General features: G+C 42.6%; 52 protein-coding genes and 1 pseudogene (2 of these 53 cut by a window edge). 31 read left to right on the forward strand and 22 right to left on the reverse strand.

Going from position 1 to position 57,671, the window contains the following annotated elements; genetic code table 11:
* A protein-coding gene (locus BP27_RS17340) for a c-type cytochrome (RefSeq protein WP_245597792.1) crosses the window boundary here: on the forward strand, positions 1 to 343 show its 3' portion. It extends 92 nt beyond the left edge of the window; 343 of the gene's 435 nt are visible here — the last part of the coding sequence; its start codon lies beyond the left edge, outside the window; it ends in the stop codon at positions 341 to 343.
* Positions 344 to 405: 62 nt separating this feature from the next.
* On the opposite strand, the gene rep is transcribed toward BP27_RS17340, so the two are convergent.
* From rep to BP27_RS0100620, 4 genes are read right to left on the reverse strand one after another with little or no spacing between them, the layout of a single operon-like run.
* The gene (gene rep / locus BP27_RS0100605) at positions 406 to 2,442 is read right to left on the reverse strand and encodes a DNA helicase Rep (protein ID WP_027849886.1); all 2,037 of its coding nucleotides are present in this window, start codon (positions 2,440 to 2,442) and stop codon (positions 406 to 408) included.
* Positions 2,443 to 2,477: 35 nt separating this feature from the next.
* Entirely contained in the window at positions 2,478 to 2,957 is a 480-nt protein-coding gene (trmL, locus tag BP27_RS0100610) for a tRNA (uridine(34)/cytosine(34)/5-carboxymethylaminomethyluridine(34)-2'-O)-methyltransferase TrmL (RefSeq protein ID WP_027849887.1), read from the reverse strand.
* A 34-nt stretch (positions 2,958 to 2,991) separates the two neighbouring features.
* A complete protein-coding gene (locus BP27_RS0100615) occupies positions 2,992 to 4,650 on the reverse strand; it encodes an ATP-binding protein (RefSeq protein WP_027849888.1) in 1,659 nt (552 codons plus the stop codon).
* Positions 4,651 to 4,680: 30 nt separating this feature from the next.
* Positions 4,681 to 5,400, reverse strand: coding sequence for a response regulator (locus BP27_RS0100620; RefSeq protein WP_027849889.1), 720 nt, complete (start codon positions 5,398 to 5,400; stop codon positions 4,681 to 4,683).
* 454 nt (positions 5,401 to 5,854) lie between these two features.
* On the opposite strand from BP27_RS0100620, the gene BP27_RS0100625 reads away from it, so the two are divergent.
* Together BP27_RS0100625 and BP27_RS0100630 are read left to right on the forward strand one after the other, a co-directional pair.
* Positions 5,855 to 6,580, forward strand: coding sequence for an SH3 domain-containing protein (locus BP27_RS0100625; protein WP_160169809.1), 726 nt, complete (start codon positions 5,855 to 5,857; stop codon positions 6,578 to 6,580).
* 25 nt (positions 6,581 to 6,605) lie between these two features.
* Positions 6,606 to 7,226 (forward strand): flavin reductase family protein, encoded by a 621-nt coding sequence (locus BP27_RS0100630; protein ID WP_027849891.1) that lies wholly within the window; start codon positions 6,606 to 6,608, stop codon positions 7,224 to 7,226.
* A 15-nt stretch (positions 7,227 to 7,241) separates the two neighbouring features.
* Here BP27_RS0100630 and BP27_RS0100635 read toward each other — a convergent pair whose 3' ends face one another.
* From BP27_RS0100635 to BP27_RS0100650, 4 genes are read right to left on the reverse strand one after another with little or no spacing between them, the layout of a single operon-like run.
* Positions 7,242 to 7,802 carry a winged helix DNA-binding protein gene (locus tag BP27_RS0100635; RefSeq protein WP_027849892.1) on the reverse strand — a complete coding sequence of 187 codons (561 nt, stop codon included), beginning with the start codon at positions 7,800 to 7,802 and terminating at the stop codon, positions 7,242 to 7,244.
* Between the two features lie 30 nt (positions 7,803 to 7,832).
* Positions 7,833 to 9,131 (reverse strand): TRAP transporter large permease, encoded by a 1,299-nt coding sequence (locus BP27_RS0100640; RefSeq protein WP_211251264.1) that lies wholly within the window; start codon positions 9,129 to 9,131, stop codon positions 7,833 to 7,835.
* Positions 9,132 to 9,140: 9 nt separating this feature from the next.
* Positions 9,141 to 9,680, reverse strand: a complete 540-nt coding sequence (locus BP27_RS0100645; protein ID WP_027849894.1) for a TRAP transporter small permease — start codon at positions 9,678 to 9,680, stop codon at positions 9,141 to 9,143.
* 38 nt (positions 9,681 to 9,718) lie between these two features.
* Complete coding sequence (locus tag BP27_RS0100650; RefSeq protein ID WP_245597793.1) at positions 9,719 to 10,714, reverse strand: TRAP transporter substrate-binding protein; 996 nt, start codon at positions 10,712 to 10,714, stop codon at positions 9,719 to 9,721.
* A gap of 221 nt (positions 10,715 to 10,935) precedes the next feature.
* Here BP27_RS0100650 and BP27_RS0100655 point away from each other — a divergent pair, with 221 nt between their 5' ends.
* From BP27_RS0100655 to BP27_RS0100665, 3 genes are read left to right on the forward strand one after another with little or no spacing between them, the layout of a single operon-like run.
* Complete coding sequence (locus BP27_RS0100655; protein ID WP_027849896.1) at positions 10,936 to 11,673, forward strand: 5-oxoprolinase subunit PxpA; 738 nt, start codon at positions 10,936 to 10,938, stop codon at positions 11,671 to 11,673.
* Positions 11,673 to 12,368, forward strand: a complete 696-nt coding sequence (gene pxpB, locus BP27_RS0100660) for a 5-oxoprolinase subunit PxpB (RefSeq protein WP_027849897.1) — start codon at positions 11,673 to 11,675, stop codon at positions 12,366 to 12,368. Before BP27_RS0100655 ends, pxpB begins: the two co-directional genes overlap by 1 nt.
* Positions 12,361 to 13,323 carry a 5-oxoprolinase subunit C family protein gene (locus BP27_RS0100665; protein WP_027849898.1) on the forward strand — a complete coding sequence of 321 codons (963 nt, stop codon included), beginning with the start codon at positions 12,361 to 12,363 and terminating at the stop codon, positions 13,321 to 13,323. Before pxpB ends, BP27_RS0100665 begins: the two co-directional genes overlap by 8 nt.
* 66 nt (positions 13,324 to 13,389) lie before the next feature.
* Here the strand turns inward: BP27_RS0100665 and BP27_RS14725 are convergent.
* Positions 13,390 to 14,368 (reverse strand): annotated as a pseudogene (locus BP27_RS14725) (malate dehydrogenase).
* A gap of 199 nt (positions 14,369 to 14,567) precedes the next feature.
* Between BP27_RS14725 and BP27_RS0100675 the strand changes: the two are divergent.
* From BP27_RS0100675 to BP27_RS0100690, 4 genes are all read left to right on the forward strand, one after another.
* Positions 14,568 to 16,472: a DNA topoisomerase III gene (locus tag BP27_RS0100675; RefSeq protein WP_027849899.1), complete on the forward strand. Its 1,905-nt coding sequence runs from the start codon at positions 14,568 to 14,570 to the stop codon at positions 16,470 to 16,472.
* Positions 16,473 to 16,531: 59 nt separating this feature from the next.
* Positions 16,532 to 16,933 (forward strand): gamma-glutamylcyclotransferase family protein, encoded by a 402-nt coding sequence (locus BP27_RS16595; RefSeq protein WP_051610058.1) that lies wholly within the window; start codon positions 16,532 to 16,534, stop codon positions 16,931 to 16,933.
* A gap of 62 nt (positions 16,934 to 16,995) precedes the next feature.
* Entirely contained in the window at positions 16,996 to 18,213 is a 1,218-nt protein-coding gene (sbcD, locus tag BP27_RS0100685; RefSeq protein WP_027849900.1) for an exonuclease subunit SbcD, read from the forward strand.
* On the forward strand, positions 18,213 to 21,638 hold the full coding sequence (locus BP27_RS0100690; protein ID WP_027849901.1) for an SbcC/MukB-like Walker B domain-containing protein: 3,426 nt from the start codon (positions 18,213 to 18,215) through the stop codon (positions 21,636 to 21,638). Before sbcD ends, BP27_RS0100690 begins: the two co-directional genes overlap by 1 nt.
* A 102-nt stretch (positions 21,639 to 21,740) precedes the next feature.
* On the opposite strand, the gene BP27_RS16905 is transcribed toward BP27_RS0100690, so the two are convergent.
* The 3 genes from BP27_RS16905 to BP27_RS0100705 all read right to left on the reverse strand — a co-directional run bounded on the left by BP27_RS16905 (position 21,741) and on the right by BP27_RS0100705 (position 23,732).
* Positions 21,741 to 22,136 (reverse strand): addiction module protein, encoded by a 396-nt coding sequence (locus BP27_RS16905; RefSeq protein ID WP_084324465.1) that lies wholly within the window; start codon positions 22,134 to 22,136, stop codon positions 21,741 to 21,743.
* A 368-nt stretch (positions 22,137 to 22,504) separates the two neighbouring features.
* The gene (locus BP27_RS14740; RefSeq protein ID WP_036238932.1) at positions 22,505 to 22,786 is read right to left on the reverse strand and encodes a DUF3293 domain-containing protein; all 282 of its coding nucleotides are present in this window, start codon (positions 22,784 to 22,786) and stop codon (positions 22,505 to 22,507) included.
* Positions 22,749 to 23,732 (reverse strand): Fic family protein, encoded by a 984-nt coding sequence (locus tag BP27_RS0100705; RefSeq protein ID WP_211251263.1) that lies wholly within the window; start codon positions 23,730 to 23,732, stop codon positions 22,749 to 22,751. The genes BP27_RS14740 and BP27_RS0100705 overlap by 38 nt, the downstream gene beginning before the upstream one ends.
* A gap of 282 nt (positions 23,733 to 24,014) precedes the next feature.
* Here BP27_RS0100705 and BP27_RS0100710 point away from each other — a divergent pair, with 282 nt between their 5' ends.
* The 5 genes from BP27_RS0100710 to BP27_RS0100730 all read left to right on the forward strand — a co-directional run bounded on the left by BP27_RS0100710 (position 24,015) and on the right by BP27_RS0100730 (position 30,740).
* Complete coding sequence (locus BP27_RS0100710; RefSeq protein ID WP_027849903.1) at positions 24,015 to 24,500, forward strand: GNAT family N-acetyltransferase; 486 nt, start codon at positions 24,015 to 24,017, stop codon at positions 24,498 to 24,500.
* A 137-nt stretch (positions 24,501 to 24,637) separates the two neighbouring features.
* Positions 24,638 to 25,222: a class I SAM-dependent methyltransferase gene (locus BP27_RS0100715; protein WP_027849904.1), complete on the forward strand. Its 585-nt coding sequence runs from the start codon at positions 24,638 to 24,640 to the stop codon at positions 25,220 to 25,222.
* Complete coding sequence (locus tag BP27_RS14745; RefSeq protein WP_051610062.1) at positions 25,219 to 27,666, forward strand: DEAD/DEAH box helicase family protein; 2,448 nt, start codon at positions 25,219 to 25,221, stop codon at positions 27,664 to 27,666. The genes BP27_RS0100715 and BP27_RS14745 overlap by 4 nt, the downstream gene beginning before the upstream one ends.
* Positions 27,667 to 27,689: 23 nt before the next feature.
* Complete coding sequence (locus BP27_RS0100725; protein WP_027849905.1) at positions 27,690 to 29,450, forward strand: AAA family ATPase; 1,761 nt, start codon at positions 27,690 to 27,692, stop codon at positions 29,448 to 29,450.
* 9 nt (positions 29,451 to 29,459) lie between these two features.
* Complete coding sequence (locus BP27_RS0100730; protein ID WP_027849906.1) at positions 29,460 to 30,740, forward strand: hypothetical protein; 1,281 nt, start codon at positions 29,460 to 29,462, stop codon at positions 30,738 to 30,740.
* Between the two features lie 137 nt (positions 30,741 to 30,877).
* Here the strand turns inward: BP27_RS0100730 and BP27_RS0100735 are convergent, their stop codons facing one another.
* The 4 genes from BP27_RS0100735 to BP27_RS0100750 are packed head-to-tail and all read right to left on the reverse strand — an operon-like array spanning position 30,878 to position 33,996.
* Positions 30,878 to 31,369, reverse strand: coding sequence for a hypothetical protein (locus BP27_RS0100735; protein WP_027849907.1), 492 nt, complete (start codon positions 31,367 to 31,369; stop codon positions 30,878 to 30,880).
* 21 nt (positions 31,370 to 31,390) lie between these two features.
* Positions 31,391 to 32,110, reverse strand: a complete 720-nt coding sequence (locus tag BP27_RS0100740; RefSeq protein WP_027849908.1) for a hypothetical protein — start codon at positions 32,108 to 32,110, stop codon at positions 31,391 to 31,393.
* Positions 32,111 to 32,130: 20 nt separating this feature from the next.
* Positions 32,131 to 33,054, reverse strand: coding sequence for an ADP-ribosylglycohydrolase family protein (locus tag BP27_RS0100745; protein WP_027849909.1), 924 nt, complete (start codon positions 33,052 to 33,054; stop codon positions 32,131 to 32,133).
* A gap of 24 nt (positions 33,055 to 33,078) precedes the next feature.
* Positions 33,079 to 33,996 carry a metallophosphoesterase gene (locus BP27_RS0100750; protein WP_027849910.1) on the reverse strand — a complete coding sequence of 306 codons (918 nt, stop codon included), beginning with the start codon at positions 33,994 to 33,996 and terminating at the stop codon, positions 33,079 to 33,081.
* A 152-nt stretch (positions 33,997 to 34,148) separates the two neighbouring features.
* Between BP27_RS0100750 and BP27_RS0100755 the strand changes: the two genes are divergently transcribed.
* Positions 34,149 to 34,385, forward strand: a complete 237-nt coding sequence (locus BP27_RS0100755) for a helix-turn-helix transcriptional regulator (RefSeq protein WP_160169810.1) — start codon at positions 34,149 to 34,151, stop codon at positions 34,383 to 34,385.
* Positions 34,378 to 35,613, forward strand: coding sequence for a type II toxin-antitoxin system HipA family toxin (locus BP27_RS0100760; RefSeq protein WP_036238934.1), 1,236 nt, complete (start codon positions 34,378 to 34,380; stop codon positions 35,611 to 35,613). Before BP27_RS0100755 ends, BP27_RS0100760 begins: the two co-directional genes overlap by 8 nt.
* Positions 35,614 to 35,626: 13 nt before the next feature.
* Here BP27_RS0100760 and BP27_RS0100765 read toward each other — a convergent pair whose 3' ends face one another.
* Genes BP27_RS0100765 through BP27_RS14750 form a run of 4 tightly spaced genes read right to left on the reverse strand, consistent with a single transcriptional unit; the run spans position 35,627 to position 39,255 of the window.
* Positions 35,627 to 36,187 (reverse strand): hypothetical protein, encoded by a 561-nt coding sequence (locus BP27_RS0100765; protein ID WP_027849912.1) that lies wholly within the window; start codon positions 36,185 to 36,187, stop codon positions 35,627 to 35,629.
* Positions 36,159 to 36,812 carry a hypothetical protein gene (locus BP27_RS0100770; RefSeq protein ID WP_027849913.1) on the reverse strand — a complete coding sequence of 218 codons (654 nt, stop codon included), beginning with the start codon at positions 36,810 to 36,812 and terminating at the stop codon, positions 36,159 to 36,161. Before BP27_RS0100770 ends, BP27_RS0100765 begins: the two co-directional genes overlap by 29 nt.
* Before the next feature lie 8 nt (positions 36,813 to 36,820).
* Positions 36,821 to 38,095 (reverse strand): vWA domain-containing protein, encoded by a 1,275-nt coding sequence (locus tag BP27_RS0100775; RefSeq protein WP_027849914.1) that lies wholly within the window; start codon positions 38,093 to 38,095, stop codon positions 36,821 to 36,823.
* Positions 38,092 to 39,255, reverse strand: coding sequence for an ATP-binding protein (locus BP27_RS14750; protein WP_084324467.1), 1,164 nt, complete (start codon positions 39,253 to 39,255; stop codon positions 38,092 to 38,094). The genes BP27_RS0100775 and BP27_RS14750 overlap by 4 nt, the downstream gene beginning before the upstream one ends.
* A 108-nt stretch (positions 39,256 to 39,363) precedes the next feature.
* Here BP27_RS14750 and BP27_RS0100785 point away from each other — a divergent pair, with 108 nt between their 5' ends.
* Complete coding sequence (locus BP27_RS0100785; RefSeq protein WP_051610064.1) at positions 39,364 to 40,308, forward strand: ADP-ribosylglycohydrolase family protein; 945 nt, start codon at positions 39,364 to 39,366, stop codon at positions 40,306 to 40,308.
* A complete protein-coding gene (locus BP27_RS0100790; RefSeq protein WP_027849916.1) occupies positions 40,305 to 41,342 on the forward strand; it encodes a WYL domain-containing protein in 1,038 nt (345 codons plus the stop codon). The genes BP27_RS0100785 and BP27_RS0100790 overlap by 4 nt, the downstream gene beginning before the upstream one ends.
* Positions 41,343 to 41,357: 15 nt before the next feature.
* Here BP27_RS0100790 and BP27_RS0100795 read toward each other — a convergent pair whose 3' ends face one another.
* Positions 41,358 to 41,741 carry a transcriptional regulator gene (locus tag BP27_RS0100795; protein WP_027849917.1) on the reverse strand — a complete coding sequence of 128 codons (384 nt, stop codon included), beginning with the start codon at positions 41,739 to 41,741 and terminating at the stop codon, positions 41,358 to 41,360.
* Positions 41,742 to 41,852: 111 nt separating this feature from the next.
* Here BP27_RS0100795 and BP27_RS0100800 point away from each other — a divergent pair, with 111 nt between their 5' ends.
* The 11 genes from BP27_RS0100800 to BP27_RS0100855 all read left to right on the forward strand — a co-directional run bounded on the left by BP27_RS0100800 (position 41,853) and on the right by BP27_RS0100855 (position 56,463).
* Positions 41,853 to 43,817, forward strand: a complete 1,965-nt coding sequence (locus BP27_RS0100800; protein WP_027849918.1) for an acyltransferase family protein — start codon at positions 41,853 to 41,855, stop codon at positions 43,815 to 43,817.
* 304 nt (positions 43,818 to 44,121) lie between these two features.
* Complete coding sequence (locus tag BP27_RS0100810) at positions 44,122 to 44,445, forward strand: helix-turn-helix domain-containing protein (protein WP_027847863.1); 324 nt, start codon at positions 44,122 to 44,124, stop codon at positions 44,443 to 44,445.
* Positions 44,442 to 44,612 carry a hypothetical protein gene (locus BP27_RS17235; RefSeq protein WP_160169811.1) on the forward strand — a complete coding sequence of 57 codons (171 nt, stop codon included), beginning with the start codon at positions 44,442 to 44,444 and terminating at the stop codon, positions 44,610 to 44,612. The genes BP27_RS0100810 and BP27_RS17235 overlap by 4 nt, the downstream gene beginning before the upstream one ends.
* Positions 44,613 to 44,672: 60 nt before the next feature.
* Positions 44,673 to 45,122: a helix-turn-helix domain-containing protein gene (locus BP27_RS0100820; RefSeq protein ID WP_027849920.1), complete on the forward strand. Its 450-nt coding sequence runs from the start codon at positions 44,673 to 44,675 to the stop codon at positions 45,120 to 45,122.
* A 94-nt stretch (positions 45,123 to 45,216) separates the two neighbouring features.
* Positions 45,217 to 48,732, forward strand: a complete 3,516-nt coding sequence (gene recC / locus BP27_RS0100825) for an exodeoxyribonuclease V subunit gamma (protein ID WP_027849921.1) — start codon at positions 45,217 to 45,219, stop codon at positions 48,730 to 48,732.
* Positions 48,725 to 52,666 (forward strand): exodeoxyribonuclease V subunit beta, encoded by a 3,942-nt coding sequence (gene recB / locus BP27_RS0100830; protein WP_051610066.1) that lies wholly within the window; start codon positions 48,725 to 48,727, stop codon positions 52,664 to 52,666. The genes recC and recB overlap by 8 nt, the downstream gene beginning before the upstream one ends.
* Positions 52,663 to 54,747, forward strand: a complete 2,085-nt coding sequence (recD, locus tag BP27_RS0100835) for an exodeoxyribonuclease V subunit alpha (protein WP_027849923.1) — start codon at positions 52,663 to 52,665, stop codon at positions 54,745 to 54,747. Before recB ends, recD begins: the two co-directional genes overlap by 4 nt.
* A gap of 24 nt (positions 54,748 to 54,771) precedes the next feature.
* The gene (locus BP27_RS0100840; protein ID WP_027849924.1) at positions 54,772 to 55,074 is read left to right on the forward strand and encodes a CopG family antitoxin; all 303 of its coding nucleotides are present in this window, start codon (positions 54,772 to 54,774) and stop codon (positions 55,072 to 55,074) included.
* 41 nt (positions 55,075 to 55,115) lie between these two features.
* Positions 55,116 to 55,850: an ElyC/SanA/YdcF family protein gene (locus tag BP27_RS0100845; protein WP_036238937.1), complete on the forward strand. Its 735-nt coding sequence runs from the start codon at positions 55,116 to 55,118 to the stop codon at positions 55,848 to 55,850.
* 10 nt (positions 55,851 to 55,860) lie between these two features.
* The gene (locus BP27_RS0100850) at positions 55,861 to 56,142 is read left to right on the forward strand and encodes a DUF503 domain-containing protein (protein ID WP_027849926.1); all 282 of its coding nucleotides are present in this window, start codon (positions 55,861 to 55,863) and stop codon (positions 56,140 to 56,142) included.
* 72 nt (positions 56,143 to 56,214) lie between these two features.
* Positions 56,215 to 56,463: a hypothetical protein gene (locus tag BP27_RS0100855; RefSeq protein WP_027849927.1), complete on the forward strand. Its 249-nt coding sequence runs from the start codon at positions 56,215 to 56,217 to the stop codon at positions 56,461 to 56,463.
* Between the two features lie 483 nt (positions 56,464 to 56,946).
* Here BP27_RS0100855 and BP27_RS0100865 read toward each other — a convergent pair whose 3' ends face one another.
* Positions 56,947 to 57,210 carry a hypothetical protein gene (locus tag BP27_RS0100865; protein ID WP_027849928.1) on the reverse strand — a complete coding sequence of 88 codons (264 nt, stop codon included), beginning with the start codon at positions 57,208 to 57,210 and terminating at the stop codon, positions 56,947 to 56,949.
* Between the two features lie 245 nt (positions 57,211 to 57,455).
* On the opposite strand from BP27_RS0100865, the gene BP27_RS16600 reads away from it, so the two are divergent.
* Positions 57,456 to 57,671, forward strand: the 5' portion of a protein-coding gene (locus tag BP27_RS16600; protein WP_051610069.1) for a MobA/MobL family protein. 780 nt of this gene lie beyond the right edge of the window; only the first 216 of its 996 coding nucleotides appear in the window; the start codon lies at positions 57,456 to 57,458; its stop codon lies off the right edge, out of view.

Raw genomic sequence — 57,671 nt, forward strand, 5'->3', positions numbered from 1 at the left:
CGTCAGTGCAGACACTATTGCTGAGCGTCTTAAGCCATCTGGCGAGCTTTGCTTGCAGGGCATGGATTGTGGTGGTGTAGTGGAAGCTGTAGCCGCTGGACCTCAATCTGCAGAAGACGTTTATAACGGTTTATGCATGTCTTGCCATGATACCGGTGCTGCTGGCGCTCCTAAGCGTGGTGATAAAGATGCTTGGGCTCCACGATTAGAGCAGGGTATGGCTACTTTGTATGACCACTCTATCAATGGTATTCGTGGTATGCCTGCTAAAGGTGGCAATCCTAAGCTGTCTGATGAAGAAGTTCAGTCGGCCGTAGATTATATAGTTGAAGCTAGCCGTTAATTTATAAGCTAGTTTGATGTAAGCAAAAAAAGCACTGAATAACACCAGTGCTTTTTTTATGGCTAACTATTTAACATAGCCCTTAAAGCACTAATCCTATCTTTTTTACGCTGTTGCTTGTCTTCAGTTGTTTCTTCTTCTGTATTGCGCCCTTCCCACTTTAGATCTTCTTCGGGTAACTCATCTAAAAAGCGACTGGGTGTGCAGTTCAACATTTCACCATAAGTTTTACGCTGCTTGGCCATAGAAAGGGTTAACACCTTTTGAGCACGGGTAATACCCACATAGGCTAAGCGTCTTTCTTCTTCTAGGGTGTCAGCTTCAATTGAATTACGGTGAGGTAGCAGCTCTTCTTCCATACCGATTAAAAACACTTGAGGAAACTCCAAGCCTTTAGAAGCATGTAGGGTGAGTAGCTGCACCTTGTCGGAATCGTCTTCTTCTTCCTGTTGCTCTAATAAATCACGCAACACTAAGCGTGCAATGGCTTCTCGAATACCCGCCTGGTCATCATCTTCTTGCATACGCTTTAAGGTTTCTGCTAGAGAATCAATTAATACCCATATATTGGCATAGCGGCGCTCTGCTACGGTGGGAGAGCTGGCATTTTGATGCAGCCAAGCTTCATAATCCATATTTCGAATCATTTCACCTAAGGCGGCAATAGAGTCACCTGTTTCACACTGTTGCATAATATGGCCGAGCCAATGGGTAAAGCGCCTTAAACGCTCGACTTGGTTTTCTTTTAGGTACTGCTCTAAACCCATTTCATCACAGGCTGCAAAAAGACTGATTTCACGATCTTTAGCATAGGTGGCAAGCTTTTCTAAAATGGCAGGGCCTATTTCACGGCGTGGGATATTAATAATGCGCAGAAAAGCGTTGTCGTCTGCTGGGTTAATAAGCAGGCGTAGGTAGCCCATAATGTCTTTAATTTCATTACGTGCAAAAAAGCTGGTGCCGCCACTTATTTTGTAAGGAATTTGGAAAGCTTGGAGCTTTATTTCTAAAATGCGTGACTGAAAATTGCCTCGATAGAGCACAGCAAAATCTTTCCAATGGCAGCGCTCTTTAATGCGTCGCGTCATTATTTCTGCTGCCACTCTTTCAGCTTCAGCTTCTTCGCTAGGGCATTCAATGACTCGTATGGGGTCACCAAAACCTAACTCGCTCCACAGCTTTTTTTCATGCACATGAGGGTTGTTGGCAATTAGCTGGTTAGCAGCTTTTAGAATGCGCTCGGTTGAGCGGTAGTTTTGCTCTAATTTAATAATTTTTAAGTTGGCAAAATCTTCACTAAGCTGATTAAGGTTTTCAGGTCTTGCGCCTCGCCATGAATAAATAGACTGGTCATCATCACCCACTACGGTAAAGGTTTTTCTTAGGCTAGTGAGTAGTTTTACAAGGCGGTACTGACTGATATTGGTATCTTGGTATTCGTCTACTAAAAGGTAGTGCATTCGATGCTGCCACTTTTCTAGTACTTCTGGTTGGTTTTGAAAAAGCAGTACCGGCAGGCGAATTAGGTCATCAAAATCTACAGCATTGTAAGCCCGAAGGTGGCGGTTATATTCTTTATACACTTGGGCAGCTAGTTGGCTTTTAGGGTTGTCGCTTTCTAGTCCTTCGGCTTCTTCTGGTTCAACTAAATCGTTTTTCCAGTTAGAAATAAGGTATTGAACTTGGTTAATTGTGTCTGCATCTGCCTCAGCATCTTTGTGCATTAGGTCTCGCATCAAAGCTTTGGTGTCTTCGGTATCAAAGAGTGAAAAACCACTTTTGTAGCCCAGGTGCTTCACTTCTTTACGAATAATATCTAAGCCTAACGAGTGAAAAGTTGACACAGTTAAGCCTTTGGTTTCTTCGCGGCCAAGCATTTTACCAACCCTTTCACGCATTTCACGTGCAGCTTTATTGGTGAAAGTTAGCGCGCAAATGTTGCGGGCTGCCATGCCACGACTACGAATTAAATAGGCGATTTTGCTAGTAATGACACTGGTTTTTCCAGAGCCAGCACCTGCTAAAACTAAAAGCGGGCTATCAACCTGTTTAACGGCTTCTAGCTGGTATTCATTAAGGCGGGCAAGAATGGTTTGCATAACTAAACAATTGCTCAAGTAATAGAGAGGGTAGCTTAACGGCTTGTAGCTAGCTCTGCACCAGAAAAACCTAGCTGCTTCCAGGCTTCGTAAACAATCAAGCTGCAAGCATTGGATAGATTCATACTGCGACTTTTGGGCAGCATAGGAATACGAATGCGTTGATCTTCTGGCAGGCTTTCAATAAATTCAGCAGGTAAACCACGCGTTTCTGGACCAAAAATTAATAGGTCATCGTCATGGTAGTCAACTTGATGATAGGAGCGTTTGCCCTTGGTCGTTAAAGCTAATATGCGTTTTGGGTTAAGGCTAGTTAAAAGTGCTTCTAGGTTGGGGTGTACTTTAACGGCTGCCCACTCATGATAATCTAAACCTGCTCTGCGTAGGCGCTTGTCATCTAACACAAAACCTAAAGGTTCAACTAGGTGTAACCGAAAGCCGGTGTTGGCACAAAGACGAATGATATTGCCAGTATTGGGTGGAATTTCAGGCTGATAAAGCACGATGTCGGGCATTAGGGGGTTCCTGCACTGCCAAATTAAAAACTACTTACTGGGGTGGTACTTCTAAGGGCGGTAGTTTATCAGACTGTTCACGAGGAAAAATCAAACTAAAACGAGCACCGAGTAAATGAGGGCTGCGGTCAACCAAAGCACTGCCTCGATGCCAATAAATAATGCGCTGCACTATAGATAACCCTAAACCATACCCGCCAGAACTACGTGTACGACTATCATCGAGTCGAGAGAAGGGCATAAAAACACGCTGACATTCTTCTTCTGGAATCCCAGGGCCGTCATCTTCAACGTCTACCCTGAAAGTGTCATTTTCTAAGTGGCAACTAATACGAATTTCTTGCTTTGCATAGCGTACAGCATTGCCTATTAAATTTTGTACAGAGCGTTGAAAGTAGCGACCCTCTATGTCTGCCTTAGGGCTAAGGTTGGCAGGGTTATTAATAACAAAACTAATAGCTAAATCAGGGTTGGTTCGCTCAAAGCCATATAAAACCTCGCTAATTAACCCAGTCACATCTTGGCTTATAAACTGTAGCTTAAGTTTTTCTTGTCCTAAGCGGGCATAGGTTAAAATTTCATCAATAAGGGTATCTAATTCATCTATGTCTTGGTCTATGCCATAAATTTGCTTGGCTAATGTTTCGTGTGGGCTGCCTTGTTCACTTAAATCTTCAATCATTTGCAGACCAAAGCGTATGCGAGCAACGGGGGTTCGTAACTCGTGAGAGACTGCATGAATCATTTCTTGTTGTGTGCGTAATAAACGCTGTAGCTGCTCAGCCATGCGGTTGAAAGCTAAAGCAAGTTTGCCAATAAAGTCATCGTCAGTGATTTTAACTCGGGCATGTAAATTACCCGCTGCTAGCTGGGTTGATGCTCGCTCTAAATGGCGTAATCGGCTTTCTAAGCCATAGAGGAACCACCAGATAGCAATTGCAAGCACAAATAAAGAGGCTAGAAATACGCTGGCAATCAAGGTTAGAGGGTAGCTGTCAAACAGTGGTACAGGTCCAACTTTTAACCAGCTATCTTCGCCTAGTTGAATATAGCTAATAATGCTGCGTTCCTTGTCTAAAAATAGACTGACCTGCTCGCCTCTTGCTAAACGACTTTTTTGTAATTGGTCTGCAGTTTTAGGCAGCTCTGATAACAGCTCCAATGGATAGGAAAAATACTGGCTTAGCTGCTTAAGTCGTTTTTGTCTTAACTCAGTAGGAGTGCGCTGTAAGTCACGCAATACTAAGTAGATGGATGCATTAGCCTGCTGTTCAGTTACTCGGGTGAGTTGGGTAATTAAAAACTGCTCAGGCTTGTGGGTAGGAAAAACCAAGTTGAGATGGTCAGTTTTATCTATCACCAGTAAGCGATCTTCATCAAGGCGGTTGAGTTGGCGCCGACTTAAATTTTGATTTTTTAAACTGCTGGTTACAACGCTTATACCTAAGGTTTGGTTAATCTCACCTAGCCATTCAGCTTGTTTGCTGTGAGGCACATTAGAAAAGTCATCAACTAGGGTTGTGTAAAGCCCTGATAGTAAATCTTCGTGATAAGCCTCTAGCCGAATTTGGTTGGTGAGGTTAACTAGAAAAATACTCAGTAACAGGGTGCCTATAAATGCACCCAATACCCCTAGGTAAACACGTAATAAAATATTACCTAGGCGTTGGTGTTGGCGTTTAAAACCGAGCATTAGCTATGAGTTAGATGCTTAGAATAAAGGTTAGAGTTCTTTAACAAAAAGGTAGCCTTTGCTGCGCACCGTTTTAATACGGCGTGGATGCATGGGGTCATCACCAACCTTGGGACGAATTCTAGAAACACGCACATCTATAGAGCGGTCTTGGCCATCGTATTCTATACCACGCAAAGCAGTGAAGATTTCTTCACGGGTTAAAACGCGGCCAGCGTTGGAGGCAAGCAGCCAAAGCAAGTCAAATTCAGCGCTAGTTAAATCGATGGTTTCACTGTTAAGCCAAGCTTCACGCATGGATGAGTCAATAACTAAATCACCAAAATCTAAGCGAGCTGCATGCGTTGAACTGGTGTCTGGTGAGCTGGCTTGTGCTTCAGCACGACGCAGCAAAGCACGAACCCTTGCAAGTAAAACCCTTGGGCGAACGGGTTTGGCAACATAGTCGTCTGCGCCCATTTCTAAACCAACCACTTGATCCATGTCATCGGTACGCGCGGTCAGCATTAAAATTGGAATATCTTTTTCCATTTTAACTTTGCGGCAAATGCTTAAGCCATCTTCACCCGGCAGCATTACATCGAGAATGATGAGGTCTGGCTCTTCACGAAATACGCGTTCAACCGCTCGTGAGCCATCGCCTTCTATTGAAATTTGAAAACCATTACCTTCTAGGTATTCACGGGTCAAGGTTGCAAGACGTGCATCATCTTCAACAATCAAAATATGGGGTGATTGGTGTGCGTCCACTTTAATAGGTCTCTCGCTTAGGTTCCGAGTTTAAAATTAATTGGCTAACAATTTCTAGATATTAGCTAAGCATCATCATACCGTAATAACTTAGGCATGAAAGGGGTAGAAATCAAATGATTTAAGTTAGGGCGAAAAATACCCGCATTTAATCAAGGGACTTACAAAACACTATAAAAAGGCTTAACAAAGTAAAGAAAATATACAAAGCCCTAGTCTGCATATATTTGGGCTTGTATAGCTAGTAATTGCCTAAAAAACGGATGAAAAACAGCATTTTTATGTTGTATTTAGCGGGTCATAAAAAGCCTTTACAATACTACTATTAATAAAGCTGCTAAGGTATTTGCGATTATCTTAGCGCTGTGGTTATCTTATGCAACAAACACTAAAGCTCGTATTTAAAATCTAAGAGCAGGCTTTTAAGCAGGTGGATAGGAAAACTATGAAAGGAATGACAAAACGAACCTTACAACTACAAAAGCTAGGGATTAGCAGTTTTTTTGCCTTAATTTTTTTATTTGCTGCATCTTTTGCGTGCGCTGCACCCGGCGATGTGTGGCAGGTTTCAGTGCCTGTTGGAAATGCACGTGCTCTACCCCAAACTTCTGCAGATTTAGTTAATCAGTTGCCAAAAGGTACGAGCGTGACTGAGTTGGCGCGTGAGGGTGTATGGCTTAAAGTGCAGTTGGCAGATGGCAGTGAGGCTTGGATGCATCAGGTAACGCTGAGTCAAAGCGTAGAGCTTTTTGATTTGTCTCTGAATACTGCTGATCGTACAGCTATGCGCAAAGCTATTCGCACCAGTAAAGTTAAGGTCGTAAGAGAAGTCGATACCTATCCCTATGACCTTTACGATCCTAGTCAGTGGAAAGTGGGTGCAACTGAAATGACACTCGGTTATACCCTGAAAGAACAGCTTTTTGCTGTGGCTGAAATCACTTACCGCTCAGAAAAAGATACTGAACAAGTGCGCCAAGTTGCTGAGGCGGTTCGTAAAGAATTAGGACCTTGGCAACGTGTGCTTGGTCGCCGCGCTAAAGGGCCGGTAGAATTTGAGTGGCGGCGTGGCGATTTACGTGTTTTAGTACACCGTGGCTGGCCAGACACAACTACCTATGTTGTGTATGAGGTAACCGACCGGTTAAACGAAATGCAAGCCGATTTAGAGCCGCGCTAATACATATTTTTTGCTGGAGACTGCAATGCTATTGGATTTAGCCTCGCTAAAGCCTAACACCTGTTATCACCTGATGACTCAAACCATAACTCCTCGCCCTATTGCTTGGGTACTTTCTGCCTCAGATAACGGAGAGCTTAATTTAGCACCCTTCTCCTTTTTTAATGGTGTTTGCTCAGATCCACCCCTTGTGATGCTTTCAATCGGTAAAAAAACACCTGAAGAAGCTAAGGATACGCGCCATAACCTTCTTTCTGGTAGAGAGTTTGTTATTCATTTACCTACTCTAGCTCAAGCAGAAGATGTGACTGCCAGTGCTGCTACCTTGCCCTATGGAAAGTCTGAGTTAGAGTTAATGCAGGATAATGAGCTGGTTGAGTTTCCTGGTAGTCCCTTGCCTCGATTAAAAGCTGCGCCTATTGCATTTCAAGCTAAGTTGCATGATGTGCATTATTTAGGTCATCAAAAGCAAGCCATTATTTATGCAGAACTCATTCAAGCCTATATAGATGATGCAGCCATTGAGGTGGATGAAGAAAGAGGGCGCTACACAGTAGATGCTAAAGCAATTGATCCTCTTGCTAGACTCGGTGGAACCAATTATGCGGGTATCGACAAAGTATTTAGTGTCGCTAGACCTAAATAAGTGATTGTTCCAGCCTTATAGGGAAGCGGCAGACCTTGCCGCTTGATCATACAAACCTGAAATACCTCTCAAAAGCACTGCTACTTCACCTAGGTCATCTTTAGCAAAACCCAGTGTTTTAAGTGAGTCTACTAAGCAGTTTTCTCTAACCTCGCTGTAAACTTTGCAACGCTCAGCACCCTTGTCGGTCACTGAATAAAAGGTTTCTTTACCACGTTTTTCAGATTGAACCAGCTCTTGTTTAAGCAGTTTTTTTAATGAATAAGTAACCGTGTGGGTATCTTCAATATTTAAAACCATGCAAATATCGGATACTTTTTTTGCGCGGCTGCGGTGGTTAGAGCTATGTAATACCAGCACATCTAAAGGGCTCATATCAGGTATTCCCGCAGCACTTGCACAGTGAATCATCCAACGATTAAAAGCATTGCTAGCAACAATCAAACCAAACTCCAACTCAGATAGTTCACTAGAGCGACCTGAAGCCAAATGCGCTGATGACACTATAGGGCCAATTTTACGCTTAGGTTTAGCTGGCGCTTCTGATTCGAGGTTTTTAGTTGTCTTGTTGCTCATAGTTAAATTTCTTCACTTTAAGATTGAATGCTAGTTACCCATTTGGCTGGGCAAATAGGTGACAATTTCTGGAAAAATAGTTATCAAGATAACCGCTGATAAAATTAACAAGAAGTAAGGGAAGGCAGCCCAAGCAATGCGAAGGATATTCTCGCCGGTTAGACCTTGAATCACAAATAGATTAAAGCCAACAGGTGGTGTTATCTGACTCATTTCTACCACTATAACCAAGTAAATACCAAACCAGAGCGGGTCAATACCTGCAGCCTGCACCATAGGCAAAATAATAGAGGTAGTGAGTACCACCACTGAAATACCATCTAAAAAACAGCCGAGCAGAATAAAAAATAACGTGAGTACTAGGAGCAACATTTGAGGCGACAAATCCAGAGTGCTTATCCAGGTTGCTAATTCCCTTGGAATACCCGTAAAACCCATGGAGCTAGTTAGAAAGCTGGCGCCCACTAAAATAAAGGCAATCATGGAAGAAGTTTTGACAGTACCCATTAATGCCGACTGAAAAGTTTTCCAGTTCATCGAACCGGATTGAATAGACAGCAAGTGAGCTAGGGCAACACCCACCGCAGCAGATTCAGTGGGCGAAGCAAGCCCTGTATAAATTGAACCTATAACACCCACAATAAGAAGAAAAACAGGAATTAAGGGCTTGCTGCGTTTCACTTTTTCAACAAAAGATAGTTTTTCAGACTCGCCCGCTGGTGCACCTTTAGGGTTAAGTAAAGACCAAATGATGACATAGCCAGCAAAAAGAGCCATCAACATTAGGCCAGGTAAGATACCCGCCACAAATAAACGTGCGATAGACTGTTCTGTGGCTACGCCATAAACAATCAAAATAATGGAAGGTGGAATAAGCAGACCCAAGGTGGCAGAGCCAGCTAAAGTACCTAAGACTTGATTCCTGTTATAGCCACGGCGGTCTAGCTCAGGCAGGGTCATTTTACCTATGGTAGCAGCTGTGGCAGCAGATGAACCCGATATGGCTGCAAAAATACCGCAACCCACTATATTAGTGTGTAATAAGCGCCCAGGTAGTTTGCCTACCCAAGGTGCTATACCTCGAAACATTTCTTCAGACAGGCGAGATCTAAATAATACTTCACCCATCCAAATAAACATGGGTAAAGCCGCTAACTCCCAAGAAACACTGGAGCTATAAAAAGCAGTCGCTAAGCTATCACCAACAGGAATGCCGCTAAAGAAAAATAAGGCAATGCAGCCTATGGCAGTGAGTGCAAAAGCAACCCATAAACCAACACCTAATAACGCTAAGAGCACTAGCAATAAGATAAGGGTCATCCAAATCATGTCCACCAGTTACTCCTGCGCTGCGTCAGTGTTGAGCTGAGTGATGCGACCACTCAATAAAGAAAATAAAGCATCGGTAAGAGCAATAAATAACCAAAGCAAACCTAAAGACATACCCACCTGTGGTATCCATAAAGGTACTGGCACCATGCCAATCGATAAATCACCATAGGCGTAACTATCAAGGGCTAACAAAACACTAAAGCCCAATGCAAAACCTGTGATTGCCATAGCAATAAGTAGCATGAGTGAATCTAACCAGCGTTGGAGCCCTAGCGGTAAGCGCTGAATTATTAGCGTTACACGAATATGACCCCCTTGCCAAAAGGTATAGGCTAGACCAAAAAAAGTAGCGCCTAATAATAAGAAGGCAGAAATTTCTGCCAAGCCGGGTAGGTGCAAGCCTAAAGGATTGAAACCCACCCAAAGTAATAGTTTATCTAGCACCCGGCCGAGCACTTGTAGCACTATAAGCAGCATAATGGCGGTTAAGTGAAGGGCAGAAAGCAACCCCCCTAACCGATATAAATTATTTAGTAGATTACGCATTGCCACTCCTGCTCAGCGGGCATTAAATAAAAAGTTAATTATTTAGCTTGATAGGCTTTGAGTAGCTTTTCGCCATCTTTGCCAGCACGTTCTAACCACTCTGCAGTCATCGACTCACCCACAGCTTGTAAGCGTGTCATTAATGCTTTGGATGGCTCAGAAATTTTGATGCCGTTATCTCGCATAATAGCGATTTTAGCTTCAGTTTCTTTTTTGCTTGCTTCCCACCCACGCTTTTCAGCACGCTCAGCAGCAGCCATAACAGCTTCTTTAGCCTCATCAGATAGACGGTTAAAAGCTTTAGCATTAATGATTACCATGTTTTTGGGTAGCCAAAGTTGCGCATGGTTAAAGTCGGTTAGGTAGTCCCAAGCACGAGTGTTAGCACCCGTAGAAGGAGAGGTAATCATGGCATCAACACGGCCAGTACCAAAAGCAGTAGGAATATCAGGCACTTCAACCTGAGTAGGTAAGGCACCCAGCAAGTTAGCAATTTGTTCGCTAGACTTATTGTAAGCACGCATTTTTACACCACGTAATTCCTTACCAGTTTCTACGGTAAAGCTGGTGTAAATACCCTGAGGAGGCCAAGGCACACTAAAAAGCAGCATTAAGCGTTGCTTTTCTAAGCGTTCAGCAAGTATGCCTTTGGATGCTTGCCACAAGTTCCAAGATTCTTCGTAGTTGCTTGCTAGGTAAGGTACAGAGTCGACCTCAAATAGCGCATCTTCGTTGGCAAGGCGAGACATAATAACTTCACCAATAGGTACTAGGCCACGGCGCACAGAGTTTTTGATTTCAGCGTGTTTAATTAACGAGCCACTACTATGAACAGTAATATCTAGCTCGCCTTTTGTTGCTTCACGCACTTCATCTGCAAACTGTTTAATGTTTACCGTATGGAAGTTGGTGTCACCGTAGGGAGTTGGCATATCCCAGTTTGCAGCTTGTAGGCTAGTTGCGCCTAAGGCTAAAAAGGCAGCTGCAGCTAAGTGCTGCAACTTAGTTTGCATTTTTTTTGCTTTTAAAATCATGGTGTTAGTCTCCGGTCGACCACTGATTATTATTGTAAAGACGGCCAGCCAAATGCTAAAGGTAAGCAGTCTCTAAGTGAAAACTAGCTGCCTTGCTTTCTAGTGTCAAACCTTTTATTAAAAATACATCGATAAATATTCTTTGTAATGCAGGCAATTTATAGATAAATTGCTAAGGTGAAGGTGATTAACTAGCCAAACAGTAAGCAAGGGGTGAGTGAATGCTATTAAATTGTGATTTAGGTGAAAGCTTTGGTGCTTGGACTATGGGCTTGGATAGGGAAGTTATGCCACTAATCGACCAAGCCAATATCGCTTGTGGATTTCATGCTGGTGACCCTTTAATCATGCAAAAAACACTCAGCCTAGCCATAAGTTATGGTGTTAGTTTAGGTGCTCATCCTGCTTATCCAGATCTGCAAGGTTTTGGTCGACGTTCTATGGCTTTTACACCTGAAGAAGTCACTGCTTTAGTGCTGTACCAAATAGGTGCCTTACAGAATATAGCTGCTGCAGAAGGCGGCCAGTTAAGCTATGTAAAACCACATGGCGCACTGTATAACGATATGATGCGTGATTTTAAGCTGCTAGAAGCAGTTCTAATTGCCATTAAAAAATCCCCTTTATCTCTAGCGTTAATGGCCATGTCCACTGCAGATAACACTAAGTTAAAACAGCTATGCGCAGAGCAAAAAGTTCCACTTTTGCTGGAAGCCTTTGCTGACCGAGCTTATGACAAGCAGGGCTTTATTGTTTCACGCTCTACCCCTGGTGCGGTTTATCATCAACAAGAAACCATAGTAGAACAAGCAACTCAACTAGCCTCAGGGCAAGCCATTCAAACTTTAGAAGGTGAAGATTTACTTTTAGAAGCAGACACCCTTTGTGTGCATGGTGATAATCCCGAATCTATACAAGCGGTAGAAGCCATAAGAGCAGCCTTAGGGGCAAAAGCCTAATGCAGTGGCGTTATGATGTTAGTGGTGTTGATACAGTGACCCTGCATTTTGGCGAACGTATTGATTTAAGCTTAGTGAACCCCATTCAACAGGCTGCACAGGCTTTGCGTCAAGAACTAGGTACCCGCCTATTAGATGTAGTGCCTTCTTACACTTCAATCATGTTGCGCTACAACTTATTGAAAGATGACCTAGCTAGCTTAATGGCGGATGTCGCTCCGCTGCTAAATAATCTATCCACAACCACTAGCAGCCAGTTAACTTCAAATATTATTGAAATTCCTGTTTGGTACGATTCAAAAGTCGGCCCAGATTTGCCGCGTATAGCTGAATTAGCAGGCATCACTGAACAAGAAGTGATAGAGCTACATTCCAGTCAGCCTTATCAGGTTTTTGCGATAGGCTTTGCACCAGGCTTTGCCTATTTAGGTGAAGTGCCAGAGCAACTTGCTGTAGCTCGTCTTGCTACACCTAGAGTTAAAGTACCCGCGGGTAGCTTAGGTATTGCCGATACCCAAACGGCACTCTACCCTCTAGCTTCACCGGGTGGGTGGAACTTGATAGGCCGTACACCGCTGACACTTTTTGACCCTAAGCGCGAACCAGCCAGCCTGTTAAATGCAGGTCAGCAAGTTAAATTTACCCCTATAGATTTTGCTGAATACCAAGCATTAGGTGGGCAGCTAGATGAATAAACCAAAGCAAAGCCCTTTAGGCTTAAAAGTGATGAGTGCTGGTTTTTTAACCTTGTTACAAGATGCAGGGCGCAACCAAGTGATGCACCAAGGGCTGGCTAATGGTGGTGCGATGGACAGACACGCTTGGGCTTGGGCCAATCGCTTATTAGGTAATGCTTACAATACACCTACTTTAGAAATTACCTTTGGTGGCTTGCAACTAGAAAGCCAAGTGGCAACACGCATTGCCATTACGGGGGCAAAAGTACCGCTAACCGTTAATGGTAAGCCACAAAATTTATGGTCGAGTATTGTTTTGGCGCCAGGCGATCAGGTGCACTTAGGTGCACCCTTGGCAGGCTTGCGTAGTTATTTAGCCGTGACTGGTGGTTTTAATGTGTCACAAAATTTAGGTGCTAGTTGCGCAACACTTATGCGCGAAGGCACAGGCGGACAAAATGAAGATGGACAAAAGGTAGCCGCTGGTGACTTGCTACCTTGCAAAGCACTAACCAGTCATGCACTAAACCAGCAAGCGTTTAAAGTACCCGCCAGCAGGGTGTCAGATTACCAAGCCCCCTTGTTGTTAGACGTTATTTTAGGAGCGCAAGTTGACCGTTTTCCTGCTCCTAGCCTAGAAAAATTCTTTAATAAAGCCTATCAAATTAGTCCACAAACCGATCGTATGGGCGCACGTTTAGACGGCCCTGCTTTAGATGTTATTGGCGAGCGCTTGATTTCAGAAGGGATAAGTTTAGGTGCTATCCAAGTTACCGCTGATGGCCAGCCAATTATTTTATTAAATGATCGCCAAACCATCGGTGGTTATCCAAAACTAGGTGCAGTAACGCCACGCAGCTTAGATGCTTTAGCCCAGCGTTTACCTGGTAGCGAAGTGCGCTTTAACGCAGTTAGCCTCTACCAAGCACAGCTAGCAGAAAGAGAGTTTTTGCAGTTTTTTAAAGGTAGCTAAAGTTGGCATAAATAAAAAAGCCCTACAAAATAAATTCTGTAGGGCTTTAAGCGCTTTACCTAGCTATTAAAGCAGGTGAGCAACGCCTTGTTTTTCTTGCTCTAGTTCATCCAACGTAATATTGATGTACTTTTGGCTGAACTCATCAACTTCTAAACCTTGAACGATTTCGTATTCACCGTTAGCACAGGTAACAGGGAAGCCGAACATGGTACCTTCAGGGATGCCGTAAGAGCCATCAGAAGGAATACCCATAGTAGTCCATTCGCCGTTAGTACCTAACCACCAGTCATGAATGTGGTCAATTGCAGCGTTAGCAGCAGAAGCAGCAGAAGATAGGCCACGCGCTTCAATGATTGCTGCGCCACGCTTACCAACCGTAGGTAAGAATACGTTAGCATTCCACTCTTGGTCGTTAATCATATCTTTTACACTTTCGCCATTAATGGTAGCAAAGCGGTAGTCAGCGTACATGGTTGGGCTGTGGTTACCCCAAACACATAGGTTTTTAATATCTTTAACATCTTTACCGGTTTTTTCCGCAACCTGGCTTAGCGCACGGTTGTGGTCTAAACGTAGCATGGCAGTAAAGTTTTTAGGGTTTAGGTCTGGTGCAGACTTCATAGCAATGTAAGCGTTAGTGTTAGCTGGGTTTACCTACCACTAAAACTTTAACATTACGGTCAGCAGCAGCATTTAAAGCACGTCCTTGAACGGTAAAGATTTCGGCGTTAGCAGCTAGTAGATCTGCACGCTCCATACCTTTTGAACGTGGACGAGCACCCACAAGAATAGCTACCTGAGTGTCTTTAAAAGCAACTTCTGGATTATCAGAAGCAACCATGCCAGCTAATAGAGGGAATGCACAGTCTTGTAGCTCCATCATTACGCCTTTAAGCGCGTCCTGTGCTTGAGGTAAATCGAGCAACTGCAAAATAACAGGTTGATCCTTGCCAAGCATTTCGCCACTAGCAATACGGAACAACAAAGCATAACCAATTTGGCCAGCTGCGCCTGTAACAGCAACACGTACGGGTGCTTTCATTGTGCGTCTCCAAGTTTTTACTACTGAATAAATCTGTGAGAATTTGGGGCTCTTGTAAGCTAAACCCTAAAAATAGGAAATAGAATTTTACCAAAGCCAGCGAATTAAGTACAAGGCTACTAAAGGTTAGGTAAGAATTAGGCTAAGCTAGCAGGCATTTTGAAATAAAAGGATGCAGTTGCATAGAGTAGGGCAAACCATGATTTTATATATCGCCGAAAAGCCCAGTGTTGGCAGGGCTGTAGCCAATGTTTTACCCAAGCCACATAAAAAAGGTGATGGCTATATTCAGCTTGCCAATGGCGATCTAGTCACTTGGTGTATAGGTCATTTACTAGAACAGGCCGAACCAGAAGCCTACAATTCTGACTATAAAAAATGGCGTAAAGAACATCTACCAATAGTGCCAAGTGAATGGCAATACCAGGTTAAGCCTGCCACCAAAAAGCAATTTAATGTGGTTAAAAAACTGATTAAGCAGGCAGATGTTCTGGTCAATATGGGCGACCCAGATAGGGTTGGGCAAATTTTAGTGGATGAAGTGATTAACTATTGCCAAGTGCCGCAAGCCAAACGCCTAGCTGCTCAGCGTTGCTTAATTAACGATATGAATCCAGCCGCTATAAAGCGTTCTCTAAATAACCTGCGCCCTAATATAGAATTTATTCCCCTAGCCACCTCTGCCTTAGCTAGAGCCAGAGCAGACTGGCTTTACGGCATTAACCTCACGCGTTTATGTACTTTACAAGGGCAAGCGTCAGGCTACCAAGGAGTCTTGTCGGTAGGTCGAGTACAAACGCCACTTTTAGGATTGGTGGTGCATAGAGACATCGAAATAGAAAACTTTGTCAGCAAGCCTTTTTATGAAGTGTTTATCGAACTTAAAACCCACAAAAAGCAAACCTATACCGCCAAGTGGAAACCCAGCGAAGCTTGCCAAGCCTATATGGATGAAGAAGGCCGAGTGCTGCTAAAAAAACTGGCAGAAACCGTGGTGAATAAAACCCTTAACCAACCCGGCCAAGTTGTTGACGTTAAAGAAAGCGTTAAAAAACAAACGGCACCCTTGCCTTATAGCTTGTCATCTTTGCAAATTGATGCCTCCAAGCGCTTTAATTTTAATGCCCAAAAAACTTTGGATATTTGTCAGCAGCTGTATGAAAATCACCAGCTAATCACCTACCCACGTTCAGACTGCCGTTACCTACCTAAAGGCCATTTTCAAGAAAGAAATGCCGTAACCCAAGCCATAACTCAAACCAGCTCGGCGCTTAGTAAAGCCGTACAAGCAGCTGACTTGTCTTTAAAATCTAAAGCCTGGAATGATGCCAAGGTCGGTGCACACCATGCGATTATTCCTACCAGCCGCGCTATGGAAGCTGGTCGTTTATCTAACGACGAACAAAAAATTTACGAGCTGGTTGCCAGACAATATCTAATGCAGTTCTACCCGCCCTTTACCTACCAAGAAAAACAAATTGATACCCAGGTGAGTGGTGGGCTGTTTATTAGTCGCCAAAAAGAAGTGCTAGATAAAGGATGGAAAGCACTGCTACCAGAGCGCAAAGACAATAAAGAAGATACAGAGTATTCAGCAGTGCAACTACCTAAGGTGGTTAAAGGCGAAAGCGTGTTGTGCATTGATGGGCGACTCGATGAAAAACAAACCAGTCCACCCAAACATTTTACCGATGCTAGCCTGCTAGCCGCTATGACAGGTATAGCCCGTTTTGTTACCAACCCAGAGATTAAAAAAGTACTGCGCGAAACGGATGGTTTAGGCACAGAAGCCACCCGCGCAGGCATTATAGAACTACTTTTTAAACGTGGGTTTTTAACCAAACAAGGTAAAGAAATACATGCTACCTCAGTAGGCAAACAACTTATTTTAGCCCTGCCCGAAGCTATGGTTGTGCCCGATATGACCGCTCATTGGGAAGCCCAGCTAGAAGCCATTGCCGAAAAACGCTTAAACTATAACCAGTTTATGCAACCCTTGTTAGAAGGTTTATCGCAACTTATAAGTCAGGTAAAACAGATACGTTTTGAAGGATTAAAAGGCCAAGGCACAACTCCTAGGCGGTTTAAGAGGAAAAGAAAGTAGCGACACTCTTTGTCGTTGCTAGCTGCTAAGCTAGCTTTCAATAATTTAAAAGGTAACTTATGACTCATCACTCAGCTAGCCAGTTAGAAGAAAATTATGTTTTAGTTTACGGCACCCTACGCAAGGGTGGATCTAACCATAGCTTAATGCAGGAAGCGCACTTTATTACTGAAGCTACTTTATCAGATTTTACTATGGTTAGTTTAGGTGGCTACCCTGCTGTATATAAGGATAAAGCAGCTAAAAATGACATTCTTGCAGAGCTTTATAGCGTAGATAATCTAACTTTTTCAGATTTAGATGAACTTGAAGGTTACCCAGATTATTACCAGCGTAGCCAAGTGGAAATATCCTTAGCTAAAGAGCAAAAGATTAAGGCTTGGATTTACCATCAATCTAAAGATGAGCTAGCCAGCTATGAGCAGATTGAGGGTGGTGATTGGATAGCTGTATCCGAGTAGAAGTGCTCTAACCACAAGCTTAAGTATTGCCCACAAAATAATTTCAAAAAAGGAAACATTGAATGCGTATTCTCCACACTTCAGATTGGCATCTAGGCCAGCATTTTATGGGTAAAACACGAGAAAGTGAGCACAGCGCTTGGTGTGCGTGGCTAGTGCAAACTGTGATTGAGCAGCAAGCTGATGCCTTAATTGTGGCTGGTGATATTTTTGATACAGGCACCCCACCCAGCTATGCACGAAGACAATACAACCAGTTTATTTTGCAAATGAAAGCCACCGGATGCCAGCTTATTCTTCTGGCGGGAAACCATGATTCCGTCACCATGCTCAATGAAAGCAAAGACCTTTTAGCCGAACTGAATACCCATGTCATTGCTAGTGTTAGCGATAACCTAGAAGAGCAAATTATTCCACTTAAAAAACGCAATGGCGAACTAGGTGCTGTGCTTTGTGCCGTACCTTTTATTCGTGCCAGAGACATTCATTACAGTCAAGCTGGGCAAAGTGCCGACGAAAAACAAGGCAGTTTGCAAGCAGCGATTGCCGAGCATTACGCCCAACTATTTGCTAAAGCCACGGCATTTTGTGAAGAACAAGGCGCTCAACTACCCATTATCGGCACCGGTCATTTAACCACCGTGGGTGCTAGTTTAACGGAATCAGTACGTAACATTTATGTGGGCAACTTAAGTGCCTTTCCTACCAATGCTTTTCCAGCTTTTGATTACCTAGCCCTTGGCCATATTCACCGCCCCCAAAAAGTTGGGGGTGAAGAACACCTACGCTATAGCGGCTCACCCATTGCTTTAAGTTTTGATGAAGCTAACCGTCAAAAAGAAATTCTTTGTGTCGATTTTGATGCCACCAGCCTAACCGCAGTAACGCCTATTCAGATTCCCGGTTTTCAGCGTTTAATCGCTTTAAAAGGCAACCTAGCCAGCCTAAAACAACAACTAAGTGAACTAGCCAAAGAGCTGGCGCCCGAACCCAAAGCCTGGCTAGAGGTGACGGTAGAAGAAGATGACTTTTATTCAGACTTAAGCGAAAGAGTTAACCAGCTGTGTGCCGATTTACCCGTGGAAGTATTAAGAGTAAGACGCCAGCGTAAGCAACAACAGGCCAATTTAAGTTACGAAGCAGGTGAGGTTTTGGCTGAACTCACTCCCGACGATGTATTTACTAAGCGCCTAGCCCAAGAAACCCTAACGGATGAACAGGTAGTAACACTTGAAGGCTTACATGCTCAAGTGCTAGAAGCTTTGCAGGAGGTAGACTAATGAAGATTTTAAGCGTGCGCCTTAAAAATATTAATGCTTTAAAAGGCGAATGGAAAATAGACTTCACCCAAGAACCTTTTAACGTCAGCAGCCTGTTTGCGATTACCGGCCCCACAGGTGCAGGAAAAACCACCCTACTCGATGCTATTTGTTTAGCGCTTTACCATTGCACACCCCGCCTTAAAAATATTTCAGCAAGCACCAATGAATTAATGACCCGCCACACAGCTGATTGTTTAGTCGAAGTAGAGTTTGCTGTTAAAGACAAAGTATATCGAGCTTTTTGGAGCCAACGCCGTGCCCGCAATAAAGCTGATGGCGCATTACAAAATGCCACCTGTGAGCTTGCCTATGCAACAGGCGAAATAATCACAGAAAAACTTAGTGAAAAAGTAAAAAAGGTTGAAGATATTACTGGCTTAAACTTCCAGCGCTTTACTCAATCCATGCTCTTAGCTCAAGGTGGTTTTGCAGCTTTTTTAGAAGCCAATAATAATGATAGAGCCGGATTATTAGAACAGCTTACTGGCACAGAAATTTACGGGCAAATCTCTATCTATGTGCATGAAAAGCAGAGAGACTTAGGCCAAAAATTAACTAACTTAACCAGTAGAGCAGAAGGCTTTCAACTCTTAACAGCTGAAGAGTTAACCGCAGCTAAAGAAGAACGAACTCAGTTAGAAGCCCAAGCTAAAGCACTAAAACAACAACAGAAAAAACTGTACGAAGAACACCAATGGCGCAAGAGTTTAGATGAAGCGCTTGCCAACCAGCAGCAGGCAGAAGAGCAACAAGCCAAAGTAGAAACAGAAAAGCTAGCCGCCAAACCAGCCATGCAACGCCTTGCCCAGCATCAACCAGCGGCTCAATTACAGCCGGTTTACAATAACCTACAAGCTAGCGAACAAGCCGTAGCGCAAAGCCAGCAAAACCTAAATCTTGCTCTTGCAGAAAAAGGCCAGTGCCAAAACCAGCTGGCCGATTATGCTTGGCAAAGCTACCAATATGCCCAGCAAGACTTAAATGCTCTTAATGACCAACTAACAACCACCCGCCAAGAAGAGAAGCAGCTATTAGCCGAAGTAGAAAGTAATGCCCAGCACGGACGGCTAACGGAATACTTAACCAACTGGCAATACCAGTTTGAATTACTCAATAAATACCAGCAAAACCTAGAACAAAATAAACAGCAGCAACAAAACTTTTTAAGCCAATTTGAAGCCATTCAAGCAGAGGTAAAACAACTGGCTAGCTTGTTAGAAAAAGAACAGGCTGCGCTAAGGCCTTTAGAAGAAACTAAACAACAAGAAGAGCAAAAGCTTGAACAACTACTCGAAGGGCAAAGTGTTGCTAGTTGGCAAGAAGCGTTAAACCAACAGCATGAACAAAACAAACACTACCAGTGGCTAGAAAGCTTTTACCTAGCCTTGCCTAGTAAAAAGTCTGCCCTAGAAAACCTAGCAAAAGAACAGGCTGGGCTTGCAGAAGCAATTCAGCAACAAGAAAAGCAGCGTGATGAATTACGCCTTGTTTACAGCCAAGTAAAAGAACAGGTTGACGATAAAGAGCGCCTCTTAAAACAAGAAGAACGCATTGCCAGCTTAGAAGTGCATCGCCAACAATTACAAGCCGAAGAGGCTTGCCCTCTGTGTGGTTCTAAAGAACACCCAGCTATTGCTGCTTACCAAGCCTTAAATGTTTCGGTAACAGCACAAGAACTAGCGGCTAAAAAAGCTGAATTAGAAAAGGTTACAGCAGAAGGGCAAGCCTGCAGCGAAAAGTTAGCGCAACTGACTGGGCAGCAAGGCTCTATAAAAACTCAGCAAACTAATCTGGAGCAAGAGCTAGAAACTTTTTACACTAATCAAGCCACTCATTTGGCTGCTTTAAACTTGACCAGTAATCTAAGTGCTGCCGACTTTACCGCCGCCTACACCAGCTACCAGCAAAACTTAATAGCTAATCAAACCCGCTTAACTACTGTTACACAAGCCCAAGAAAGCTTAAAAACAAGCGAACAGCAATTAGCTAACGCCCAGCAAACACTGGCTGCTAGCCAGCAAAAGCTAATAGAAAAAAAGCATCAGCTAGCTAGCCAAGAACAGCAGCAAGTGAGTTTACAAGAAACAATTAACAAGCAAAAAGATGAACAAGCAGCCCAGCAAGAAGCATTAAGCCAACAGCTAGCCGAGCTAGGCTATAAACTTCCCGATAATCCACAAACTTGGTTAGAAGCAAGGCAGAAAGAAGCTAAAGCCTACCAAGTCAATACAGCAAAACTAGCCGAATTAAAGCTGCATCTTAACCAGTTAGAAGCCCAGCAAAGCAGCGCCCAAGAAAACCTAGCAAATGCGCAAGCTTATTGGCAAAGCCTTGGTCTAGCAGAAAAAACCACTTGCCAACCAGTGGCTGATATTAAGCAAGCTTTATTGGAAAGCCAAAAACACCTAGAAGCACAAAAAAGCCTATTGGCAAAACTAGAAGGACAAACTCAAAGCCTAACAACACGCTTAGAAGAAGCCCAAGCAGCCCACAAAGCACAGACAGAAGACTGGCAGCAAGCATTACAAATCAGCCCTTTTGCTGACCAAGCTGCTTACCTAGAAGCCTTATTACCCGCAGCAGAAGCCGAGCAACTGCAAACACAAAAACAAGCCTTGGATGCCGCCCTGCAAGAAGCAACCACCTTATTAAATGCAACCAAGCAAAGAATAGCCACACTTAACCAACAACCCAAAACAGAGCTAGCCCTTGCAGAACTAGAAGTATTAGTAGAGGAGCAAGACGCAAAAGTAACGGAGCATAACCGTCAGTTAGGACAGCTAGAAGGTCGCTTAGCCACCGATACTAAAAATCGAGCCGCTCAAAAAGACCTACTCGAACAAATTCAGCAACAGCAAACAATCTATGAGCGCTGGAAACTACTCGCTGGGTTAATCGGTTCTGGCGATGGCAGCAAATACCGCAGGTTTGTGCAGGGTTTAACGCTGGATCATTTAATTGTTTTAGCTAACCAGCAGTTAAATACCCTGCATGATCGCTACCAACTTAGCCGCCACGCAACAGCCGAGTTAGAAATAGAAGTGATTGATACTTGGCAGGCCGATGTAAAACGTGGCATTAAAACCTTGTCGGGTGGTGAAAGTTTCTTAGTAAGCTTAGCGCTTGCCTTAGCGTTATCTGAATTGGTTAGCCAAAACACGCGTATTGAATCACTCTTTTTAGATGAAGGCTTTGGCACTCTAGATAGCGAAACCCTAGAAATGGCACTCAACGCCCTAGACAACCTAAACGCCAAAGGCAAAACCATCGGCATTATTAGCCATGTGGAAGCCTTAAAAGAACGCATTCCAGTGCAAATACAAGTGAAGAAAAACGCAGGCATGGGCTACAGCCGGTTAGAAGAGCAGTACCGGGTAAGCTAGCCTAGTAGCTGCCCCGCGGTAACTGGTTGTAAGGCTGATCTGCACGCCAAGTCATGTTTAAATTCCTAGCTAATTTAGACACGTATTAAGTTGCTTGGCAGTTTATGTCGATAGCATCGACATAACAAGGTGACGTGTCGATACTTTATGCTCTAACAAAGCTAAACCTCTTAGCTTTTTAATGTTTTTTTCTACGGCAGTAGTGCTAATTCGCAACTGTGCAGCCGACTCTTTTATGGTGATTTTATTATCAAGCGTGGCGCAATCCGTTTGCGCTGTACTTAGTGCTCTGGCCTTTTTCATAACATCTGCAGCGGGTATCGCTTGAACTGAACCATTATCTAGTTCTTCTGCACGTTGTCTCGCCTCATGCAACCAGTTTGTTTTTAGCTCTTCTGCGGGTGGGGAATCCAAACTCAGCACTAACCGTTGAATCAATTGTGATCGCTCTTCTCTAGTAAGGTGCAGAGCTTCATTTTCAATTTTTTGCAGGTTCATAGATAAAACCTCTTATTTAAATCCACTTTAATTTTGTCACGAATAAGCCATTAATGTACAGGTCAAAAAATCTATGCTACAACCTATGAAAACAATCAAGTTATGCACAAGCTGTTTTAAGCCTTAGGCTACACCAAAACGGGTAAGTCATACCCAAGCCAAAATGGCGACTACTTATTAGCGCTTTATACGAGTAAATAGTTCAAGTCAAAATAATCATATCTAGGTTGTAATAATCCAACAGACGCCTTACCTCGCGCCTACCTTCAGTTTGAACTGTCAAATATTTTTTGACCAGTTGCCTCTGGTGCTAACTCACCTTCTTCGTAGGTTAAATTAATATGGTGACTAATATTCTGCTGTTAGCCTTACCTTAAAACAACCAAGCTAGGTATAGCATCAGCGCCGCCATAAACAATGGCATTCTGTTCAAACTCAGTGCCTAGCTGTTTAGCCAATACCAAGCTAATAGCAGGAATATAAAGACTCGCTTCACCCGGCCACAAACCCTCAATATCTTCCCCAACACCTTCAATAAAAGACAAGTTCAAAGCTTTAACTCGCTTTATTAAAGCCTGTTGTAAACTAAGGTTTTTAGCATCACTGCTTAACTCAACTTCTAATCTGCCAAAAGCCGTCTTTACGGCCACCTTTACGCTCTAACAAAGCTAACTCTCTTAGTTTTTTAATGTTGTTTTCTACGGCAGTAGTGCTAATTCGCAACTGTACAGCCAACTCTTTTATGGTGATTTTATTATCAAGCGTGACCCAATGAAGAATAGCCTGCTGATTATCGCTAAGCTCTTTACCCAACCTTTTACCCAACCTGTTTTCATTTATAAGTTGGGTAAAGGTATTGGCAATGGTTTCCAGCATAAACTCGACAAATGCGGCGCAATCCGTTTGCGCTGTACTTAGTGCTATGGCTTGGTAATAAGCTTGCTGGTGTTGATAAACCAATGATTCCACGGGCAAATTAGCAAAAATAGGGTTCCATTTAGCCAGAATAACACTTTGCCAAAGCCTTCCCATCCGGCCATTACCATCGGCAAAAGGATGAATAAATTCAAACTCATAATGAAACACGGCACTGGCAATCAGTGGATGGTGGTCGGTCTGCTTTAACCAAACAAATAGCGCTTTCATTAAACGTGGCACTTGATTGGCAGGTGGAGCCATGTGAATAACCTCTTGACCACTCATCACCCCCACACCACCGCCACGATACCTACCCGCTTCATCCATAAGGCCAAGCATCAAGAGTTGATGAGCGTGTAATAAATCGTCTTCCTTGAGAGCATTAAATTGTTCAAAGCGTTCGTATACCGCTAACGCATTTTTAACTTCTTGTACCTCTCGTGGTGGCGCGATTACAGGCTTACCCTCAAGCACAGCGGTGATTTGCTCCACGCTTAAACTGTTGCCTTCAATGGCTAACGAGCCTTGTATGGTACGAATTTGATTAGCGCGTCTTAGTCGAAGCGCCTGCGCTTTGTTTTCGCGCTCGTCATACCGCCCTAGCTGTTCACTAATTTTGGCAACCAAATTTAAGATTTTTGGGGTAATGGTTAAAGGCGGCTGATAAGTCCCCATCATTAGCTCCTGCTCTATTTGTTCGATGTAAGGTAGGCTAGTTTGCGGTTCTAAAACAGAACGAGAACAACCGTACTCGACTGCTTGCTGAGAATAAAATATACGTAGCGAACTCACCATCCATAGTTTGGTAAATTAAAAAGCCTCTAGCGACTCTAGTTGTCGTGCACATGCTTTAATCTGTAATAAGACCAAGGCACACAGGCAAGCTTAACTTGAAGGGGTACATTATGGCTAACCAAGAAGGTAGAAAAAGCAAAGAAGAGTGAGAGCAAGGAAAATAAAATGAACCTAGAAACAACAATAAAAAAACCAGCAGACTGCAATCAAGAAGAGCTTGCAGATTTTGAGCGCTTAATTAATGAAGGTGGTGAAGTTACCGCCGTAGGTTTAAGAGGCCGTATTCTACAAGCTGAAAAACTAGTACTTATTAACCAAGCTGGTAAGTGCGTTGCTATAGGCGCAATTAAAAACCCTAACCCTGGTTACAAAGTAGGTGTATTCAATAAGGCAGGCGTTGCCGCTAGCCAGCAATACAAGTTTGAACTGGGTTGGTTGTATGTGCCTGAAGAAGAAAGAGGCAAAGGCAACGGGCGGGAATTAATGCGAGTAATTACTGAAAGCTTAATAGGTCAAAAAAGCTACGCTACAACCCGTGAAAACAACCAAGTTATGCACAAGCTGTTTGAAGCCTTTGGCTACACAAAAGCGGGCAAGTCATACCCAAGCCAAAATGGCGACTACTTATTAGCGCTTTATACCAGCGGTTAAGCCCTTTGGCTTATATCAAAAGGTGTAAATTCGTGGAAACTATGCGGAAGGTTTTGCAAGAGCTGGCTTGATAAAAACTAAGTAACTTAAGTTTTATGCTAAATTAACAAAACACCACCTAAAAAATAAAGGGAATTATGACGGTCAATTATTACAACCAACAAGCTGCCGCTTATTACAGTGCTACTGTTGATGTCGATATGCAGCCTGTTTACCAACGCTTTTTACCTTATTTACCTGAAGGTGGTCATATCCTTGATGCGGGTTGTGGTTCAGGACGTGATGCAAAAAAGTTTATGGATTTAGGTTTTAAAGTAACCGCCTTTGATGCCAGTAAAGAGCTAGTAAACCTAGCCAAACAACACTCAGGCTTAGCTGTTAAGCATTCCACCTTTATAGACTTTTCTACACCCACACCTGTGAATGGTATTTGGGCTTGTGCCTCTTTACTTCATCTTCCCTTGTCAGAGCTTGCAGCAACACTTAATCATTTAGCCAAATTCTTAGTAGAAGGCGGTGCTTTTTACTGTTCGTTTAAATACGGCCAAAACGAAGTAAGCCGTGATGGTCGGCACTTTACCAACCTTGATGAAACTCAACTCGAACAACTTATAAAAAACTTGCCACTAAAACTAGCTGAGCATTGGATTTCAGGTGATTTACGCCCAGGGCGTGAGCAGGAAACTTGGCTAAATGCTGTATTGATAAAGGAAAACCAATGAGTGGGCTTTTTCTTGTAACTGGTGGGAGCCAAAAAGATCCTAGCTTTGACCAGCAACTATTACCTAGGCTGTTAGATGCTATCAATAGCACCACGGAAGTAAGCCATATAAGCATTGCAGTTGCATTTATTCGGCATAGTGGCTGGTGTCTATTGCATGAAGCACTATTTGAAGCTTTAGCCCGTGGCGTTGCAGTGCAAATTATAACTTCTGACTACTTGGATGTGACTGAGCCGATAGCACTAAGAAAAATGATGCTGTTAGTGGAGCGGGGTGCAAAGGTAAGTATTTATGAAAGTGCAGATAATGTTGGGTTTCATCTTAAGTCCTACTTATTTATCCAGCAGCAGACTGACCAGCACTTAGTTGGCTTGGGTTTAGTAGGTTCAAGCAATATTTCACTTGCAGCACTTACCCAATCCTTAGAGTGGAATTGGGAACTATGTATTGATGGAGAAGTTACCAGCCCAGAAGCTAAAGCTCTTTTAGCACTAAAAGCACAAATAAATAAACTAGTAGAAGACAATCGTTTAACACCTTTAACCCACACTTGGATAGATGCTTACTTAGAGCGTTACCAGCAAAGTTCGCTTAGCGATTTACGTGCTATTACTGGGGATAAAGCTAACGATGAAGTAAGTGAGCTTGAACCGCCTTCACCTAATGAAGTTCAAGTAGAAGCTTTGGCTGCCTTACATGCAACCCGTGAAAAAGGATTTAAGCGAGGTCTAGTTGTTATGGCTACTGGCTTAGGTAAAACTTGGCTGGCAGCTTTTGATGCAAGGCAACTCAAAGTCAAAAAGCTTCTTTTTGTTGCTCACCGTGATGAAATCATACGCCAAGCACAAGCAACTTTTATTCAAATGAACCCCAACAAAGCACACACGGGTTTATATAACGGGCAACAGCAAGAACAAGCAGATTGGTTATTTGCTTCAATCCAAACTTTAGGACGACCGGAACACCTACAGCAGTTTGGTGAAGATTATTTTGATTACATTATTGTTGATGAGTTTCATCACGCCACGGCACCAAGTTACCGCCGACTATTAGATTATTTTCAGCCCCAATTTTTACTGGGTTTAACTGCTACACCAGACAGAACAGACCAAGCCGATATTTTGGCTTTGTGTGATGATAATTTAGTGTTTGAGCGTGGTCTGCGTGATGCGATAGTTGATAAGCACCTTGTCCCTTTTATTTACCAAGGTATTTACGACGAATTTATAGATTACGATGAAATACCTTGGCGAAACGGACGCTTTGACCCCCATGCTTTAGATGTAGCTTTTGCTAGCCATAAAAGAGCAAATCATGCACTCGAAAAATGGCAAGAGTTCTCACAAACCAAAACCTTAGCTTTTTGTGTTTCACAAAAGCACGCCGATTTTATGGCCGGTGTTTTTAATCAAGCCGGTGTTAAGTCGGCAGCAGTTTACTCTGGCTCGGCTATACCACGTAACCAAGCATTAACTGAGCTAGCTGAAGGCAGTTTAAAAGTTATTTTCTCGGTTGATTTGTTTAACGAAGGGACTGATTTGCCAGCAATAGATACTTTGCTGATGTTACGACCGACTGAATCACGCATAGTTTTCTTACAGCAGTTTGGACGCGGCTTACGGCTTTGTTCAGGTAAAACGCACTTGATGGTTATTGATTTAGTCGGCAACCACAAAGCTTGTTTATTCAAACCAGAATTACTTAGGTCAATAACACAAACCCCGCCAGCTGATAAAAACATAAACAACGAAAAAGAAGCTGCTCTCCCTGAAGGCTGCTTTATAAACCTAGAACCAGAGCTAATCCCGTTATTAGAAAAGCTACATTTTGGTGGTCGCCTAAAGGTTGTTGATGATTATCGTCAACTAAAAGAAGAACTGGGGTATAGACCAACTGCAGTACAAGCTTTTCAAGCAGGTTTTAATTTCAGTAAACTACGTAAGCAGCACACCAGCTGGTTTGAGTTGCTAAAAGATGAAGAAGATTTAACCGTTTCTGAGTTAGTAGTGTTGAAAGAACTAGGCAGTTTTCTCTTAACTGGAATAGAAGCAACCACACTAAATAAAAGCTATAAAATTATTTTGCTACAAGCATTATTAGATTTAGATGGATTACGTAAGCCACCAACCTTAGCTAAGCTTGCTGAAAAATCACGCCAAGTATTAGAACGGCACCCAGATTTGTTAAAGCTAGACTTACCAGCAGCACAAATTAAATCAGAAGCTAATTCAAAGAGTTGGTTAAATTACTGGAAAGCCAACCCAATAAAATATAGTACTGGTGGTGATAGTAACTCCCAAGCAACCTATTGGTTTGAAATAAAAGATGATTACTTTACACCTCGCTTTTCACTACCAGAAGAAGAGTTAGAAACCCTGCAGCAAATGATGCAAGAGCTAGTTGACTTAAGGTTGGCAGAGTACAAATTAAGAAAGATTAAATAATATTTTTATAATAGGGAGATGATATGAAAGTTTTATTAAGTGGCTTAACAAAAGATATGAGAAGTAATAATGTTGTTTTTGTTGATAATAAGGAAAATGTTTTTAATAAGGGTGATGACTATACTGATTTATTTAATGACGATGAATATATTTTATTTCGAAGAAATGACATAAATGAAGAAAGTTTAGTGATTAAACCAATTCTAAATGGGTTTACAATCGAAATAAATAATTTTAATAATATTTTTAAGTTTAGGTCTATGGTATACCTAGATGTAGAAGATCAAGTTGTTGAAAATCAGCGGTATCTTAGAGGGAAACAGCCAGAAAACAACTATATCTATAGGCAAGGATATTATCAAGGTAATGTAGTAAGTGATGTAGTAAGTGATGTGGTAAGTGATGTGGTAAGTGATGCTGAGGGATCTGGAGAAGATATATTTAGAGTTTCATTTATATTAAAAACCAAAGGAAAAGTTTGGGATGATATATTTGACTTTATTGAAGGTTTTAATATTGTTGGTATAAGTGGTGCTAGCAGTGTGGCTAATGAAAGCTATAAAATAAAACTTTTAGGTTATTTAGGATATAATTTTGAACAAAAAGAATCACATGTAAGGGCATATTTTCACTTGGTTGGCTCGTTATATGAAATAGTTAAAAAAATGGCTTTGTTGTGTTTGACAGTAGAAACCTGCATGTATTTATATGATTTATCTATTTCTAACGATGTTGTAGTTTTAAATAATAACGAAGATGAAAATCAAGACTTAACAATTGATACGCTTTCGGAGTATGATTTATTTAAAAATTATTGTGAAGTACAAAAAAATAATAAAAAATTTAATTTAGATAGTTTTGATAAAGATAATGTGGTTTCTGCTCTTACAGGGTTATTAATGGGTAAACACATTATATTTTCTGGACCTGCAGGTTCAGGTAAGTCTACTCTAGCAACTATGATCGCTAGTTATTGGCTTAATACTAAAATGAGGGTATCAAATGATGCGGATCATTTGCCTATTATGTGTACCGCATCACCAGCTTGGTCTTATGGTGACCTTGTTGCGCGTTATATTCCAAGAAATGATGGTCATGGCCTTGAAGTAGATGAAGGTTTTTTGCTTAAAGCGCTTAGTGAAAAAAAACCATTAATAATTGATGAAATAAATAGAGCTAATATTGAATCTTGCTTTGGTGAGTTATATACACTAATGGCTGGGCATAGTGTTACCTTACCATTTAAAAAAATGATAGATAGTGGGGAGTTTGAAAATATAAAAATAAATTATGGTGAGGATCCAACTGATAGTATTAACTATTCTTTTTTTAAAAATTTTAGAATTTTTGGAACTATGAATGATAAAGATAGGACTATTTTACATGACCTTTCTTTTGCTATGTTAAGAAGGTTTTTTGTTATAAGTATACGTCACAAAGAATCTGTAGGTGATTTAGCTGAGCTTGTTAATAATGAAGTTTGTGGTGTTAATACGTTAAATGAGATGGATTTATTTGTTAAAAATTACATGAAGTCAAGTGATGCTTCTGAAGCTAAAGCTAGGCAGTTAGCTTTAACTCATTTTATTATACCAATGATTGATGCTATTGATATTCTGAGTGAGAATATTTTAATCGAGGTTTTAAGTTCTATGATTAGGTATGTTATGAGTGGGGAAGGGTGTAATGACAATGATGTTAAACTTCTAAAAAATGATCTGCAGTATAAGTATAAAGACTCATATTTACCAGAAAGTATAAAGAAAATTATTTTTGATAATTAGGATGATGTCATGTCGAAATTAAATTTCTTTATTGATAGTATTTGTAGTGACTGGGCTAGCTTTCCAAGTTTTGAAGGGAAGCTATCATCCAATGTATTTATTAAAATGGTTCTCTCATGGCTAGGGGACAAGAATGAAGAGACAAAAGATGAATTAATGAGAATATTTTTAAGCTCTATTTACATAACAGATGAACGATTAGCATATGAAGACATGCTTTTATGTTATGTGTATTCATTAAAGCCTAAAATTATTGATTCACAAGTGGAATCATCAGATGGGAATGTGGACTGGGCAAAAACTTATTTGTTAAAAATTACTGGAGTTAACAAATTTATCGTTATAGATAATAGCAACTATGGCGAGTTATCCAAGGTGCTACTTTATTTTGTTAGTGAAGCTTTGGATGATTTAAATGAATACCTTAGGAACTATTCTGAATTAGATTTAAATAATCTTAATTTATTTATTAAAAGAAAAAATAAAATGGAGGCTGCTTATAAAAGGCTGATTTTTTTAACTAATGGCTATGGTGTAAGTGTGAATAAAATTAGCCCTCCTTACCTTTTAAGAGTAGGTATTAAATCACAGGACATTAAGTTTTTTATAGATAAAATAAATCCGTTTGTTTATGGTGAAATAATAAAAAACTTTTATATGGATAGATATTTATTTTCTGATGAGGTATTTAAAGTTAATGAAGATTATATGTTTGAGGGTGCTGTTTTTATGCGAACAGTTCTATCTATATGTAATTCATTACAAAGAAAGAGCATCCCATTTTTATTGAGTTTCTGTAACTTAGAGAGGCTTTTTAAAATCGAATTTAACAATTTTACGGTGCGTATTGGTAAAAAAAGACCAGATATTATGCTTGCCAGCTTTACAAGTAAAGAGTTCTCTTGTCTATATAAAGATTCAAGCTTAGAGGTAGTAAACAAATACATTTCAAAAGCTTCAGGGTTAGAGCCAGATGTTGTTATCTGTAGAGCTAGTATTGATTCTGATGGAAAAATAAAGCCTAAGTTCTGTTTTGTTGATGCAAAAAATTATAATGAACTTAGTTCAAAAGTTATACGGGATCAATTTCTTTATAATTATTTATATCGTTTAGATGTAAATGGCTTTAACTGGTCGCCTGGCTCAATTTTAGTTTTTCCTACTAAAGAGGTTTTTAATAAAGGTGAGAATGTTTCTTTTGATTCTAAAGACCCAGTAAAGATTTTTTCTATAGATCAACTGAGCTCAGATAATGAGATTTTTGATTTCTTAATTGATGATTATTCTTAATTTTATATACAAGTAGGTTATGCATAGTTTAATTAGAGTTTAAAGCTAATTTTAACTTTAGGAGGTAAGTATTATATTTAAAAGAACACAATTATTGCAGCAGTTCTTTTAGCCTGGTAACCAGCTTGCCTTGATTTTTATTCTTCTTCGCCATTAATTAAGATACTGGTTAACCACCAAACGAACCCAAACAGGGTAACCCAAAGTGCTCTGGTTGTTAAGGATTTATCTTTACCAAAGATATTTTGAATAGCAGCTAGGGCTACTAGTGGTAAAACAAGCGCATAAATAACTTTAAAGGGTGCAACCAGTAACCCTGAAAAAATGCCTTCATTAATAAAAACACTGCGTACTGTTACGCCAGCGGCTACGGCTAAGCCAGCATAGATGAATAGGTTTAAATAGTACTCTTCACTTGCTTTCCAAGCTTGCCATTCTTGGGTACTAACTTCGGCTTGCTCTGGCGCCATTATTCCTACAACAATTCCGCCAAGCAGCAGAACGCCCCAAGGTGCAAAGGATAAAACTAAGTCACTTATGGAGTTATAAAAAACTAATTTATTATTAGCAACAGCAACCACCAAGCCAATTAAAAATGCCAAAATAGCTAAGCCAATAACAATTTCCATTAATAACCTCCTTTTATTAATCTAAACGCTTTGCTGGTATTTATTAAACACTTCTACCAGCTTGTCTATGGCTTGGCTTTCTCCTGCCTTGTAGGTGGTTTTTAAAATCTCCATTACCTCCAGTGAAAACTCTGGCTCATCTTCTTCATCTTTATCAGGCACTAGCAGCTTGCCTTGGGTGGCTGGAAACCTTTCATCAAACAGGCTTAGGTTTTGGGTTATTAAGCTTAAAGCATGGGTGATAACTTCGATTACCCAAGTGTCTTTAAGCAGGTTTTTTGTGTGCCAGTATTGAATCCAGTCATCTAGTTCGGGTGTGGCGGCGGGATCATCAAAGAGCGCACGAAAATCTTCAAGGCTAATGCCTGCTATATCAATAGCTATTAACTTGTTACCTGTGCTTAAGCCTTCTAATATTTTGTGTTTGGTTTTTTCTAATAATGCCAGCATTTCACGGCGTTTTAGCTGGGTAGCGCAGGTATGAATAATTTGCCAATCTGTAAACCAAACCGTAAAACTTTCAGGGGCGCTTAGTCTGTCTGTATTCCATGACCATTTTTTGGGCATTTTAAAGCTGCGCATTTTTTTGTGGCGCATAACTAGGTGTTGGCGTGTGCTCCATACCCAATTAAGTGAAGCTTTGGTTAGCATTAAATCCCTTAGCTCGGTGAGTGCTAACGGAAGACTTTCAACAGCTTTTTCTTCTAGGGCGCTGCGCATTGCTTGACGGTTGAATTTCATGGGTGTTTCTCCTTAAATTATTAAGCTGCTTCTAGTTGTTGGCTAAGTGCTAAAAGTGCATCGGCTAGGTCGGTTATGTCTTTGCGCCAGGCAAGTTTTTTTAACCAAGCTTTGGGTAACTGTTCTTCACCGTAAGCAGCACCGGCTAATTGCCCGGCTATGGCTGCGACGGTATCGGCATCACCACCTAAATTGGCGGCTAGCAGTAGGGTGGATTCTAAATCTTCGCCTTGCCAACAAGCCCAAAGGGCATTTTCTAGCGCTTCAATAACGTAAAAACCATCGCCTAGGTGTTCTCTTTTTAGGTGTAAGTATTCACCGTTGAGTATTCTTTGAATAGCAGTGCTTTTGGGTAAGCCTGGGTGTTCTGGGTTCATTAACACGCTGCGTAAGCTTTCGCCGCTGATTACTCTGTCTAGAATGTTGGCAAAAACTAAAGCTGCATCTATACAGTCGGGGCTGGCGTGGGTGGTGCGGGTGCTGTCGATTACCCAGCGCCATATCAGGGTTTGTTGGCCGTGGGCTGCCAAAACCGCTGGCGCTAAGCGCATTAGAGCACCATTGCCGCTCATGCTGGGGTTGGTGTCGCCTGCCCAAGGGTCGTCGCTTAGGTTGAATCTTGCTAAAGCGCGGTGAGTGGCGTTGCCTATATCGAAGCAGTCGCCAGTGCAGCTCATGTAGCCTTCACTGTACCAACGCCAGTAGCGTTGCATTTGGTCTTTGGCGCAAAAGCCTTGTTTTTCTACCAAGCTTCTAGCAAGGCATAGGGCTAGGCTGGTGTCGTCTGTCCATTGGCCTGCTTCTAGGTTCCAGCAGCCGCCAGAGCTCATGCCGGTTAGGGGTTCAAAGCTGTCGCGTCTTCTAAATTCTACTGGTGCACCTAGCGCATCACCGCAAGCTAAACCCAGCAGAGCACCGCGGTAAGCAGAAGTTAAGTTTTTCATCTTGCTTCTCCTAATTAAGTGGGTTTAGCGTTTAACAGCAACAAAGTGCTGGGGGTGAATTGCTTGGCCAACAGTGTGGCGATAAGCAACTAAAGTGCCGCCATAGGCAACGCCAAAGTCGGTGCAAACTTGAAACTCGCTGATGGGTTCTAATTCACTTTTGGGCTGCAAGCCGTAATGACCAAAGAAAACTGGCGCATCAGAAGTGGGCGGTGCCAAATCCCTTTGTAGGGGAACTTCTGAAAACTCATAGTCGGCAACTGGGTTCTGCCACCAGCGCACACGTTGTCTGCGTGTAATAAAACCACTGCGGTCGGGCTTATCTAAAGGTGTGTGTTGGCAACCAGCCACGATTAAATCAATAGCGTAATAAACGGGGTTGCCTTTGCTGATGCAGGCATTGAGCGCAGCATCATTTAGGCTAGTAATTTTGGCCTTTTTGAGGCACTCAATGGCTTTATCATCCCAGCAAGCATGAACTACACGTAAATCTGGTTCATCTATCCATAGGGGCTGTTTCTTTAACCAAATTAGTGCTTCTGCTAGCGCTTCTTGCTGGCTAATTAATTCGTCTGCAAGGGTGTTGTAGTCATAAAAATGATGGTCAAGTAAATAATCAAACAGGTCATAAGCAAAGTCTTCATCTTGCCAGTCCAGTAGTGAATCTTGCACTGTACGCAATAAATTTAGCTCGTGGTTGCCTACCACTGCTTGGGCGGCACCGGCTTCTACCATGGCTTTAATTTGGAGTAATACCTGGCCTGCTTCTGGGCCTTTATCAATTAAGTCGCCTACAAAAATGGCTTGGCGTTCTGGGTGTTGCCATACGCCTTGTTCTTGACGGTAATCTAGGTCAGCTAATAGCTGGTTAAGTAGCTGTAATTCACCGTGTACATCACCAATAATGTCGAAGTGCTTTGCTGTTTGATTTATGGCTGTCATCCTGTTTCTCCTAAGTGAACTTAAGAATAACCCGCCGATGCGACAATCAGTGTCGCTCATAATTTTTATTATTTATAAATACTTAAATATGAGTATAATGCTTGAATAAAGGCTAGATATACTTATATTTGATACTTTTTAGGGTGAATGCTTTGGCGCTAGTACAGCTAGGAAACAACTTAAGGGCGGCTCGTAAAAAACACTTCCCTAGAGATGATTTAAACGCTTTTGCGTTACGCATAGGTGTAAGTCGAGCTACTTTACAGCGTATGGAGAAAGGGGATTTAAGTGTTTCTATGGGGAGATATTACCAAGCTGCACAGGTGCTAGGGTTAGAAGAGCCTTTTATGCAACTTCTGGAATTGCCAGTGAGCCTATTTGATGATTAAGCGTTTTGACCTTTATTTAAATACTGCAGAACTAGGTGTTATTCATTTAGCTGATGTTGCTTTGCAAGAAGAGCAAGGCACGGTTAGCAGGGTAGGCTTTCGCTACACAGCTAAATACCTTAATCATCCTCAAGCTTTTGCTATAGACCCAGCCCAGTTACCTTTAAGCAATAAAGAATTTAACTTAACTTGCAAACAAGCTGCACCTGCTTTTATTGATGATTATTTGCCTGATGCTTGGGGCAGAAAAGTATTAACGCGCTTAGCAATGCAACACTATAAACAACGCTTAAATGCTAACTGTATTAGCGAAATGCTTAGCTTTTCTCAACAGGTTCATAGCCGTATTGGTGCCTTGTGTTTTGTTGAGCAGGGACAAGCACCTAATTATGCTGTAGGTATTTCACTTGAACAATTACAGAAGGCAGAGTTAACAGCGCATAAAATTGATCAACAAGATTTTGTGAACTTGGATGTTAATGCTATAGGGCTAATGTACTTAGCTAACTCGGGTTCTGGTGTAGGAGGTGCAAGGCCTAAAGCTTTGGTGCATGACCAAACTTCAGCTTATTTAGCTAAATTTAACCGTACCAGCGACCCTTACAATAATGCACGAATAGAGCTAGCTTGCTTACTAATGGCGCAGGGTGCAGGTATTAATATCGGTAAAGGTAAAGTTGTTACTGATATTAACCAACGTGATGTTTTGCTCCTTAACCGCTTTGATATTTTGCGTACTACTCGCCATCATTTAATTACTGCCAATGGTTTGCTTAAGCAACCTAATACACAGCAAGACCCGGGTTACAGCTTTAGTTACGATGATTTGTACCGGCTTTTGCAGCGTTATTCTTTCAATATAGAAGAAGATTTAGAGCAGCTTTTAAGGCTTATGTTATTTAATGGTGCAATCAATAATACCGATGATCATGAGCGTAACTTTAGCTTTATTCACACTGCTCAGGGTTATCAGTTAGCACCAGCTTATGATTTGGTGCCGAGTATGGTTTTAGGTGAATACCATGCAGCAGGTTTTGATTACAAGCCCTACCTTCCTACTCTTACTGAAGCCGAGAAAATGAGCAAAATATTTGGTTTACCTAAAAGTAAGGTTAGTGCTATCGCTCAGGAAGTACGCCATGCAATTGAGCAATGGTTTAGTTATGCAGAACAAGCGGGTGTTAGTGAAGAGCAGGCGCAAAGGGTTCAGCAAGTCTTTAAAACCTAAACTTAAGTTTATCTTAGTCATTTTCTTTCGTAGTCAACTGACTAAAAGCTAGCGTTAATGCACGTTGCCTTAGTTTTTGCGGGTCGAGTTCACTAAAGTCGATTGAGGGGTCGCAGTTGGTTTGCATTTGTTCGCTGGTTTGGCTGCCAATTATTTTTAGGTAGCTTCTGATTTGTTGTACTACTTCTTGCTGGTCTTCTTTTACATCTTTAGCTGGGTTGGCGTTCAGTTCTAAAAAAGTTTTTTCTAGTGTTTCTAGTTGCCAAGGCAGGGGCGTGCAAAGGTAAACATATTGGCTAAAAAGTGGGTGGTGTTTAAATTTAGCTAGCCATTGGTAAATGGGGTCTTGGTGGGGGCGCAAGAGTACTGGCTTAGCTTCTTGTGGGTCGCTGCTTTGCAAAAAATGGCTGTAAGCCGTTAGCCAATCTTTTAGTCGGGCGTTGAGTTGCACTTGCATACGGTCGTTGATAGTTCCGCTTGCCTGAATCCATTTGTGGGCATTTTTATTTAACCAAAGGGCTAAACCTTCGAGTTGGTAGCGTTCTTCAAGCAGTGGCCAGGTGGTTTTTTGCATTGCCTTCCTCTTGGGTGGTTGGGTTGGGGCTGCTAAAAGCTAGGCTTAGCGCTCTTTGTTGTAAGCCATAAATATTTAAGTCGTTAAGGCTTATGTAAGAGGTCATACCTTCTAGTTTTTCGCTTGCTTGGCTGCCGAACATTTTTAAATACACACGTATTGAAGGTGCGTTTGCTCGCCAAGCTAGGGTGAGTGCATCCATTGTCCAAGGTAAAGGAATGCATAAATAAATATAGCGAGCCAATGTTTTAGGCGGTGGGTTTTGCTGGCTTAGCCACTGGTAAAGCGTGTCGTCATGCCTTGCTAGTTGAAACAAGCGCCTACGACCTAGTTGGTCTTTTTCTTGGCAACTAGCTGCATATTTTTCTAACCAAATATCTAAGCGCTTGAGTAGGTTTTCTTCCATGTGCAGTGTGTGTTGGCTGCGATTGCCATAAAACTGCCAGCGGTCGATGGGGTGGCTGTGCAGTAACCAAGTAGCTAGCCCTTCTAAAAGAACACGCTCATTTTTTAAGCATTCTTCTTGTGCCTGCTTTTCAAGTTCTTCAGGAGTTGGGGCTGTATCAAAAAGTGGATCAATGCTTCGAAAAAAATCATCTAAATCATCTAAATTATCTTCAGTCATAAGCACTCCTAGTCACTGGTTGAATTGTTTAAGTAAACAACATTGCCCCATTCTGCAGGTTGTTCGCCATCTTCGGTTAGTACCCAAAGCACTGGGTAGCTAGGTGGGTGAGCTGGCGCTGGACCAAAACCATCCGTCAGGTAAATAAAGCAGTCGGGCTGCATACTGGCCGCACGTTCAAAAGGTGGAATTAAGCTAGTGCCACCGCCGCCTACCACTTCAAAATCATCTAATTTATGCAGGTCTTCAGAGCTAAGTTGTTGCTCGTGAGTAATTTCGGTGCTGCACTGTATTAGCGTGAGTTCAACCTTGTCGAAGCTGGTTAACAGGCTTTTTAATTCGCTAACAAAGGCGGGTAGTTCATCGGCTGTACTGCCGCTAATATCCAGCGCGACCACTAGTTGTAAACGACTGCCTTGCATGCCGGGCAAAATAACTTTGCGGTGCAGGTGGCGGCGTGAAGGCCTGTTCCAGCTGCGGCTACCGCCATAAGTACGCTGCACAAATTGGCGCAGCGTTTGTTGCCAAGGCACTTGCGGTATAACTCGTTCGTTTATCCAGCGTTTAAGTGTTTCGGGCAGGTTGCCGTATTGTTGTGAAGCTTGGCTGGCGGCAACAAGGCGTTCTTGCCATTCACGCTTAACCTGTTCACCACCTGAGCCGGGTGCATAGTCTGGGTCTAAAACCCACTGCTCGTTTTCTTCGCCCTCTTCGCCTGAGCCACCACTTTTTTCAGCTGAATGGTCGCCAGCAATGGGGTTGTGCAGGTCAAAGCTTTGTTGCAGGTTCGCTTCTTTAGGGTTGGCTAATAGCCACTCATAGATATTTTCTGCACTGGGCGTGGTGTCTGGGTGTTGGGCTAGGTATTTTTTAAACAGCACTGCATTGGATGGCATACTAAAACCATCTTGTACCAAAAGGCTGTTCACCTCATGGTCGGTGGCTAAATTCCATAAGCGATGGTCTCTGCCCAGCGCTCTATCAAAGTGCTTAGCAACACAGTGCCAAACCTCATGGGCGAGCACAAACAGCCGGTTATCTGGGTTGAGCTGTTGTAAAAATAACGGATTAAAAAATACCCGCTCACCATCCGTGGCGGCGGTGGGTAGGCGTGAATCGACCACTGGAATAAGCTCTAGGTGCAAGGCTAGGCTGGCAGTAAAAGGGTGCTGCAATAATAGGCGAGCACGGTCATCTACCCAAGCTTGTAACATGGCTTTTTTAAGCGCCTGTTCTTCTTCGTTAGGCAACCTAAAGCTATTTTTGGTGGCCGCTTCAATCATAGTGAGTTACCTGCCATTTGCGGTAGCGCCTCGCTTGTTTGGCCATCTTCTTTATCAAAACAATGTTGCTGGGCACGGGCTAACACCTGCCCATGCAGTTTTGACCAAGCGTCAAACTGGCCGTGAGAAAAAATAGCCTCCGCACGGGCGAGTTGTTCGGCTTCATCTTTACCGTCCATTGCATCCATCATGGCCATAGTGGCAAAGTCACTGGGTAGCTTTAGGCCAATTCTAAAAAAGTGCTCTAGGTAAATTCTTTGTTGTTTTTCATCTTCCGCACGCCATAGGTGATAACCCAAAGCAGCACAAAGGGCGAAGCGTTGGTCAGCACGTTCGGGCAATTGAAAGCTAATATCGCCTTTTAGCAAGGCTTGAATATCCGGCAACTCGTCTGCCCAACGGCAAAAGGCTAGAAATTCTGTGGCACTGGCTTCACCCACTAGGCCATGCACCATTAGCGCAAAAGAATCTTGGCTTAATAACTGCTTGTGGGTCATTAAACGAGCAACCCTTTCCCAGCTGCGAGGGCTAGGCCAGCCACGTTCTAGGTTGCCTTGCATACTAAAAAAGGCCTGAGGGCGAAAACGTAAAAAAGCCGTTACGCTAGGATTAAGTGCTTGGCTAGAAGCCCAGCGCACCCATTCGTCTAGGTTAGGTGCTAACTCTAGGTGGCAAAAACGGTTCGCCAAAGCGCTAGAAAGCGTCATGGCTACCGCTCTGTCTTCAGAACGGTTACCTGCCGCACAAATTAGCCAGCCATCGGGTACTTTATAAAGGTCGCCAAGGCGGCGGTCTAAAATAAATTCATAGGCAGCCACTTGTAGCATTCGGTCGGCTGCGGTGAGTTCATCAAACAAAATAATGCCACGGCTGTTAGGGTCTCTGGGCCATTCAGAAGAAAGCAGCCAGCGCACTTCATCGCCTTCGGGCACAGGTAAACCACGCAGGTCTACAGGTTCACGCTGGGCAAGGCGCACATCAATAAAATCAACGCCCTGCTCTTTGCAAAGCTCACGAATAACCGTGCTTTTGCCCACCCCAGGCGGCCCCCACAACATAATGGGCGGTAACTGAGCAGCCATTTCTGGGTGCTGCCAAAGTAGTTGTAATTGGTGTTTAATGATTTCTTGTGTTTGAGTTAGGCTAGCGGTTTGGCTCATGTGTTTTCTCCCTGTCGATGCTTCAACTATAAACTGAGGTAGCGACAAACTAGGTCGCACTTAGTTAGACTAAGCAGTTAACATTACCTTTGGTTACCGGAATAATCTATGCCTAATACAAATAACTCATTACTTATTCACCGTGCGGAAGGGGCGTTACTTGGCCATGCGTTAGGTAATGCCTTGGGCTTGGGTTATGAATCTTGCAGCCGTGAAACCCTGCCCTTTATTGACCGCCTAGCTATGCCGGGGCGTTTTCTTCCCCCGGGTAGTTGGTCGGATGACACAGGTTTAATGTTGAGCTTGGCTTATAGCTTGTTAGAAAAAGGCTTTGAACCGGAAGACCAAATGCTGCGCTATTTAGCTTGGCAAGATAAAAAAGCCGATAAACGCTGCTGGCCTTTAGAGACACCGCCGCCACCTTTAGGCAGTTCAACCCAAGCCGCGCTGGAAAAATTTCGCCATACTGATGAAGTGTTTAGTGGCAATACTTCCAGCTATTCAGCAGGTAATGGCGGCTTAATGCGTTTATTGCCATTGGTGATTTGGAATTTAAACCTAGCCGATGAAGGTAAGTTTTTACAGCAGGTGGCGGATGCAACACGCACCACCCACGGTAGCTTAATTTGCATAGAAGCCAGCCAGCTACTGGCTTTATTATTGCGCCATATTTTGTTGCGTGATGAAACCGCTGAGATAGAAACCTGCCTGTTAGCTTTTGCAGATGCCTATTGGGAAGATGAAGATATTGGCGCTTTAGCTGCCGGTGATTATTTAACTAAGCCAGAAGCCGCAATTCGTTCAGGCGGTTATGTTTTAGAAACTTTAGAAGCGGCTTTATGGGCTTTTTCAACCAGTTCAACAGCAAAAGAAGCACTAATAACCGCAGTAAATTTGGGCGGTGACTGCGATACCGTAGCGGCCATTACCGGCTCCTTAGCTGGCGCTTGGTATGGCGTTGAACAGCTGCCAGAAGATTGGCTAGATGATTTAGTCGAAGCCAGCAGTATTAAAGCCTTGGGTAAAAAGTTATTAAAAGGGGCAGCGGTATGAGCGAGGCTAACAAGGAAAAGTTTAAATTCGAGCTGCTAATGCTCGAAGTATTAGAAGCCCACCCTAAAGGCATTACTGCGCGAGAGTTAACCCAAGCCATTCGAAAACTTGCTGAAGAACGTAGACTAGAAGAACTGATTAATTCACCAGAAAATAACTTAAAACGCCGAGTTGAACGCAACCTTAAAAAACTAAAAGCCACCTATGGTGATTTAATCGACCTAAATGATTTGCAAAAGCCTTATATATGGAGCTGTGTAGGTTCGCAATCACTTATACCTAATTTATTTAAAGCCGATTTACAGCTGGCGCTTTATTTACACCTGCACCAACAACGCACCCTGCAACTACTGCCCAGCAACCTACAAGAAAAACTCCGCAAGCTAAATGCTTTTGGTAGTTTTAATCTTGAAGCCCATTTTTCTGAATTAACCCAATTATTTAGCCGTGCTTTAAGCATTACCAAAGACTCTATTCACCCAGAGTTTCCTCCTGTATTAGAAGAAGTACACCAAACCCTATTAGACGCATTAAAAAACGAACAATATTTAGATATAACCTACCAAGCCTTAGCAGGTGAGCAAAAATTAAGCCGCCTACTGCCGCTTAAACTGGTGGTTTTAAAAGACCGGCTGTTTTTATTGGCAGTACAAAAGAGCGCTAGTGAGCCAGAACCTGTTTTGTTAGCACTGCATAGAATGGCCAGTGCAAATCAGGTTGGGTTGTATTTGAATTTATCAGAATTTGAGGCAGAAACCACCCTAAGGAAAATGCTGGGTACAGGCGCAAGCAGCCAAAAATTAGAATTACAAGTGACCGCAGAACTGGCCGATTACTTGCTAGATTACCCTTTAGGCATAGGCATGAAATTAACACCCCTAGCCGAAACAACCAGCCCTTACACCCACCAACTCACCTGCTGGATAGAACTAGGAACAGACTTTAAATACTGGTTAACGCAACACCAAAACCAGCTAAAAGTTATGGGTTCAGAAAGAGTGATAAGGTGGTTGAAGCGGTTAGAGAGGGGGTAGTAAAGTTTTAGCTTTTTAAGGCTTAGCCAAAGCATAAATAATTTCACCGACCATTTTTCGCTTTTCTGGCGGCAAAGATAAAAACACCTCCATTGCTTGGCGCTCTTCAGGCGTCATAGCAGCATCCCAGCGCTTACGCTGTTGCTTTACCGAGCCGTGCAACTTTTCACCAAAACGCAACCAATGCGGGTCTACATTCAGCCACTCGGCTAAAACCTGCAATCTGTCTTGGGTAGGGATAGCTTCACCTCTTAACCATCTTCTGCCTGTTTGGAAGGAAATAGGCTTTCCCCAATAGCGCTGATTAAACTCATTTTCTAAAACTATAGGGCGAGAAGCATAACCAGCAGCAAGCAGGGATTCTATTAGGCGTTCACTAAATAATTTGGCTTCATTCATGACTTGGCAAGTTAAAGCAAATTAAATGCAGTCATTTACTTCCAGCTAACAAAATTGAACAAAGTAGTTAATTCCGGTTAAACTGCTGTGAATTTTTTAACGGACAAAAAAATGACAGCAGCAAAAAACCAACCAACTCCCTTTAGAGACGATATCAACGGCCTGCGTGCTTGGGCTGTAATAGCCGTTTTACTTTTCCACTTTAAAGTACCCGGCTTTAGCGCTGGCTTTATAGGCGTGGATATTTTCTTTGTTATTTCTGGTTTTTTAATGACAGGAATAATTGCCAGAGGCTTAGCCAAAAATAACTTCTCTATTTGGCAGTTTTATATGGCACGCTTTAGACGCATAGTGCCTGCGGTAGCCGCTCTAATTGCTGTGTTATTAATTTTGGGCTGGTATTGGCTGCCAACGCCTGACTACCAAACGCTGGGGGCGCAATCGGCTTACTCATTAAGCTTTTTATCGAATATTCATTATTGGCGTTCTGCTGGTTATTTTGATGCCGCTGCTCACGAAAAATGGTTGCTGCATACCTGGTCTTTGGGTGTGGAAATGCAGTTTTACCTATTGTTTCCAATTTTTGCGTTAGTTGTTTGGAAGCTAAAACCCAGTTTAAAAGTATTTTTTTACTGCCTAGTGGTTCTAGGTTTAGCGTCTTTAGCTCTGAGTATTTTAGCCAGCAGTTGGAAGCCAGTTGCCGCTTTTTACTTGTTACCTACTCGCGGTTGGGAGTTAGCTGCTGGTGGTTTAGTTTACTTCTTAAGCCAAAACAAAAGTTTTACCAGCCAGCAAAACAAACTGTTTTATTTAATTGGCTTAATTTTATGGCTGATTAGTTTTGTGGTTATAGACAGTAGCCTAGCTTGGCCTTCAGGTTGGGCGCTTTTACCAGTGGCGGGTACGGCACTTATTATTTTGGCAGCACAAAACAACACCTTGCTAATGGGTAACTTTATTGCCCAATGGCTGGGCAATATTTCTTACTCGGTTTACTTATGGCACTGGCCGCTAGTGGTGGCTTTATATTTTGCAGGCTTGCAAGGTGACTGGTTATGGATAACCGGCTTTTTTGCACTAAGCCTAGTGCTAGGCCATTTAAGCTATAAGTTGATAGAAATCCCAACCCGAAAAGGTTTAGTTAAGCTAAGTTTTAGCAAACAATTTGCCAGCTTTGCCCTATTGGCTTTAGTGATAGGCATAAGTGCAGTCAGCGTTAGATTATTTACCTTTGAAGGTAGGCTGCCAGAAGCAGTAGAGATAGCTGCGGCAGAAGCAGAGAATAAAGACCCTAGAGCTTCTGAGTGTGCTCCTAATCAAGAACAAGTTTCACCTAGCTGTATTTATGGTAGCGGTGCACTAGGAGCAATTATGATAGGTGATAGCCATGCTATGGCAACCATCACAGCCTTACAAAAAGCAGGACAACTATTTGACAAAAGCTCATTATTTTTAGGTAAAAGCGGGTGCAGGCCAGTAAGAAATCTTAAGAGTATTGAGAACAGTCAGTGCTATGATTTTAACAATAAATTATTAGATTTTGAGCTTCCCAAGCTTGCTAACACAGGTGTTCCGATTGTTAATGTAACAAGAATTACAGGGCAGTTTATGGGGCCAAATGAAGACTCAGATAGCAAACCAACGGGGTATTTTAATAAGGTACCTAAAAACCATGCTGATCAAACTTTTATGATGGAGTTTAGAGATGCTTTTATAGAAACAACCTGCAAAATGGCTGAACGTAATCCTGTATATATAACTCGCCCTATACCAGAGGTTGTTCAGCATGTTCCAAATACTTTAGCTAAAAATATGATGTTTGGTCGTAAGGCAGAAGACGTAAAAATAACGCTTGATGAGTATTATAAAAGGCATACTTTTACTTGGGCAATGCAAGATGAAGCAGCAGAAAAGTGCGGTGTGAAAATTCTTAACCCATTACCCTACTTGTGTGACGATACCTATTGTTATGGTTCTAAAAATGGCAGACCGCTCTATTACGACGATGACCACCTTAGCGAATACGGTAATAAATTCTTAGTACCTATGTTTGAAGAAGTGTTCAAAGCCAACTAAGTTTTAGCGCTCCACCCCAACAAGCAGCAGGTTGTTTGTTTTGTGAATTTGGCGTGGGGCGTTGCGCTTCTTGCTAAGCAAGGCGTTAAAAAAGAACCTGTTTGAGCAAGCCTGCTTGCGAGTTGTTCTTTTTAGCCAGCGCAGCTTAGAAGCACAGCCCCTAAGCCTTAAACAAAATAAATACCTGCACTTCCCACCCCTTACTTGCAACTATTTTGACCTACCCTCAAGTAAAGCAACTAATCTATTGCTTAGCTTGCATTAAGAAGCTAATGTGTTGCTTATATGTCAAGAGGCAACTTATATGCTTACAAAGTTAGGTTCACTACACCAGCAGCTTAAACAAAGGCGACTTGCATTGGGTTTAAAACAGAGTGATATGCTGATGCGTGTTGGTATGTCACGTCAGCAGTATCAGCGTTTAGAATCACAAGGTAATCCAAGATTAGATACGCTAGAGTTAGTTGCCAAAGGCTTAAATGGTCAGGTGGTTTTTATTCCACAAGAAAAACTAAGCGAGGTAATGGCGGTGTTAAATCAAAAACAACACGAGCCTAGCCAGCATTATGAAAACTCGTTACCGCTAGCAGATGACCCATGGCAAGGCTTGTTGGGAGATAGTGAGTGAAAGTCACAGTTCTTAAGTTAAGCTTACATGGCCAGCTAGTTGGTTATTTGGCTGGCTTTCAAAATGGCAAAAATGTTTTTAGTTTTTCTGAAGAGTTTAAAGAAAACTTAAGCCGTCCTACCTTAAGCTTAATTACTCACCCTACATTTCCTTTTCGAATAATTTAAATATTGACTTTATTGCGAATATTTCAAATAATTGAAATGTTTCACTAGGAGGTCGAAAAGATGAAAAATATACAAAACTTACCAAGTCCTGAAGAGATGGTTTTGGCAAAAATGAGCAGCCAAGAGCTTTCTGCGATAGTGAAAACTACCGGCAACTCACAGCAATTACAGGTCTTAGGAAAAGATGGGAAGAGCCACCAGATAGAAATACCATCGAGTGCATTAAAGCTACTTGTTGAGGTTTTAACTCAGCTAGGCCAAGGTAATAGCGTTAATATAATTCCTGTTCATGCAGAACTAACAACACAGGAAGCGGCAGATATGTTGAATATGTCACGCCCAACTTTCATAAAATTATTAGATAACAAAGAAATACCCTATAACCGCAAAGGCAATCGTCGAAAAGTCGCTTTTGTGGATGTGATGGAATATAAAAACACCCTAGATGCAAAGCGGTTAGAGGTATTAGATGAATTAAGCACTCTAGACCAAGAGCTTGGTATGGGTTAAAACCTTAAATTTGCTATCTAAGCAAAAGCCAGCGACTTACTTTGTCGTTTCTAACTGGTTTAATGGATAAATAAAAATACTTAAAGGAAGTCTTATGTCCTCAACACTGTCCCCTTTAGAACCTGGCTTTATGCTGTTGCAAGGCAATCGCTTGGAAGACTTGCGTGATTTGCTAAGCGAATGGATTACCAGCTACCCACTAAAGCCGTTAGAAGATGAATGCATTTTAGTGCAAAGCAACGGTATTGCTCAGTGGCTTAAAATGGCTTTAGCCAGAGACCAAGGGGGTTGTGGAATAGCTGCAGCCATGAAGGTAGATTTACCCGGGCGCTTTTTGTGGCAGGCTTACCGCAGTGTTTTTGATGAATTACCCGAGATTTCCCCTTACGACAAAGCCCCCTTAACTTGGCGACTTTACCGCCTGTTAGGTGACTGGCCTGCTTTAGAAGCTTGTGTGCAAAAACTGGGCGAAAACCTTGAAGAACTAGAGCCATTAAAAGGCTTTCTTAACCAAGATACCGACCCCCGCCGTTTACACCAGCTAGCCGCCAACCTTGCCGATTTATACGACCAATATCAGGTGTACCGTGCCGATTGGCTAGAGGCTTGGGAAAAAAATAATAACAGCTTAATTACTGCAAAAGGCCAAGTTAAACCACTAGAAACAGCCGACCTTTGGCAAGCAGTCGTCTGGCGTTTATTAGTAGAAGATGTACAGCAAGATACCGACTTGCCCGATGCTACTAGCCCTTGGGCAAGGGCTAGCCGCGCCACTATTCACCAAGCTGTGATTAAAAAATGTGAAAGCTATACGCCAGAAAACCGCCCTGAAGATTTACCCCGCAGGGTGTTGGTATTTGGTATTTCTTCCCTGCCACGCCAAACCCTAGACCTGCTACATGCTTTAGCACCTTTCACACAAATTATGGTATTTGCCAGCAACCCTTGTCAGCATTATTGGGGCGATTTAGTAGAAGGCAAAGAACTGCTGAAGCGGGAATACAAGCGCATTAGCGAACGCAAAATTTCTGCCGACCTTAACCCGGAAGATTTACACCTAGAAGGCCACCCTTTATTAGCTTCTTGGGGTAAACAAGGACGTGACTATTTACACCTGTTAGATGAACAAGACGAACCCGATAGCTACCGTGAAAAACTAGCCTCAATTAAACGCAGTATCGACCTTTACCGTGACCCGCTTGATGAAGGCAACAGCTTACTAAACCAGCTGCAATCGGATATTTATAATCTGCGGCCATTAAAAGAACGCCAAGAACTTAACACCCCAATCGACCCTGAAAAAGATACCAGCCTGCAGTTTTTAGTTGCCCATAGCGCCCAGCGTGAAGTAGAAATTCTGCATGACCAACTGCTAGCTACTTTTGAAAAAGCCCAGCAAGAAGGTAAAGAACTGCCACCCAGAGAAGTGCTGGTGATGGTACCAGACATTAATGTGTATGCGCCGCACATTCAGGCAGTCTTTGGGCGTTACGCAGGTAAATATGAAGAAAGAGACCCACGTTTTTTACCTTTTCATATTACCGACCAAAGCCAGCGTGGGCAGAACACCTTATTGATTGCCCTAGAAAAACTACTGCAATTACCTAGTTCACGTTTTGCGGTTAGTGAGCTGCTCGATTTATTAGACACCCCTGCCTTACGCGAAAACTATCAACTTGAAGAAGCCGACCTACCACGCCTTAAAGAATGGATACAAGGCGCTAATATCCGTTGGGGCTTAAATGCCCAGCAGCGGGGTGATTTAGGCTTACCCGAAGAAGAACAAAATACTTGGTTGTTTGGTTTACGTCGTCTATTGCTGGGTTTTGCTAGTGGTGCAAGTGAGTCTTGGCAAGGCATAGAACCTCACGATGAAGTTGCTGGTTTAGAAGCCGCCTTGTTAGGCCCGCTAGCACAGTTATTAAACGATTTAGAAACTACTCTTAATGAGCTACAAAAAAAGCACACGCCAGCGGCCTGGCTAACCACCTTTACCAATCTAACTCAACGCTTTTTTGTAGAAACCAGCCAAGCCGATGGCTGGGCTTTAGTGAATTTAGAAAACCAGTTAGAAAACTTAGAAAAAGTTTGGCAACACGCCAGCCTTAATCAACAAGAATTACCGCTTGAAGTTGTGGCAGAAGAATTACTCAGTGCTTTAGACCAGCCCACCCTAACCCAAAAGTTTTTAGGTGGCTCAATCAACTTTGCAACTCTAATGCCTATGCGAGCGATACCTTTTAAACAAGTATGGCTACTGGGAATGAATGATGGCGATTACCCTCGCAGTGTACGCCCTGCCGACTTTGATTTAATGGCCAAAGACTACCGCCCAGGCGACCGTTCTCGCCGTGAAGATGACCGTTATTTATTTTTAGAAGCCCTGCTTTCAGCACGAGAAAAACTGGTCATCAGCTGGATAGGTCGTAGTATTCGAGACAATACCCCCCGACCTGCCTCCGTATTGGTTGGGCAACTGCGAGACCACCTAGCCGCTGGCTGGAATTTGAATTTAGAAGATTTAACCACCGAACACTCCTTGCAAGCTTTTAGTCGTCAGTATTTTATGCCGAATAGGTTGCCGCAAATTTTTACCTATGCGCATGAATGGCGACGATTGCATGAGTCTCCAGAAAAAGTTGAGCAAGACTTGCCACCTTGGCAAGCTGAAGCGCCTGTCACCCTTAAAGAGTTAGCTGCTTTTTTACGTCACCCAGTTAAAACCTTTTACACTCAGCGGTTGGGTGTGAACTGGTATAACCAAAATGAAACTTTAGAGGATGAGGAAGCCTTTACTTTAAATGGGTTAGAAGTTTGGTCTTTGCAAAATAAAATGATTGAGCAAATTACCCAAGCCTTAGCTTTACAGCCAGAGCAGCCAATTTCACTATTGTTGAAAGAAACAGCAGCAAAAATTGAGCGTAGTGGTGACTTAGCTGTACCGCCTTTTGCTCAGAGTCAAAGCTATGACTTACAAGAAGATTTATTGCTGCCTTTAGAAGCTTATAAGCAATTGCTGCAAGATTACCCACAAGCCTTAGCGCCACAACTAGTCCGTTTAGAGCTAACCGATGAACAAGGTAAATTGTTACTTGAAGACAGCCTAAGCGATTTGCGTTGCAATGCAGCTGGTGAAAGGTTACGGCTAGTAGTGCAAGCCAGTCGAATTCATAAAGGTAAGAGCTATAAGTGGTATCACCTAGTTCGCCAGTGGCCAGCGCACTTGTTTGCTCAGTTAACGGGTGCTACCCAAACGCGAGTACTTGGACCTGACACCGACTTAGTAATGCCAACACTTGAAGCAGAAGAGGCAGAAAAGTTGTTGCTAGAAATACTCGCTGCTTGGCGCTCAGGTATGAGCCAGCTACTGCCTTTACCTTGTAAAACAGCTTTTGATTTTTTAGATAAAGAAGGCAAGCCTTGGGATACCTATGAAGGTAATCAGAGACTTGCAGGTGAAGTAAGTGACCACCCAGCTTTTGTGCGTTTCTGGCCGAGCTATGCCAGTTTACAAAAAGAGCCGCTCTTTACTGAATTAAGTCAGGGTGTTTATCAACCTTTAATGGACATTCTAACTAGCTCTAAGCAGGAGGCTGAAACCAATGAGTAAGGTTATTGCAACAACTAGCCAGCTAAACCCCTTAACTTTTCCTTTGTGGGGTAGCCGCTTAATCGAAGCCAGTGCGGGTACGGGTAAAACCTTTACCTTGGCACTGCTTTATGTGCGTTTAGTTTTAGGGCATGGCACTAAAGAAACGCAATTTAATCGACCACTAACCCCTAGAGATATTTTAGTAGTAACTTTTACCGATGCGGCGGCAGAAGAACTGAGAGACCGTATTCGTAATCGCTTGGTCGAAGCAGCCGCTTACTTTCGTGATGGCGTTGCTAATGCAAACGACCCACTTGAAAAGCTTCGCCAAGATTACTCCCCTAAAGAATGGAATACCTGCGCCTGGAAGTTGCAAATGGCTGCTGAAGGTATGGATGAGTCACGAGTTTCAACCATTCATAGCTGGTGTAATCGGGTTTTAGTTGAGCAAGCATTTGATACGCGTGGTTTATTTAACCGCCAGCTAGTTACAGACACTGAAGATTTATTAGCACAGGTCGTTCGAGATTACTGGCGGGTGCATTTTTACCCGCTAGATGAAATGGCCGCTGGGTTAATTAGTGATGAACTTAAGTCACCTGCTGAGCTATTAACTGCCATTCGCAACCTTTTAAAAGCCTCTAGCCAAGGTGTAACTTTTAAAGGCGAAGTGCTGAAAGTTACCGACTTAACCCCCCATTTAGCAGCGCAGGGGGCTTACCAACAAGCTAAAGATGAAGCAGCACAAGCCTTTGCGGTAGAAGCTGAAAAACGCCAAGCCTTTGAAGCAGAAGTTAAAGCCCATTGGGTTAATAACTGGCAAACCATTGAAGAGCACTTGTTAGAATTGCGTAGCAGTTTAAATGCTAGAAGCCATAAAAGTGGTTCTGAAGCAGACTATCTTAAGCTACTTGGTGAAATTTATGCTTGGGCAGCTAATAATGCCGAGCAACCTAGCTTGCTTAAAAACTTTGCTGCTGGTGAGTTTAAGTTTGTAAAAAACAAACCTTTCCAACAGGAAAACTCGCTGGAAGCTTTTCAGCTTTTAAAAGACCTTTTAGAACAAGCTAAACCAGCGGCGATAAATATTGAGCAGCCCGAACTGCCTTTAAAGGCAGCGGTGCTTGCCCATGCCTTGCCTTGGGTAAAAGCTGAGTTTAATAAGCGCATGAAACAGCGTGCTGAAATGGGCTTTGATGATTTGCTAGTAGAGCTAGATAAAGCCCTAGATCCAGAACTAGCCAAAGACTCAGCCGAGCGCCTTGCCGCTGTTTTAAAAGAACGCTTTCCTATAGCTATGATAGATGAGTTTCAAGATACAGACCCTATTCAGTATCGAATTTTTGATCGTATCTACCAGTTAGAAACAAATAGTGCTGCTAGTGGATTATTTATGATAGGTGACCCTAAACAGGCCATTTATAGCTTCCGTGGTGCTGATATTTATACTTATTTACAAGCTCGCACCGCAACCGAAGGGCGGCATTATACTTTGAAAAAGAATTTCCGTTCTACCCAAGGTGTAGTGGAAGCTTGTAATGCCTTGTTTAAGCAGGCAGAAAGTTATGACCGAGCGGCCTTTCGTTTTAAAGAAGAAAATAAAAACCCCATTCCTTTTGTTGCGGTCGAAGCCCAAGGTCGGGATGAGCAGCTGTATTTGCCAAGCGGTGAAGCTGCACCCTTAACCTTTTGGTATTTCAGTCCAGAAGAAGATGAAGACCAGTCGTTAGCTATTACCCGTTATCGAGAACTAGCCGCAGCAAGTGCCGCTAGTGAAATTGTGGATTGGCTAATGGCGGCTAAGCAAGGTAAGGCTGGCTTTGGTAAAGATAAACAAATAACCCAGCCACTTAAGCCTGCTGATATTGCTATTTTGGTGCGTACTGGCACCGAGGCAAAAGCTATGCGTGAAGCTTTGCAAGCACGCCAAGTGCCCAGTGTTTACTTGTCTGATAGAGAATCATTGTTTTCCAGCCAAGAAGCTCAAGATATGCTGCACTGGTTATATGCCTGCGCCAATCCTTTGGATGAGCGTTTAGTAAAAGCCGCTTTAGGAACTAACAGCCTTGATTTACCCCTAGAACAACTAGCTGGCTGGCAAGAAGATGAGCTGGCTTGGGAAGCCCAGATGGAGCTTTTTCAGCAGCTGCACTGGCAATGGCAAAGGCAGGGTGTTTTGGTTATGTTGCAGCAACTTTTACAACACTACCAACTGCCTGCCCGTTTAATGCAAGCCCCAGATGGTGAGCGCCACTTAACTAACCTGCTGCATTTAGCCGAATGGCTTCAAGAAGCCAGTGTTGAGTTGGATGGTGAGCAGGCGCTTATTCGTCATTTAGCAGAATATTTAGACGCTGGTGATCAGCAACAGTTATTACGCTTAGAAAGCGATGCTGAGCGGGTTAAAGTGATTACTATTCATAAATCTAAGGGGCTGGAATATCCTTTAGTTTTACTACCCTTTATTGGCAGTTGGCGTGATATTGATGGCAATACACGTGAAGTGGATTACCAACTAGAAACGGGCAAATATCAGGAGCTAGCAGGCAATAAGACCTTTAAAGCCGCTTGGGATGCAGCTAATGATGCACGTATTAGCGAAGATATGCGTCTTTTATATGTGGCTTTAACCCGTGCTAGCCATGCACTTTGGTTAGGTGTGGCAGCTTTAAAATCGGGTAATGCTAAAAAGCCCCAGGTTGAACGTTCTGCTTTAGGCTATTTACTAAATGCTGGACAGCCTATTGCTGATGCAACTGCCTATGAAGAGGCACTTAAACAGTTGGCTGCAACTTCACTGCATCTTGTACGCCAAGCAGCCCCTGCAATGCACCCTCACTTATTAGAACCAGATGATGCATTAGAGCTAGACAAAGCCGTTGCTGCGCCTAATTTAAAAGACCTAACCAACTGGTGGATTGCCAGTTATTCAGCGATTCAATTTCAATCCGTTAATGGTCAAATAATAGAAGGCACCCAGGAGGTTGCAGATAATTTAATGCTACCAGCATCACCAGATAAAGAAGCAGAAACTCCACGAGAAGATCAAAGAGATGAAGAAATAAAAACCTTTCAACCTCCACCAATAGCAGAGGCTCAACCCCAACAAGACCTAGGGCCTATGTCAGATGTGAATGTAATGCACCACTTCCCAGCTGGCGCAGTTTGGGGAACCTTGCTGCACAGTGTTTTAGAGTGGGCGGCTATTCAGGAATATAAACCTACAAGTGGCAAAAAAATAAAAGGTTTTGCCGCAGTGATTGCTGAAAATACGGCTAGCCAAGAAGCCTTTAAACGCTTCTGTGACAAGCGCAATATTGAAAACTTCTACGAACCGCTTTGGGGTTGGTTGGTTAGCTTTGTACAGAAAAAATGGCAGCTAGATGCTTTGGGCAAAGATGTAGAAGGTAAGGCTATTAGCTTTTCATTGAGTGATTTAAAGCCTGCACAACTAGCCGTAGAGCTAGAGTTTATGCTAGAAAGCCATCAGGTAAATACCCTGACCTTAGATAAATTGATTAGAGAAAATACCCTAGAACAAGTTAGCCGCCCAGTTGCTAAACCCAATTATTTAAACGGCTTGTTAAAAGGCTTTATTGACTTGGTTGCCGAACATGATGGTCGTTATTACGTGATTGATTGGAAATCAAACCGTTTAGGATTTAGCGATAGCGACTACACCCAAGCAGCCATGCTCAAGCAGATTTTAGAGCACCGTTACGATATGCAATACGTACTTTATTTGGTGGCATTGCATCGCCTGCTTAAAGCCCGCTTGCCAGACTATGATTATGACCAGCATGTAGGTGGGGCTATTTATGTGTTTTTACGGGGCATGAATGCCAAGCTGAGTGAAGGCTTGTTTTGCGATAAGCCGCCCAAGGCGCTAATTGAAAAACTAGATGCACTATTAGCAGGAGCTCACTCAGAGCAACAAGGAGTTTTGGTATGAGCAAGCTAATAATTCAACTAGAAAGCTGGGCGGAAAAAGGCGCTTTACGTTTACTGGATGTGGCTTTAACACGCTTTATTAAAGAACAAATACCCCAAGCCAGTGATGCTTTACTTTTAGCAACGGCGCTGGTGAGTGAGCGTAATGGGCATGGCCATGTATGTTTAGATTTACAAACCGTTTTGCAGCAACCAGAACTGCAGTTAGTAGAAGATGAGCGAATAGATACTACTGAAGAAGCAGTTAAAGTGGCAGATGAATTAACGGACCTAATAGAAGGCTGGACACTGGCCAGTTGGGTAGAGCAATTATTAACCACCGATGCCGTGGCAGATAAAAGAACAGCTAATGCCGCTAGCGATTCAGCTAGTAATTCTAGTCCTTTGGTGCTGGCAGGCAGCTTAAAAAAACCTTTTTTATACCTACGCCGTTATTGGGTGTACGAGCAACAAATTCACAAGAGTATTCAAGCACGTTTAAAGCTAGAGCAAAACTTACCAAAAGAAGCAACTCGCCTGCTGCTAGACCAGCTGTTTGAAGACTTTAAACCTTCTAAAAATCAGCCGATTGATTGGCAAAAAATCGCTTGCGCCTTAGCAGCTAGAAGAGGTTTTGGGATTATTACCGGTGGCCCGGGCACGGGTAAAACCACCACTGTTGTTCGCTTGTTAGCTTTATTACAAGGCCTGCAAATGCAGGCTGGAAAAACACCTTTAGTAATACGCCTTGCTGCACCAACGGGTAAAGCAGCGGCACGGCTGAGTGAATCTTTGGCTGGCAGTGTAGCGCAGGTGAAATTACCTGCTGATTTGGCTGTTTGCCGAAAAGATATACCAACCGAGGTTTCAACACTGCACCGCCTTTTAGGTAGCCAACCAGGCACCCGACATTTTCGTCACCATGCAGGCAACCCGCTAGCTGCAGATTTGGTAGTGGTTGATGAAGCTTCTATGGTAGATGTGGAAATGCTGGCGCGATTATTAGATGCCTTAACGCCAGAAACACGTTTAATCTTGCTGGGCGATAAAGACCAGCTAGCCTCAGTTGAAGCGGGTTCGGTGTTGGGTGATTTTTGTCAAAATGCAGACCAAGGCAACTACACTCAAGCCACACAAACCTGGCTAAAAGAAAATTCAGGACAACTACTGCCCAGTGAAATGCTTAATGAAGAAGGTAGTCTTTTGGCCCAAGCTACCAGCATGTTGCGGCACAGCTACCGTTTTCATACCTACCCAGGCATAGGTGAACTGGCTGAATTGGTTAATACTGGTCAAGCTTCTGCTAAGCAGCTAGAAGCAGTGTTTGCTAGCTATCAGCGTGAAGACGAAGCAATAAGCACTACAGCCAACCTAGCGCTAATTAAACTCGCTAAACCCAATTATCAAAAACCAGCCACTGAACAACAAGACCCACTAGTTCCCCTTAAAAGTTTGGTTAGGAAAGGCTATAGCCATTATTTAACCACCCTAATCGAACAAAAACCCAGCACTGCAAACCGTGAAGACCTAGATGCTTGGGCATTAGCAATTTTTGCAGCTCACCGAGAATTCCAGCTACTCACTGCGGTAAGGCGAAGTATTTGGGGTGTAGAAGCGCTGAATGAAATGACCCTGGCAGCTTTAAAACAAGTCGATAAGTTTAAAGACCTGCTGACTGGCACCCAGCTTTGGTATTCAGGCCGCCCAGTGTTAGTGACACGAAATGACTACAGCCTAAAACTGATGAACGGTGATATAGGAATTTGCCTAGAGTGGCCAGCTAGCGATGACTCATCTAACAAGAAATTGCTTAGAGTGGCTTTCCCTGATGGAAAAGGCGGTGTGCGCTGGGTTTTACCGAGTCGCTTACAAGGTGTAGAAACCGTTTTTGCCATGACCGTCCATAAATCACAGGGTTCAGAATTTACCCACGCCGCCTTGGTGCTACCTTCAGCCGATAACCCAGTGTTAACCAAAGAGCTACTTTACACAGGCATTACCCGATCTAGCCAAGCCTTCACCCTTATATACAGTGATGAAAGCGTGCTAGAAAGCGCCTTAACCAAAAAAGTAGAAAGAGCCAGTGGATTACAGGCAAGTTAATAGATCAATATGGAGAGAAAGATAATGACTAAGTCTTATAAAGTTAAAGGAACCGTAGAAGCTTGGGAAAAAGGCTTGCTAGGTCGCGATGAAGATTTTGTTCAAAAGGTAAATATTGAATCTGAAGTGATTGATGATGCCTTAGCTTTACAAGCTATCTCAATTCGTTTGCAAAAAGGTTTATTAGAAGACCTTAAAAACATTGCTCAAATTAGAGGGTTAGGCTACCAGCCATTAATGAAACAGGTGCTAAAACGCTTTGTTGATGCTGAGAAAAAGCTTTTACTAAAAGAGCTTGCTGCAGAAGAAATCAAAGAACAGGCATAAGCTTAACTAATCTATTAGCGACACAAAAAATAAGGACATTTATGCAGCTAGGTTTTTACCTTAAAAAAATGCTAGGCATGATGTTAATGCCGATTCCCTTAACTCTGCTTTTGTTAGTTGCTGGTTTAATTACCTGGCAGCGTGTACCTAAGCTAAGTCGAGGACTAATTATTGTTGCTGGAATTTTATTAGCACTTACCAGCTGGCAACCTGCTAGTGATGAATTGATTCGACCGTTTGAAGAAGATTATCCACAGTTTAACCTTGATCAACCAGTTGCAGCAGTAGTGGTTTTGGGAGGGTGTCATAGTACTGACAAACAAATGCCTCCAGCTGCACAATTGTGTTCTTCTAGCTTATTTCGATTAATTGAAGGCTTGCGGATTTTGCAGGCCAACCCTCAAGCTAAGTTATTAGTGTCTGGTTATGCCAGTAGCGATATTCGCCCGCATGCTGAAGTTATGCTGGAAGTAGCTTTAAGCATGGGAGTAGCAGAAGACAGAGTACTTGTTTACCCCACCCCTAGAGATACTCAAGAAGAAGCAGTAGTAATGTGCTCCGAGCTTTATGGAAAAAGCTTTGCTTTAGTTACTGAAAACTCACACTTACCTCGTGCCATGCGTTTTTTTGAAGAACAGCAACTAACCCCTATCGCTGCACCCGCGTTAAAAATGAGTGCTAATAAATCTGATTGGCGAATAAATGCTCATGCTGCCTTAAAAAGTGAACGAGCTGCTTATGAGTTTTGGGGTAGTCTATGGCAGCGTTTTAAATAAGGAGAAGAGCTTGCATCTAAGTATTTTAACTTTAAATTTTTCGCTGCCTGGCTGTAGGTCGTTAAAAGAAAAGCGGCAGCGTATGGGTGGTATGCATGAGCGTTTTGGGCGCAACCCAGCTGTAGCAGTTTGTGAGAGTGGCGAACATGATTTGCACGAGTCGAGCGAATGGTCTTTTGTAGTGGTGGGCAATTCTAAGCGGGATGTTGAATCTTTATGTAGCCAAATAGAAGAAAAAATCCAGAGCAGTGTTGATGGGCGTGTTATTAAAGCTGTAAGAGAATTTCTTTAATTAGTTTGCTTGGCGACATGATTTGTCGTAGCTATCCCTCAAGCTAGCCAAGATTAGACAGAGGGACAAAATATGGCACAGCAATTTGCAGTTTCAAAAAAAGATTCTTTAGGGGGTTTATACCTAGAAAACACTCAGCTCCGTGAATGGCAATGTTCAGATAAGCAAGTCCAAAACCTTGATTTATGGAATGCCCCACACCTAACCCATCTAGACCTTAGTCAGTGCCAAGCTGGCATGCACCTGCTTCTGGTTAATTGTCCTAACCTTAAAGAAGTGATTCTCCCAACAGGCGCTCCTTGTTATTTGCACCTAGCTTAACCATTAAAGGTTCGGGCGATGTGATTAATTTTATGAGTGCTTAATAAGCTTCTTGCTTCGTCTGAAAATAACTGACCCAGTCCTGCTTTACTTGCTTCAGATAGATGGCTAATGCGGTAGTTCATCAACTGCTGGTACCCTCATGCTAAAAACAGCAGCAAGCATAACTAAAGTGGCACTCGATAACCGCGTGATTTTCATTAGTATGCTGGCCAGTTGCAGCAAGACCGAGTGTATTTAATTGCAAAAGGTAGATTATACACGTCAGGGGGACTTGGTTTTTTGTGAGAACTAACCTTGTCTAAGAAACCCGACTCCTTTTCTAGTGAGTTAGAGTCTTTCTACACTTTAAATGCGAAGAGCCTCTTATGCAGCGACACCTTAGCTGAACCTTACAAGCTGTACACCTAAAGCAATCTAGCCAAATCGCTTAAGCTTCTTGGCTAGATAGTTGAATTATAGCATGGGGTTTAGTGGCAATTTTTATTTGCTGACGCTCGTTAAACGCTCGGCAATATCGTTACCGTATCTGTCAGTTAGCTCCAATTCTTTTAATTCATTGTAACTTAATAGTTCCAATGCTTTTTCATTAAAAGCAGTTTTAAAGCTAGGATCATTCAATAGTTCTTCAGCTACCATCCCAAGAAGTTTGAATCGTTGATTGTGTGCTTCTTTAAGACGTGTTTCAAGCCGTGCTGTTTTTGCTTCTTGTTCTGCTATCTGTTGTTCAAGTTTACGTGTTTTCATGCTCAACCCTATATTTTTTTGATGTACTTAGATTGTAGCGAGTATTTTTATGCCTGCGAAAGCACAAGAGCAAAAGTTAAAAGCTGCAACTTAATGTGTGCCAAGAACTAGGGGGTTGCGCACTTAGGAGTCAAAGTTTTTTGATTCAATCTGTTCATTTAGCTGAAAAATATTAAGCACAGGTTCAAGTATTTAGATTGTGGTTATAGCTGTATTTAACCCATTTATAAATCTTGGAGTTGCTCATGGCTATTTTTCATTTTCATGCCAGGGTCGTACAGCGTTCAAAAGGAAAATCTGCGGTAGCAGCAGCGGCGTACCGCTCAGGTACGACACTAGTAGATAAGCGAACTGGTAAAACATACGATTACACAGATAAGAATGATATTGATGGTGCTTTTATATTCGGCTGGGCTGGTTGTCGAGATGAACTTTGGAATACAGCAGAGGCTACTGAAAAA

It is taken from the genome of Marinospirillum insulare DSM 21763, from assembly GCF_000686905.1.
GTDB lineage: Bacteria > Pseudomonadota > Gammaproteobacteria > Pseudomonadales > Halomonadaceae > Marinospirillum > Marinospirillum insulare.

Bases quoted from the DNA above. Each gene is read 5' to 3' on its own strand.
- BP27_RS0100635 (WP_027849892.1), bottom strand. From the start codon at position 7,802: ATGAGCAACAAGACAACTAAAAACCTCGAATCAGAAGCGCCAGCTAAA.
- BP27_RS0100785 (WP_051610064.1), top strand. From the start codon at position 39,364: ATGCCTAATACAAATAACTCATTACTTATTCACCGTGCGGAAGGGGCG.
- BP27_RS0100630 (WP_027849891.1), top strand. From the start codon at position 6,606: ATGCTATTGGATTTAGCCTCGCTAAAGCCTAACACCTGTTATCACCTG.
- BP27_RS0100750 (WP_027849910.1), bottom strand. From the start codon at position 33,996: ATGACAGCCATAAATCAAACAGCAAAGCACTTCGACATTATTGGTGAT.
- BP27_RS14750 (WP_084324467.1), bottom strand. From the start codon at position 39,255: ATGAGCCAAACCGCTAGCCTAACTCAAACACAAGAAATCATTAAACAC.
- trmL (WP_027849887.1), bottom strand. From the start codon at position 2,957: ATGCCCGACATCGTGCTTTATCAGCCTGAAATTCCACCCAATACTGGC.
- recD (WP_027849923.1), top strand. From the start codon at position 52,663: ATGAGCAAGCTAATAATTCAACTAGAAAGCTGGGCGGAAAAAGGCGCT.
- BP27_RS0100795 (WP_027849917.1), bottom strand. From the start codon at position 41,741: ATGAATGAAGCCAAATTATTTAGTGAACGCCTAATAGAATCCCTGCTT.
- BP27_RS0100840 (WP_027849924.1), top strand. From the start codon at position 54,772: ATGACTAAGTCTTATAAAGTTAAAGGAACCGTAGAAGCTTGGGAAAAA.
- BP27_RS0100665 (WP_027849898.1), top strand. From the start codon at position 12,361: ATGAATAAACCAAAGCAAAGCCCTTTAGGCTTAAAAGTGATGAGTGCT.
- BP27_RS0100690 (WP_027849901.1), top strand. From the start codon at position 18,213: ATGAAGATTTTAAGCGTGCGCCTTAAAAATATTAATGCTTTAAAAGGC.
- BP27_RS16595 (WP_051610058.1), top strand. From the start codon at position 16,532: ATGACTCATCACTCAGCTAGCCAGTTAGAAGAAAATTATGTTTTAGTT.
- BP27_RS0100790 (WP_027849916.1), top strand. From the start codon at position 40,305: ATGAGCGAGGCTAACAAGGAAAAGTTTAAATTCGAGCTGCTAATGCTC.
- BP27_RS0100765 (WP_027849912.1), bottom strand. From the start codon at position 36,187: ATGCAAAAAACCACCTGGCCACTGCTTGAAGAACGCTACCAACTCGAA.
- BP27_RS0100735 (WP_027849907.1), bottom strand. From the start codon at position 31,369: ATGGAAATTGTTATTGGCTTAGCTATTTTGGCATTTTTAATTGGCTTG.
- BP27_RS0100745 (WP_027849909.1), bottom strand. From the start codon at position 33,054: ATGAAAAACTTAACTTCTGCTTACCGCGGTGCTCTGCTGGGTTTAGCT.
- BP27_RS0100730 (WP_027849906.1), top strand. From the start codon at position 29,460: ATGTCGAAATTAAATTTCTTTATTGATAGTATTTGTAGTGACTGGGCT.
- BP27_RS0100865 (WP_027849928.1), bottom strand. From the start codon at position 57,210: ATGAAAACACGTAAACTTGAACAACAGATAGCAGAACAAGAAGCAAAA.
- BP27_RS16905 (WP_084324465.1), bottom strand. From the start codon at position 22,136: ATGAACCTGCAAAAAATTGAAAATGAAGCTCTGCACCTTACTAGAGAA.
- pxpB (WP_027849897.1), top strand. From the start codon at position 11,673: ATGCAGTGGCGTTATGATGTTAGTGGTGTTGATACAGTGACCCTGCAT.
- rep (WP_027849886.1), bottom strand. From the start codon at position 2,442: ATGCAAACCATTCTTGCCCGCCTTAATGAATACCAGCTAGAAGCCGTT.
- BP27_RS0100820 (WP_027849920.1), top strand. From the start codon at position 44,673: ATGAAAAATATACAAAACTTACCAAGTCCTGAAGAGATGGTTTTGGCA.
- BP27_RS0100675 (WP_027849899.1), top strand. From the start codon at position 14,568: ATGATTTTATATATCGCCGAAAAGCCCAGTGTTGGCAGGGCTGTAGCC.
- sbcD (WP_027849900.1), top strand. From the start codon at position 16,996: ATGCGTATTCTCCACACTTCAGATTGGCATCTAGGCCAGCATTTTATG.
- BP27_RS0100855 (WP_027849927.1), top strand. From the start codon at position 56,215: ATGGCACAGCAATTTGCAGTTTCAAAAAAAGATTCTTTAGGGGGTTTA.
- BP27_RS0100625 (WP_160169809.1), top strand. From the start codon at position 5,855: ATGACAAAACGAACCTTACAACTACAAAAGCTAGGGATTAGCAGTTTT.
- BP27_RS0100645 (WP_027849894.1), bottom strand. From the start codon at position 9,680: ATGCGTAATCTACTAAATAATTTATATCGGTTAGGGGGGTTGCTTTCT.
- BP27_RS0100705 (WP_211251263.1), bottom strand. From the start codon at position 23,732: ATGATGGGGACTTATCAGCCGCCTTTAACCATTACCCCAAAAATCTTA.
- BP27_RS0100715 (WP_027849904.1), top strand. From the start codon at position 24,638: ATGACGGTCAATTATTACAACCAACAAGCTGCCGCTTATTACAGTGCT.
- BP27_RS0100845 (WP_036238937.1), top strand. From the start codon at position 55,116: ATGCAGCTAGGTTTTTACCTTAAAAAAATGCTAGGCATGATGTTAATG.
- BP27_RS0100725 (WP_027849905.1), top strand. From the start codon at position 27,690: ATGAAAGTTTTATTAAGTGGCTTAACAAAAGATATGAGAAGTAATAAT.
- BP27_RS0100640 (WP_211251264.1), bottom strand. From the start codon at position 9,131: ATGATTTGGATGACCCTTATCTTATTGCTAGTGCTCTTAGCGTTATTA.
- BP27_RS0100760 (WP_036238934.1), top strand. From the start codon at position 34,378: ATGATTAAGCGTTTTGACCTTTATTTAAATACTGCAGAACTAGGTGTT.
- BP27_RS0100650 (WP_245597793.1), bottom strand. From the start codon at position 10,714: ATGATTTTAAAAGCAAAAAAAATGCAAACTAAGTTGCAGCACTTAGCT.
- BP27_RS14745 (WP_051610062.1), top strand. From the start codon at position 25,219: ATGAGTGGGCTTTTTCTTGTAACTGGTGGGAGCCAAAAAGATCCTAGC.
- BP27_RS0100770 (WP_027849913.1), bottom strand. From the start codon at position 36,812: ATGACTGAAGATAATTTAGATGATTTAGATGATTTTTTTCGAAGCATT.
- BP27_RS0100740 (WP_027849908.1), bottom strand. From the start codon at position 32,110: ATGAAATTCAACCGTCAAGCAATGCGCAGCGCCCTAGAAGAAAAAGCT.
- BP27_RS0100615 (WP_027849888.1), bottom strand. From the start codon at position 4,650: ATGCTCGGTTTTAAACGCCAACACCAACGCCTAGGTAATATTTTATTA.
- BP27_RS0100775 (WP_027849914.1), bottom strand. From the start codon at position 38,095: ATGATTGAAGCGGCCACCAAAAATAGCTTTAGGTTGCCTAACGAAGAA.
- recC (WP_027849921.1), top strand. From the start codon at position 45,217: ATGTCCTCAACACTGTCCCCTTTAGAACCTGGCTTTATGCTGTTGCAA.
- BP27_RS0100800 (WP_027849918.1), top strand. From the start codon at position 41,853: ATGACAGCAGCAAAAAACCAACCAACTCCCTTTAGAGACGATATCAAC.
- BP27_RS0100810 (WP_027847863.1), top strand. From the start codon at position 44,122: ATGCTTACAAAGTTAGGTTCACTACACCAGCAGCTTAAACAAAGGCGA.
- BP27_RS0100710 (WP_027849903.1), top strand. From the start codon at position 24,015: ATGAACCTAGAAACAACAATAAAAAAACCAGCAGACTGCAATCAAGAA.
- recB (WP_051610066.1), top strand. From the start codon at position 48,725: ATGAGTAAGGTTATTGCAACAACTAGCCAGCTAAACCCCTTAACTTTT.
- BP27_RS0100655 (WP_027849896.1), top strand. From the start codon at position 10,936: ATGCTATTAAATTGTGATTTAGGTGAAAGCTTTGGTGCTTGGACTATG.